The organism is Rhodococcus sp. DN22, from assembly GCF_036669995.1.
GTDB lineage: Bacteria > Actinomycetota > Actinomycetes > Mycobacteriales > Mycobacteriaceae > Rhodococcus_F > Rhodococcus_F erythropolis.
Genome location: NZ_CP133328.1, coordinates 114,644 through 172,314, shown reverse-complemented (window position 1 = coordinate 172,314; position 57,671 = coordinate 114,644). Strand labels below are relative to the sequence as shown.

The window sequence follows — 57,671 nt, the reverse complement described above, 5'->3', positions numbered from 1 at the left end:
CCGCAAAAACCGGGATGAGCCCGATCAGAACCGGCGCGAGAAGAGCGAGCGGAATCTTCACTTCCTCACCGCCTGCTATTCGACCGGTATGTACCGTCGTGCGCCACACATCGCGCCGGGGGTAGTAGTCGAGCGACGAGTTTCCTTCCCACCCAGGCTCGTCAGCACTCCACGTCTGCTCGCGCCTGAGCCCGACGATCTCCGCCACTCGCTCGCTCAACATCTGCTCCCATAACCGGTCGAGCGCGCACAAGAATTCTTCGCTCTCTGGATCCACGTCGATGTCGGTGATCATGGACCGCACTGCGGTTGCTGCACTATCTACGCTCACGTCACGCTCCGACCAGATCCGTTGTAGGTGAATGCTCCCGGTGATAGGTCTGCGCACGGACAAGTAACTGATCGAGCGCTTCTCCAACGACTGTGGCTGCTCCAGACCCACCATGTGCCGGCCCCCGCGACGTTGCTCAAGGCTGTCGAGATCAACTTCGTTGTCAGTCATGGGACGCGGTGCCTTTCGGTTGTTTCTGAGGGTTGTTCATCGAGGTGAGAGGAATGCAGTCAGTGGACGGCGACGCCCTTTTTGAAGGCCTGGCCGCGCGAGAATTCGCGGCCCAATGGTTGTGCGAACGGTCGCTTTCCTGGGAAGTACGCCTTGTGGTGCAAGGTTGTGCATTCGGGGTGGTTCCACAGCGTTGGTGTGTTCGGGCTGCCGACGTCGAATCCTGCTTCTCGCCAGAACTGGATCAGTTCCGGGCGGTCAGGGGTTGATCCGTACAGGTGCCCTTGCTTCGCGGTGGCGGCGGAAAGGTCGTCAACCAGCGTTCGGACGAGTCGTGCTCCGATGTTGGTCGATCCGGTGGTTTCCGGTTTGACCACCAGGTCTTCGAGTATCCAGACGGTCCTCGATATCCACACGCATCCGGTTTCTGACCATCCAGCTCTGCGGGCGGCGCGTGCCAGTCCGTGTGGTGGTGATGCCAGCACGTATCCGATAGGGCGATGGTTCGACGTGGCGATGATTCCGATCGAATCCACTGCGTTCAGTCCGGCGGGGGCTGGTGCACCTGAGGTCCATCTTCGGTGCAGTGACGTCATTTTCTTGCTTTCGCGCGGGTGAAAACGCTGAAATTCGATGCTGTCCATGTGGTCAGTCCCTTTCCCAGTTTGAGGACAGGTGATTGTGCGTCCCCTCCTATAAGAGAGGAGGTCCGAGGTGGGGGTTGCTGTGACATCAATTGCGAAAAAAGTTTTGACGGGGCACTGTGCGGGGTCCTCGTGGTGGTGCCGAGGTGCTGCTGAAAAGTCGCGTCGGTGTGGGCATATCGCCAGTGTGACTGCGGGTCATTACATCGTGAGCAGCCCGATTTCGAGGCTGAAGGAGCGTGGATCGGAATGTGCGTGATGTTCGTAGTGTCATGTGCCGCGGTTAGCGTCCGGATTGTCACCACGACGTTTGCGTTGGGAGTCCTACCAACGCACAAGGACCAAGGAGTTTGTCATGGCGTTCGATCCGATTTCGATTCTTGTCGCAGGTGTTGCTGCTGCGGGTGCAGCCGTTCAGGGTTCCCCTCTGCCCCCGCCCGTTGCGGATATTGCTGCGAATGTGGTTGCAGCAGTGGAGCAGTCGGCCCCTGAGTGGGATGCTCAGCTAGCTCCCTACCTTGAGCAGCTTCCTGCGGACATTCCCGCGTACGCTGAACAATTGCTTCCTCCGCAGGACACATCGCCGGAGCCAGCAGTGCCTGATGCACCGGTGGAGAGCCTCGAACCGACCATCACTGTGCCGGCGCCAGTTGCTCCCGTGGTTGCTCCCGTCGTACTGGCTGGCCCGGGGTCCTCTGCCCCGTCTGCTGTTCCACCATTGACTTCGCTGATTCCCGGGTTGTCGGGCGTTCCCGAACTTGTCTTCGATTCGAACATTCCGCGCGACGTGGAGATCGCCCGCAAAGTCATCGAAGCGGCTTTGACGGCGCTCGGGCTGCCGTACCAGTGGGGCGGCGGAGCCCTCGACGGTCCGACGATGGGTGATGGAACCGGCGGTGCGACAGCGGGTTACGACTGCTCCGGGTTGGTGCGCTTCGCGGTATTTCAGGCAACGGGAAAGGAATTGCCTCGGACCTCGCAAATCCAGTTCACTGTTGGCACTCAAATTGCTTGGGACAGCGCACAGCCTGGAGACCTGCGCGAATCATGTTGCGATCTACCTCGGTGGGGGCCGCATGATCGAAGCACCGCAGACAGGGCAGCTCGTGCAGATCAGCGCCGTCCGCTCGGACATGGTGCCGGTCAGGCTCTTCTGAGCCGACAGCCATGTCCAGCGAGGACGAGGCACACGAGATGGTCGATGCGACGGGTACACGTCGACGACTGCAGGCATTGCTCGCCAACGGGCACCGCGCGAAGGATCTCGTTGCAGCTCTGGGCGTGCACACCAGTTGTCAACGAATTATTCGCAGCGAGAAAGTATCTGCGGTCATCCGAGACAGTGTCACACAGTTGTACGGAGAGCTCGAAAATCGAGTCGGCCCGTCGGATCTAGCCCGCGAACGATACCGCGGTCTCGGTTACCTGTCGCCGATGTGGTGGGACCCTGACATCATCGACGATCCGGATGCCGAGCCGGCCGGCATTCGGGTGTACATGAAGATTCGAGTCGAAGACGCGCAGGGGGTCATCCGTTACCGACGAGTGTTGGTGGACGTCGTCACCGAAACACGAGTGGAACGTGTCGCCCGTATGCACCGACTGGGCCTCTCGGTCGATCAGATCGCTGTTCGTATCGGGACTCGGGTCCGTTACGTGAGGCGCGATTTGGCTGAACTCGGCGTTTCACATCGGTGATGGTGCTTCTTGTGAGAGCAGATGTCGGTGGTGGAGGGGCGGGGATCGAACTCGTTGGATTCCCGCCCAGCCGGTTGAGGCCGGGCTGATGAAACGTGCAGATCAACCCGCCTTCTCGTCGTGTGCGTGACTCGCTTTCCGAATATGACTTGTTCGAGATGTGCTGTACCGGATGTAGCGTCCCGTTTCGAGAGGTTGCTGGGGAACAAGCCCACAGTGGTCCGTTAACGATCGAGGAGATTCGATGACGATGAACTCACCGGAACCGTCACCCGCTCAGGCATCGTTGCCTGGATCTGGGATCCCTGGCCGACGGAGGTCGGACGAGATCGTGTCGACTTTCCTGCGTGCCGCGGTCCTTTCCGGACATGTAGATGGAGATCGGTTCCCTACCAACGGGAATGGCGACATCGTTGCTGTAGACGAAAGGAAGTTTTCATGAACAACATGGGGGAAAGTCGCATCGAATCCCGACTGAGCGCACTGCTGTCGGAGTTCGATACAGGCGAACAACAGAAGGGATCCGCGCGAATGGACTTCGCGCTGGGTGCGCATGCAGGCGGCAGGGATCGATGAGAACTCGTGAGCTCGTTGTCGTACAGGTCAATGCGACAGGCGATGACCCGGCGCGACACGTCGCACTGGAAGTTGCGGCCGTGAGCCTTGGCAGTGAGAAGCGCTGGGATTTGACGGTGCCGCTCACCCCGGAACAGCTTGCGGATGCGGATCCCTCCGTTCTGCGCCGAAATGGCTACTATCGGCGAGGTTTGGCGGACCGTGCCGACCTCACTCGCTCAGTTCTCTCTGCTCGAATCGCCGACCTGGCGGGGGCTTTGGCTGGCAACACCCTCGGTGGGACGTCCCCGGAAGACTCTGCCGATTTTCTCGCCCGACTATTCCGTAGCTTCGATATCGAGCCACGATGGCACCCACGTCTGGCAGGCATCGGAGCATTGACGGCTGGCGCATTCGGACTGGCTGCGACATCGATTCCGACGTTCACGGCCTGCTGTCGAATGTGGGGAATCGATTTCGACGCGGACGAGCCGTCAGCGATGACGACCGCCACAGCTGCGGCAGGGTGCTTTCACGCTCTCGATCAGTACAACGCGGTCGAAGTGCTGCAGGGGAGCGATCCGCATCCGGTCAGGCTGTCAGTGGTCCCCGACCCGATAGTCCGCTCGCAGTCATGATCGGGAAGGGGACTGTTGAGCGCTTCCTTTCTCGGGTCGCAGGTCGGCACCTCGCCGGCGCATATTTTGTCGTTGTCGTCATCGTCAACGTGGCCCAGTCGTGGCGACGAGATGGCGCCCTGCCGTCGTGGACGGTCTGGCTCCTCGACGTTCCGTTGGTCGTCGTCGTTTTCGGAATGACCGGATTGTGGATCGTGCAGCGCGTCCAGCGATCTAGGGGAGCGGACGGCCACCCAAGCAGTGAAACGTCACAGTGACGAACCATAGGAAGGTCCGTACATGACCGACACCACCGCAGTATGCGCGAAGATCATCCGTCGATACGCAACACTGCGCGAGGAATATCTCCACGGCAAGTCCGACGCGGATTTCAACAGCTCCTCGACAACTGACCAAGAGCGGTGGCTGATGTGTGAAATCAGTGGTCTACGTAAAGCCGCCGATCTGCTTTCCTCAGATGCATCAGAGGCACCGATGGGGCTGCCCTCGCGATACTGGGATGCGTGGCCAGACATGGTGGAGGAGATCCGCAGTAGTCCGGTCGAGAACGAAGCCCGCTCGCAGAGCGCGACCTCAACAGCCGTTGCGCCGGGCCTGGACATGAACCAGCCGGAGACGTTCTCGCAGTGCGCACCGAGCTGCGATGCCTGTGGCACGGACGTCCAGCATCGTGAAATTCCTTCAGATGGATGGACACAGTCGCACGGTGAAAACTACTGCCCTTTGTGCTCCCTCGTCCGACAACAGACCTGGGGAGCGTCCACTCACTATCAAAAGAGCGAGGACGAATCATGACGCGTCGCCGCAGTGAATCTGAAAGTTCACCGCGCCTCGACTCGAAGTTGGCTCGACCGACGCAACAGTCCACACGTGGACCCGCTGATCCACACAAAGTCATGCTCTCGAAAATCGACACCCGAAATCGCGCACGACTGCGTTCCATTTCAGCCTCCAAAAAGGCGACGCTTGCGCTCGGCGCTTGGACGGAACGAGCAGTGACGCACGGTGGACTCACAGTCTCCGAAATCGCGAGCCAGCTCGGAATGGCACGCACGACGCTCACGGAGTTCAGACGTCAGGCCAATGCTGCCGGCTACACCATCACAGACGAGCAGGATGGATGGATCCAGCAGTTGCCGGCGCATGAATTCGTCGATTGCGTCCTCTCCGCGGGTCCGCTCGCGGAGATCATCACGAGTACAGACCCCAGCGACCTCGTCTACTTGTCAGGGCAGCCGCTCCACCGTTTTGACCTGTCGTCCCGCGGCTCGGTGCCGCACCTCATGGTCCGATGCGGGGACGATCCAGACAATTGGTTGATGCTGAGCCGATCTGGTTTCGACGGTGCAAGCGCGGCCGACACTGTACGTCTCGTTCTCGTTGCGCTCGGGATTGAACTGCACATCATCGACCACATCACACGGCACACAGTCACCCACCTCGTGCTCGACGACGACCATCTCCGAACGACGAAAGCCCACCACCTGGGATTGCCCCTCGCGGTAGAAATCGAGGGCGGTCGCCGACACCTCATCACGCTGACAGGAAAGTTCGAGCCCTCGTCGCCGTCGGGGTACTTCGATGTCGGCGATCTCGTTCTTCCGGGTGTCGCGGGACGTCTCTTCGGACTCCTCGATCGACACCCACGGTTCATTGGTGTACCGCGCCGGGGCACGATCTTCTCCACTCGTAGTGTTGCCGGTGCGGCGGGATTCGTCGACGACCACGGCACCGTCTACCCGCTGGTGATCGAGCAAGGTTCGCTGCAGATCTGGGTCACAGATTTCGAACCGACCGATTTCACCGAATGGTTGCCGCAAGAATTTCACAGTGTGCTCCACTCTGCGGGGCTGCTCCCCGCAGACTTGGCCGATGAGGATCCTGCCCAGGCGCTGCGGGCGCTTACCTCCACAGGGCGCGGCCGCGCACCTGAGACTCATCTCAACGGTGGGATCACATGGCTGCCGTAGTCTCCGTTCTTCGCCGCTGAGGAGTGGCCGCAGACGCATTGAGGGCCACAGAACGAATTCTGTGACCCTCAATGCTCGCAAGCACTGGTTTGATGCAACTAGGCGGTGACAGCTGCCCCGCCGTTGTTGATCTGAGTGCGAAGATTGTTCGTCAGTTCCTCCGCGCCAGTTCGTCCGGAATCGTTGATCGGTGTACTGGCGTAGGAGTTGTGATCGTCGTTGGCGATGAATGTTGCGTAGTTCAGTACCTCGTCGAGAACCTTGCCGGGGGTGAGTTCGTCAGCCATCTTGTTGAGCATGGGGAAGGCATCGAGAGGAAGTGCCTTCAGCGTCTTGCGGACCGCGTTGTTGAGTTGGCCGACGAGTGTCGACGGCCATCGTAAGCTCCCCACTGGCGGCCATTTATGGCGCATTTTGTGGCCATGGTTTCTCCCCGCGTACGGCCAGATAGTTCCCCACCTGCTGTGAGTCAGATTCGGTCCCGGCAACGCTGGGTGGATGAAATCGAGCAGGGAGATCATGGAAATTTTGGAGGCGTACGACCTCACGGGTAGTTATCGGGCGGCGGCGGAGCTGGCTGGGTGTGATCACCACACGGTGGCCCGGTATGTGCAGATGCGCGCTGCGGGGCAGCCGCCGGACCGCCGGCGGCATCGAGCGCGGGCGATCGACGACTTTCTGCCGAAGATCGAGGAGTTGGTGGTCCGCTCGCAGGGCAAGGTCCGCGCGGATGTCATCCACGAACGGATCGTCGCGCTGGGGTTCACCGGCGGTGAGCGGACCACGCGCCGGACGGTCGCGGAGGCGAAGGCCCAGTTTCGGGCTGGTCGGCGGCGAGTGTATCGGCCGTGGGTAACCGAACCTGGGCTGTGGTTACAGTACGACTTCGGTGACGGGCCAACGATTTCCGGCCGGAAGACGACGTTGTTCTGCGCATGGTTGGCGTGGTCGCGATTTCGGGTGGTGATCCCGATCTGGGACAAGACATTGCCGACGGTGGCGGCGTGTTTGGATGCGACATTCCGCCGCTTGGGCGGGGTTCCGGTCTATGTCCTCACCGACAACGAGAAGACCGCGACGATCGATCACGTGGCCGGGATCGCGGTCCGCAATCCGGAGATCGTGGAGGTGGCACGGCATTACGGCACGACGCTGCGGACGTGTTTACCTGCTGATCCGGAGTCGAAGGGAGGAAGTGAGGCGACGGTGCGGATCGCCAAAGCCGACCTGTTGCCGAAGGAGGTGAACCTGCGCGAGCAGTATCACTCTTTCGGTGAGCTCGAGTCGGCTTGCCGGCAGTTCTGCACCGACGTCAACACCCGCGTCCACAGCTCTACTCGGCGGCGGCCGGTCGAGCGGCTGGCCGAAGAGTTGCAGCGGCTGCATCCGCTGCCGAAATCTCCGTTCACCGCGGTGTTCGGCACTACCCGGCGGGTGAACTGGGAGTCGACGATCTCGGTGGAAGGGGTGCGGTATTCGGTGCCGCACACGTTGATCGACACTCGGGTCTGGGCCCGCTTCCATGGTGAGGAGCTGATCGTGACCGCCGTCGACAATGATGGCGGTGCAGTCGAAGTCGCGCGGCACCGCCGCGGCCAACCCGGTTCACCGGTCCTCGACAACGACCACTACCCACCCCGCCCAGACCGCGACGCCGCCGACCGGGTGCCCAAGCCTCGTACCGCCGCCGAGCTCGCCTTCCTACATTTGGGCCAGGGTGCCAACAGCTGGCTGGTCGAGGCTGCCGCCGCGGGAGCGCGCCGCATCAGGGCGAAGATGGCCGAGGCCGTGGACCTTTCGAAGCTGCACTCCCCGGACGCAGTCGACAGAGCGTTGGGGACGGCGGCGATGACCGGCCGGTTCGCCGATCGGGACCTGATCTCGATCCTCGACTACCAAGTCACCCACGAACACGCTGATCCGGTCCGTCGCAGCGAGAACCACACTCTGCAACCGGGCACCGCCGCCTGGTCCACCTTCGGCCAGACACCAGCGCCGGCCAGCCCAGCCACTACTGACGATGAAAGCGATGACGCCTGATGAGCACCCCTTTGCGCACTGTTACCAGCGCTAACGGCGACCCGTTGGCCGAGGCGATCGACCTGACTAAACGCCTGAAACTGCCCCATATCCGCAGGTCCTTGAGCGATATCATCCCGACCGCGAAAGCCCAACGCTGGGACCCCGCCGAAGTCGTGCGGGTTCTCCTCGCTGAGGAAGCCGCCGGCCGGGACCGGGCGAACCTGCACACTCGCCGCAAACGCGCGGGTTTCCCTACCGGCAAGACCTTCGGCGACTGGGACGAAACGAAATCGTCGATTCCCCGCGCCACCCAGGACGCGCTCCGCACCCTGGAGTGGGTCGGGCGGCGTGAATGTTTCTGCGTCTGTGGGCCTTCGGGAACGGGCAAGTCTCACTTCACCGAGGCACTCGGGCAGGCCGCAGTCGAAGCTGGGCTGGCGGTGTCTTGGTTCACCATCGAAGACCTCGGTGCCCTGGTCCGCCGGCACCGTGCCGACGACTCCATCGCCCGAGCCCTGACGAGGATCATCCGCTCCGACCTGATCATCGTCGACGACATCGGTCTGCTCCCGGTCTCTGAAGACGCCGCCGAAGGATTCTATCGCCTCGTCGACGCTGCCTACGAACGCCGAGCGATTGCCGTCTCGAGCAACCTGCACCCCTCCGGCTTCGACGAGATCATGCCCAAAACATTGGCCACCGCCACCGTTGACCGGCTCCTGCACCATGCGCACGTCGTCGTCACCGACGGCGACTCCTTCCGCCTCACCGAAGCCACCACCGGCAAGGGGGTGAAGCCCTTCAGCTAACCCAAATCAGAAAGCGGGTGGGGAAAAACAACTGGCCGCCACCGGGGAGAACCCGTGGCCACCAGCGGGGAGAACTACTGGCCGCCTACGGGGAGAACTTCGTGGCCATTGACAGACGAGCTTTCCGAGATCGGGCGGCAGTGCAATGTAGTTCTGCATCGCCGCGTTCGCCGAGATACGGGAGACGGTTGCGCCGATGGCTGCGTACTCGTTGATCGGCAGCTTGGATACGACCTGCCCGATCACGGTGGAGAGCTGCGTAGCGAAATTGATCACCTGGGGAGCTAGCTGCGCGAGCAGTCCCGGAACCGCGAGGAAGTCACCCCGGGCGACCGTGTCGGTGAGCTGAGTGACAGAGGCGGCGATAGGTGCGATGTCCGCGCCTGGGATCGTTTTGGCAGCGACATCGGCGCTCAGATTGCCGACCTGTGAGGCGAGATCGAGAGCGAGTTGGGGGACCGCCAGGAAGTTCCCGGTCGCGACATTTTGGTTGAGTGCGTCGAGAGTTTTGGTCAGCGGAGCACCGTTGAGTCCGAGGAGTGTCGTGACGACGCCGGCGACTGACTTCACGGGGTCACGCGCATCAATCTGCGAACCGAGAGCACCGATGAATTGTGTCCCGACAGCATCATCGGGGGTGTTGCAGTAGAGGTCTCCGGCTGCGCAGACGCTGACCGCGATGTCGCTCAGTTCGCCGAACCCAGCCGGTCGAGCGCCCGCGAATCCTACGCCGGTGATGGGAGCGCCGATGCTCTTTCCCGCGTTCTTGGACTGTCCAGGGTCGGCGAGAAGGGCGACGCCGAACATGCGATTGCGATCGACTGGTCCCGATCCGCTGCCGATATTTGCCGCCAGGTCTCCCGCCGCATCGGCGCCTTGTGAGAATCCGGTAAGCCCGAACTTGGTATTGGTGCATTCGGCGGCCTTGTCGGCGATCATCTTCGAAGCGGTGTCGATTGCCTGCTTCTTACTTGTGCCGTACGTGTCGGCTTTGTCGTCGACGATGAGAGCCATGTACGGCACGTACTCGACTTGGAGCTGCGAGGTAGAGAACTCGCTCGCCAAAGGATCCGTGACGTTTTTGAGCATCCCCCGGGACTGGTTTGGATCGGCATCGGCGGTCGTTTCTGTTGTTCCGGGGATGGCGAGTAGAAGGTTGTCTGGGCACGCAGGCTTTGGAGCGCTTTGATTGGCTGTCGCGGCGGGAACCGCGACTACAGCTGCCAGAACTCCGATGGCAACAGCGGCCACCGTGACTCGTCGTGCGGTGATGAATGTACTCATCGGAGTGTCCTTGTCTTGAGGGCGTGAATGGAGTGAGACTCAGCTTGCGAGGGGAAGGTTCTTCTTCACAGAGCGGCCCATGGTGATCCGTTTGATCTTGGGTTCTGGGACGTTGAGGTGATCGCACACGGCGTCACGGACCCGGGCGATCGAGCGACTCAACCGCTTACGTGCGGTTGCGTGCGTGATTCCCATTTCTTTCGCCGCCGCGGCGATATCGGCACCGTCTTCGTTCATGTATGACCGGGTGATCAGTGTGCGATCGGAGTCCGAAATGGTTCCCTGATCTACTGCCCAATCCAGTACATCCATGACATCGACCTCGGTGGGATCGTCGGTGCGAAGGAACTCCTCGGCAGCCTTTTCGTCATTAGCGATGTGGAAGTAGGTGTCATCGACGGTGAGGTCGAGAACCACAGTTGTGGCGGTGATCTTGTTGAGGGTGTTGAGCGCGAGTTGTGCCGCGATTCCGCGGTGAGTCCCGCGATACGTCGAGATGGTTTCCCAAAATGCATGAAGGGTGGCAGCGGTGCGGTCTGCGTACGCGGCCCGTGCGGAAACGCCGTTGGCAACTCGTGCGTACTTCTGCATCCCGGTCAGTTTCGGACGCATGAATTCAATGAGCGTGCTGCCCGCCAGTGCCGACCCCGCTTGGTGTGCGTGAAGTAGTACCGACAGAACGGCGTCCGGTTCACAGAAGGTGAGTGCCTTCAGTTCAGCGAACGACTCGGCACCCACAAGTTCGGGCCGGGTGTTGACCCACTGCGAGAGTTCGATACGAGCAGAAGGCGTCGCGGACTCTCGTACCCACTGCTGATGCAGGACCGCGAGAAAGTCCGTCGAGTTGACGGGAATGGTGGCGCTGGTGTGCGCGTGGATGGACGTGTCCACGGCGATCTCCTATGCAGAAGGAATTGGTCTGCATAGGAGTAGATCAACGGGTTATTGCCGTGACCTGCATGTATGTCATTGCCATTGGGGCTTCTGTTATTGCCGCGGCCGCGCCGATCGACCCACATTCGCCGTGAACGCGGTCACAGTGGGTTGCGCAGGCGGTCGCCCGAGCAGGCAGTTCTTCGACTGGCAATGACGACGAAAACTGCTTCAGAAAACTTTTTGAAGAAAGTTCGCCGAGACCTGTCACAGCAGTCCGAAAATCGAACCTCCTCTCTTGTAGAGGCCCTCGAAATTGCCGAGAGCCAGACGAGAGGAAGGACCTGACATGGCCGAGCCGGACCCGCAGGTGAGCACCGATCCATGGAGAGATCCGTTCATTCGTTTCAGTGGTGAATCAGACGATCTCGGTGGCCAGCTACGCGATGCAGGTCTGGTGTTCGCCGTACAGGAACAACTGCGGACCGCGCTGACAGAGCTTGCAGATCACCCTCTCAGTCCGGAGGCCGGCGCACGGGTCCACTACCTGTTGGGCGAGCCTGCCGCTGGCGCACGTGCAGCGCTCGGTCGGATGAACACGAGCCGAAAGGCTGCAACGCAACCGCCGACTCTGTCGATCGTCGCGCCGCTCATCGAGAGCGAAGGCAGCTCCTCATGAGTCGCTTCAAGGGAATGAAACGGAAGCCCCGCACGGACAAGATCGCCCTCGACGACAACGAACCGCAGAGCGAACAAGCGACGTGGGCGCGCACCCAAGATCGGAAGACACAACTGGTCCGGTTCGGACTTTTCGGGGCCATCGGAGCTGGAGTACTGGCACTCGTTCTCGTGTTGTCCGGGTTCACCGTGTCCTCGCCAACAGTGGTGAAACCGAAGTCCACGACATCCGTGAATACCGCTTCACAGGCACAGGCGGAAGACCTCGCGCAACAGTTCGTCGTGACGTGGCTTCAAGCGAAACGTGGTGCCGAAAAGTCGCTCGCTCCATACGTTCGCTCGGAAGGAATCAAGCTCCCTGCTGAAGCGCTCTTCGTTGCCAGCGACGCGCGAATTGCAAGCGTCGAACTGCAACCTGCACCCGTGAAGTCTGCCGCAGAATCCGGAACTGGTGCGCCAACTACCGACAAGTCCGAGGTCTACTCCGTCATCGTCTCGGCCTCGGTGCGGCAGGTGTCAGAACCCTCCGAAGCCTCGCAGAGACGCTTCTATTCAGTACCGGTTGTCGTCAATGACGGCAGCGCCCGGGCGGCATCAATCCCGTCACCCGTTCCGGCGCCTGCGACCGGGCCCGACGTGAATCTTGGTTACAAATACCGCATCGTCGCCGGGCATCCGTCGAACACTGCAGTCCAACAGTTCCTTGCAGCTTTGTCCGCGGGAACGGGAGAAATTTCGCGATACATCGCGCCCGGAACCTCCCTTCGGGCGATTAGCCCAGCCCCCTACAAGAGCGTCAAGGTCGTCGATCTCGTTTCCGATCGCGACTTCTCCGGTGAGGCTGCTGACAAAGCGCCGGCCGACGGAATCAAGATCCGAGTGCTCGCCACTGCCGAACTTTCGGTGACAGCCACCGAGTCGGTAACTGGCCAATATCCACTCACTCTCACCTCACGCGGCGGCCGTTGGGAGGTTTCCGCCATGGACCCCAGTCCGCTGCTTCCGGCCCCCGAACAGAACACAGCAGCCAGCGGCGCTCCCTCTACACCTGCTTCGACGACACCCGCGAGCGCAACTGCTCCCGCTTCAGCCACTCCCGTCAACTGACATCCACGAAAGGCATCCCGATGAGTACAACTGCACTTCTCCTCGACCCAAACACTCACCTCTTGGCGGAAGGAATCCTCGAATGGACCAACACCAAGGCCACCGAAACGCAAGACACGATCCGAATCCTCACCGCCACCGGCGCCTGCGGAGGCGTCGCCTTCACCGCAGTCAAGAGCCGCTTCTCCATGGCTCCGATCCTGCTCTCCGGACTCGTTGCGGGACTTCTCGTGTGGATCGTCTGGAACGTCACCGAAGTCAAGGACAAGGTGGGCTCCGAACTCGATTCCATGGGCCACTCGATCGTCGTCGATGCACCCGAGCCGCGTGCTGACCTTCTCGGATTTGCGAGCCTGCCAGACCCGCACGACATCTAACGCACCTCAGCCCTGAACGCAGCCAAACAGCGAGTCACCACGAAGGAGGTGCGAACGCCGTGAGCGAATCGGACCCGCAGTCAACGTCCCGAGAGGTCGTCAAGAACTACACCCGCGCACGAAAGTTCCCGCAGCTGCTCGGCATGACGCCGGATGGAAAGAAGCTCCCCGGCGGACCGTACAGCTACACACAGTTCGTCGGCGCCGGACTGGTAGCCCTCGTGCTCTGGAAGACACCAGGAATTTGGGCGACAGGCTCGCTGATTCGCAACGTATTCGTCTTCGTCGCACTCGTCGGGGTCACTGCGTGGGGCCTTGGCAAGCTCCCCATCGGTGGCAGGAATCCACTCTCCATGGTCGCCGGCGTGAGCAAAGCGCTCGGCTCGCCGGCACAAGCACCGAAGGTCTCCGGACCTACACCGCGCAGGCCCCGAGTACACGCACTCGCAGGCATGGTCACCGTCGTTCCGGTGCCCGCACTCGTGGCACAACCCCTCGTCGAACACATCGCTCGCCCGGTCCGCACGGAGCCCGAACCCGCTTCGACCCCTGTTCAAGACCACACCCCGGAGCGCCGCCGAGTTTCACCGCCGTCGATTCCCCGGCCTCCACTGGCCACCCAACCCGCTGCATCCACCAGCGTCCAGCGTCTTGTCGCCATGGCCGCCGCATCGCACAACACCCGAGAGAAGGCCTGATGCTTCAACCAATCACAGCTGTCGGAGGAAACCTTCGGTGGACGCGCTCAGGCACTGTCTGGGCAGACTTCATCCTGACCGGCATCGAATACGGCTACAGGCCCGCTGAGGACAAGAGCACTGCACGGTCTATGCACAAGATGCTGCTGCGTGCACTCGACGGAGAAGCGCTTCTGCTCGGAATCTGCGCCAGCCTCAATCCCGAGGCGGTAGTGGCACGGATGGAAGAAGGAATCGATCTCGACGCACACCCGCAGTGGGCCGCAGAGTGCGACGCCACCATCGAAACACTGGAAATGTTCCAACCTGGCAAGCGCATTTACTGGCTGTCCATTCCCCTGGCCAACAAGGGATGGAAGAACCAGGCGGCCGCGGCCTGGTCCGCTGCACGCACAACATTGACCGACTATCTCGGACTCCCGCGAACCTCACTTGACCCCGAAGAAGTCGCCAGGCGGACAACGCAGGCAAACATGATCGCCGCCGACATTCCTGCCTACTTCCGTCCCACACCTGCGACGCCTGCACAGATGATCTGGTTGCATCAACACAGCCTTCAGCGCGGGCTTGGCCTGGATTCGGACGTTCCGCTTTCCTATTCTTCGATCGGCACGAAGCCGATGGCCGCATTTACTGCGGCACGGTTCGACGAAGGCGCCCAGACCGATCGCCCCAGCACTGGTTGGAAATCGAAGGCCCCGACATTGACGAAGGCCCTCAAAATCGATCAGCCGTGGACTCTCGAGGAACGGCCCGCGAACTACCAATGCCTATTGGCGTTGGCCGACACACCCTCCGGCAACACAGTCTTCCCCGGCTCCGAGTTTCTCGCCCTGGCCGATGCCATTGCCGGCGTCGACGTCGATTGGGGCATCAGACTTCACATACGCACCTCGGCAGAGGTGTCGAAGAAGAACAAGCGCGCCCTGATCAACCTGAACGAGCAGTTCAGCCAGCGCGAGGGCGAAGTGTCCCATGGGCACGGGGTTCTCCACGCCGCAGCGGAGGACCTCGCCGAGTACGCCGCAAAAATGGATGCCGACAACATGGAAGTCGAAGTCCAGTCGACGACTATCTTCGCCATCGGGGCGCACACCGAAGAGGTCGCTCTCCGGGATGCGCGTCAACTTGCGAAGCTGTTCGAGCTGTCCAGTTACAAGTTGGTCAGCCCTCTCGGATTCCAAGAGGAACTGTGGGGCGCACTCAACCCTGGGGTATCGACGCCCTCCATCGTCAAAGAATTCGCTCAGATCACCACCTCCACCGATTTCTCCGCCTACGTGCCCTGCGTTCACAACGACTTGGGTGATTCGTCGGGCCCACTGCTCGCGTTGAACATCAGCTCGGCTCGGATCGGCGTGGTTCACCACGACGTCGCCAAGAAGTCGGCGGCCGACATCTCGGGTTCCTTCGCAGCGGTCGGGTCGTTGGGATCAGGTAAGTCAGTTCTCCTCAAAGGGATCGGCGGAGCCTTCCACGATCGCGGTGGGAAGATCGTCGTCGTCGACCACACCGAGGTGGGGGAGTACGCCCGATGGGCCGCCACCATCGCAGAGGCTGTCATCGCGGATCTGTCTCATCCCAAGTGGAGCCTGGACCCACTGCGAATCTTCGGGCCCGACAAGGGCGCCGAGGTCGCGACATCCGTTCTGCTGCCACTCCTGCAGCTCCAGCCCGACGAGCCGCTCGGCGTCCTTCTCGGCACTGTCCTCGAACCTGCCTACCGCGGTGAGCACGGATTGCTCGGCGGCGGCCTCGGGGACATCCTCGATCACCTCCGCAGCGCCGAGTGCACCCTCGTTCAACGCATCGAGCTGGCCGACAAACTCGGCGTCTATGCCCGCAAGTCCTATGCAGCGGCCTTGTTCGAGAAGGGACTGCCGGCACTCGACATCACAGCGCAGGCAATCGTCTTCCGCACCCACACGGTCAAACTTCCCAGCCAGCAGGAAATCGTCCAGGAACACCTGTTCCGCCAGCTCGGGTTGGAGAAGCGCGTAGGCCGAGCCATGTATGCACTCATCGGTCTGATCGCCCGCGGGATCTGCTTCGCGAATCCGACTGAGCCCGCGATGTTCCTCGCCGACGAGTGCCACCGCATGACGCGCGCCGAGGAAGGCGTCGACATCGTCATCGACTTCCTCCGAGAGGGCCGCAAGGAGCAGGCATACATCGGGCTCGGATCGCAGGACCCGGACGAAGGTTTGGGCAATGAGACCTTGCGAGGCTTGATCCCTACGCGGTTCGCGATGCGCCAGACAGATGCCACGCTCGCTCGCCGGTCTCTTTCATTCGTCGGTCTGGATCCCAGCGATCCCGACATGTTCAAAGAACTCACCGAACAGACGTCCCCCGTTTCGGGCAAAGACCCGGCCACCGGCGCGGAATACGTCGAGCCTCATCGCCGTGGGGAGGGCTACATGCGCGACGCCTACGGCAACATCGGCCGAATCAAGGTGCTCATGCCGTCGGAGCCGAACCGCGCACACGCAACCCAGACGACGCCGGACAAGGCGCCCAAGGAGCTGATCGAGGCATGAATGCCACAGCAATGTCGCCTGCCGACACGTCCCGTACCGTCTTCTCTGTTCGCGCCGGCGTCAAGGCGGCATTGCTGTGGGTTCTCTGGTCATGGGTTCCTCAACCTGTGTGCTCAGCACTCGATCGCCGTACCAAGGGGCTGCGAGTGTGGTTGTGGGCAACGAAAATTCGGCGTGCAGTAGTCAGAACGGTCGTCGGTTGGCACTTGATCGGAACGGTTGCGGTCATTGCAGCTCTGCCCGCACATGCTGAAGACGGATCCCGATCGCCGGAGAACCGCTACTTCAACTTCATGCTGGTGAAGGACTCACACGGTATTTCCGTATGGCGGTACTACCTCTCGATCGACGAAGGTTCCGCTCGGCACCCGACCTACATGGCGTACTCCATCATCATCCAGATCCAGTTCGAGATCTATCGAGCGATCTCAGGGGCGGCGATCTGGTTCATCACCTGGAGCATGTCGTTCGACTGGCTTCCGAAAATCGTTGCACCCGTACGAACGCTCGGCGATGCGGTGACCTCGATCACCGGACAGTTCAACCTCACCACCACGTTTCTGACAGTGACGGCGGGCGTCGTAGCGATCTGGATTATCCGCGGACGCTGGTCGACCGGCATCTACGAACTCATGATCTCCTGCGCGATCGCGGCGTTGGCCGTGGGTGTCCTCTCGAACCCGATCGAGCGCATCGCCGGCGAAGACGGGCTGATCATGCAGGGCCGCGACGCCGGCCTGCAGATCGCCGCGGGACTTGCCAACGACGGAGACATGAACTCGAGTCCCGACGAAATGATCAACGACATCGGAGCGGGCCTGGCGGACAGCTTCATTCGCCAACCCACCCAACTACTGAACTTCGGAACAGTCATCGACAGCGACCCCTCTGCAGGCGCCGACTGCATCGAGGCATGGGACTCGGCGCACGAAGACAAGAAGGGCAACGACAAAGACACCCTCAAGGACAACATCGCCGACTGCGACGGATCCGGCGCGAAAGACATGAAGGACTACGCCGACAACCCTGGACCCTCCCAGGTCATCGGCGGCCTGATCCTCGTACCCGGCAGCTCGATCATCATGCTCTTCGCCTTCCTGTTCTCAGGGGCGATGTTGATGGCAGCAGCGGCAGCACTCGGGTCAGCAGTCAAAGCGATCCCCGCCCTCGTGTTCGGTATCTTGCCCGGAGCCGGCCGCGGATCGCTGCTGAAAACCGCCTCCACTGTCATCATGTCCATCTTGATCATGGTGTTCGCAGTGGTCTTCGTTGCGGCATATCTGCTGGTGGTGCGATCGTTCTTCAATACGGAGAGCGGCGGGTTGATGGAGAAATTCGTCTTCGTCGACATCGTCCTGCTCGTCGGGCTCGTCATGTTCCGCCGAGGGATCAAACGTCTACGCAAGCTCTCCGACACCCTCGCACAGAAGATGGCCACCCGGCCCGGCGCAGCACCCACCGCGATCAGCAAGTCGACTCCGGTCGCCAGCCCGATGCAGAACGCCGCCGCAGCAGCACAAGTCGGCCGGCAGGTCTACCAGGGTGGAAAAACGCTCGCCAAGCACGGCGCCAAGGCGGCCCGCCACGGCGCAACTGCAGCGAAAGCCACAGGCAGCGCAGCACAAGCCGCCGGTGCGGCAACGGGTACAGCCGCGACCGGCGGAGTCGCTGCGGCCTACTTCGTAGGTAAAGCAGCAGTCGCAGGGGTGAAAGCAGTCAAGAACAAGCGCGCGGCGGGTAAAGACGTCGAGCCGGCTGCGAAATCCGAGACGAAGGAAAAGGACTCCACCGCGACTGCCGCAGCGATCGCGGCAGGGCAGAAGGGCAAGGATGCCGCGAAATCGGCAGTGTCCTCAGCTACCGCAGCGGCGGCATCGAAGGTCACCGGCGTCCCGGTCTTCACCGGTGCACCCAGACCTCGTCGGGACCAGGTCGCCAAGCCTGGAATCAAGAAGCCGGTCAGCAACGCACCCGTCTCCACTGCCGCTCGGCCCGCACGCGGCGACCGAGGCGGAGCAACACCGAAGACCACCAACGTCGGACGAGACACCTTCCGCGAGTACCGCACGAGCAATGGTTCGCCGATCTTGTTACCGGAACCCAAGAAGAGCTCCACCCGCCGAACCTCGGAGTCACCGACGTCGACCAACGAGTCCTCGGCGGTGCCTCGGGTTTCGCCGTCCACCGCTCGCCCGCAACCGTCCGAGTTGGTACGGCCCTCCAGACACTCCGCCGGGTAGGCGGCAATGAACTACAAGCACTGGATCGCGATCGCTCTCGTTCCACTAATGGGCGCTGTCCTGATCGTTGCCATCCCGATCATGATGCTGCTCCGCAGCGGATCGGACGCCTCGACAAGCTGCGGCGGGCCTGCAGTCACGGCGCCTGCCGGCGCCGAAGTGGCACCGACCGACCCCTCCGTTCTCGCCGGAAAACAAACCGAGATCGTCCGCACGATCATTGCCGTCGGCGAACAGATGGGCTTCTCCGATCAAGGCATCATCGTCGCGCTCTCCACCGCATCCCAAGAATCCGGATTCAAGAACTACGCGAACGACGGAACCGGCATCTTGGCAGCCGATCAAATGGATGTCGCCAAGTCGTTGAACTACCCGCACGACGCCGTCGGCAACGATCACGGCAGCGTCAATCCATTGCAACAACAGTATCCTTGGTGGGGAACGATGGACGAGCTGATGAACCCGCAGATCGCCGCGATCAAGTTCTACGAAGCTCTCAAAAAGGTTCCGGGCTGGGAATCGTTGCCGGTCACCGTTGCCGCGCAGAAGGTGCAAGTTTCGCTGTACCCCGACGCCTACGCCGACGACGAGATCATCGCCCGCCGTCTGTACGCGGAGAACAAAGGCGCAAGCAAAGACGCACCCGCGCTGCCCCCGCAATACGACAAGCCGGTCTCCGGCGGACCGCAGGACGTGGGCGACAGCCCGATCAACGTAGGCGACAGTTTCGAACTCGACGTTGCCGACGTCCTGTGCGGCGGCGGCGCGGCAATGGACTGCGCGCCGACCAACAATCCTGCCGAAAAGGGACTCACACCCGACGCCCTCCGAGTGATGTGGTGCATCACCGAAACTTTCGGAGAACGGCCTTGGGCGAACGTCGGCGATCGCCCGTCGGGCGTCGACCGGGATCATCAAGAAGGTCGCGCCGTCGACGCGATGATGACCGAGGGCGACGACGACTACCGCGCCCCCGCCGGCCGAGCCAAGGGCGATGCGATCGCGGACTTCGTCGTCAAGAACGCCGACGCCTTGGGGGTCAAGTACGTCATCTGGTACGAGAAAATCTGGACGCGAAGCCAGGATGCGGTAGGGCAACCCGGAAGTTGGGGACCCTACGACTACCCCCTCGGTGGCAACAGCACCGACACCGTCGCCCACCGTGACCATGTCCACGTCAGCGTCTACGGCAATGCCGCGATCGCAGCGCCCGGCGCCGGCGCGATCGGTGACGGAAACGCGCGACTACCCGTCGACCCAGGCAAATACACGATCACCTCCGGCTACGGCTACCGCTCCAACCCCACCGGAACGGGCGGGCAGATGCACGCCGGTCTCGACTTCGGAGCAGCCTCCGGGACCCCGATTTTCGCCGTGACAGGAGGAACCGTCACCCAAGCGAGCAACGTCGGCGATGGCTACGGGAACTGTGTTGTCATCACCACTGGCAACACTGAGACCCGATACGCACACCAAGTCGACGGCGCAATCAAAGTCAAGGTCGGAGATCAGGTGAGCGCGGGAACGGAAATCGGCGGAGTCGGCACAACCGGCGACTCCACCGGCGATCACTTGCACTTCGAGGTTCGGGTGGACGGCAAAAGCACCGATCCGATGCCGTATCTGCAAGCCATGGGCCTGACCCCCTGAAAGAGAGAAGCACGCGATGTCATTGCCACCGTTGGGAAACCCCGATGACCAGGAGTTCTCCGAGGAGAACGAACCCACCGAGCAGAAGCAACCACCACGCTCACAGGTGATCATTGCCGGACTACGCCGACATCGATTCGCGGTCGTTGCCATAGCTCTGATCAGCGGATTCCTGCTTTACACGCTGGTCATCGCTCGACCAGATGACTCCTCGCCGCCGTCGGAAACACCCACCACGACATACGTGGCGGAGGCTCCGCCTACCGAAGCGGAAGAAGACCACGGTGACGGCACGGACGCCGACCACAACACCCCGATGGGAGTTGCCGGCCAGTACAGGGTGGTCGCCCGCGGCTTCGCGCAAGACTTCACAACGCCCGGCGCCGACTGGCTCGACCGTGTGAGCAGGTGGGTGACACCGCATCTGGCGCAGGCCTACACGAGCACAGATATCCGTCGGGTGCAGCAGGCGCAGCTGGTCGACCTCACCGAATACTCCACCGGAGCTTCTGTTTCGGACTTCATCGCCACCTACGACACCGGACTCGAGCTGGCGATTCGAGTGGAGTACAGCTCCACAGGGTGGCAGGTCAGCACCTGCCAACCGATGAAAACTGCGTACTGATCACTCGCTGAACATTCCAACCAGAAGGCCGAGACCGCATCCGATGAATGTGGCCTCGGCCTTCTCTCATGTGTCCACACGACTTGCCGTCGACGGTCGATTGGAAGGCGTCTGTAAGGGGGTCATGGCGGATCTGATTCGAGAGAGATTCTGCGTTGACGCAGTTGTGGCAATAACGCAATATAGCCCCGGGCTGGGGGGATGCGCTCCGTCCTTAGCCTCGCAAGCTCGTCACGTCGGAGCGTACCTCCCCTGTCAAGGGGGTGTCCACCGAAAACCTTTCATGTCCTGGCTCATTGCATCTGATGCCGACACAGTAAGTCTGATGCGGCGGAGCGCCTATCTGATGCCTGGCGCAGGAAATCTGATGCGGGCCCCAGGTCACGCCCGACGTTGCGAGGGCTGCGTAGGGCAACCGAAGTGCAATCGGCCTGGGCGACAGTCAACAGATTTCCATGCGCATCAGATTCAGTGAGCCGATGTCGAACGTGGCAACTCAGGCCATCTGATGCACCGCTGGTCGAAGGTTCGTTGCGGCATCAGATTCGCTGAGTCAGGACATTTCAACCAGGAGATTCACCTCGATCACCAATCGGTAGGTCACCGGTGACCCACGCACCGTCCACCATCGGCCGACCACGCTGGCAAAAAAAGTTTGTGCCGACCTGTCACAGAACGCGTTCATCCGAACCTCCTCTCTTATGAGAGCCGAAATTCCGGCTCGTCCCAGACGGAGGTACGAATGATGACGACCACAACGGGTCCGACAAGCATCGCCAATGCGAAGCAGAAACCGACCATCACCTCGGTCCTCGTGTTCGGAGTCACGGGCAACTCGGCGCGAATTGTGGCAAGTCGCTCGTACCCGAGCAGCGGAGCGACGAAGGATGTGCCGGCGGCGACGCTCGTGCACCTCGGATCTTGCGTGCATTGCCTTCCCGCGGCGGAGGTGAGGGCATGACCGCCTCGATGGAAAAGGGCGTTTCGCGTGCGATGGAACTTGCCTCCGCACGCCAGATCGCCGCGCAGTCCCCGCCACTGGAAGCTCGCCCGCACCCCGGGTTGCGCAACGCCGCCATCACCGCCGCCGGAGGCGCAGTGTTCGCCAGTCTCGCCTCGATCATCGATCAGAGTGCGTGGGCGGTGCCGATCGCCGCAGCCGGCGGCGCGACGGCAGTCGGCGTGGGGGCTCTGGGTTATCGCGCGAAAATGCGTGACGTCGAGGTCGACCGTGCGATCGAACAGCTCAGCCCTCAACTAGGACTTGCCGCGCCGAGTCGGGAAACAATCAAAGCCAGCCGGTGGGATACGCGAGGGTGGCCTGGGCGTCCTGGGCGCCTCGTGATCCGATACGCGTCGGCGAAATTGTCGCTCGACGAGCACTTCATTGCGCGCATCAACGAGGTGCTTTCCGGTCAGGCGTGGGGCGAGTACCGATTGCAAAAGCACGACACACGGCGCCGGCGAATCATCTTCGTTCCGACTCGGGCCAGCGAAGAAAAGACTGTTGAGGAAGCTGCCAGCATCGCGCGTGCAAAACGCACCGTTCTGACCTTGCTCGGACCCACCGGCAAGATCACGAAGACGGAGTTCGATCCAGTGACGGGCGAGTTGCGTGCGTTGGAAGCCAGCCACGAAGTCGGAACGAAAATAGCGCCGTCGGGGTATCGCAACCGAATCGAGCGCACCGTTTCCGGGTTGCTGTCAGGGCGCTGGCGCGCCAAGTGGGAACTGGAAAAGGACACAGTTCGATTCGAGGTCCGCCCGAATTTCAAGACGAACGTGTGGCACCCCGCTCCAGTTCTTTCCGATGACAACCCCTTGATCAACTACGACAGCGTCAAGATCCCGTACGGCATCGACGAAGACGGTCACGTCATGTACTGGCGGCCAGCTGTTGACCCACACATGATGCTGGTCGGTTCCTCCGGAACAGGAAAGACAGTCACCGCTCACACAGTCTTGACCGAGGTCACGGCCAATGGCTGGATCGTATGGGTCGTAGACGGCAAGGGAGTCGAATTCCTCGGTTTCCAAGACTGGCCGAACGTGCAGATCGTTGCGGCACAGATCGCTCATCAAGTCGCTGTCATCCATCGTGCATGGCAAGTCATGGAAGAGCGATACGCAGCGATCATCGCCGGAGAAGCTCAAGAAACCGACTTCGAACCTTTGGTGCTGTTCATCGACGAGTTCGCGGATTTCCGCGGCAACCTTCTCAACTGGTACTCGATGATCAAAGGCAAGGGCGATCCCACCAAGCCTCGTACATTGCAGGAGGTCGGATCGATCGCCCGTAAAGGTCGAACCTCCCGGGTGCATATGGTTCTCGGCACCCAGCGCCCGGACGCCGAATATTTCGGTGGCGACATGCGCGACAACTTCCGGATGCGCGTCTCCATGGGCAGGCTCTCCCCACAAGGTGCGCAGATGATGTGGGAGTCGATGAGTATCGGCACTTCAATTCCACGGGGATGCCGCGGCCGCGCCACCACGGTCAACGACGCGAATGACGCAGTGGAGATCCAGACGTATCGCACACCGGATCCGCGCAAGGTGGGCCCGGGCGATGAAGGTTACGAGCTTTTCGAGGTACTTCGCCCCGCAGTGGCTCGCCATCCGCGCCTGCTGATTCTCGACCCCGAACCTGACGAGGTCGACATCGACAAAGGCGACTCGGAAGAAGTCGAACTGAGATTCCACAACTACGCGATGGCGCCGTGGGGACGTGCAGAGGACCATCCCTACAGCGATCCAGTCGCGATGCGCGCCAAAGGAAGATTGCGCGATAGCGCCCGAGGCGCCACCCCGCTCGAAATTCTCGGAATCTACTCCAAGCGGCTACCCCGCACCAAAGATCTCCTTGACGCTGCCGAGTCTGCCCACGCCCGGCCCGCACTCACTGTCGTTCCGGAGTTGCTTGCCGATGACGTTGTCGAGGATGACTGGGAAGGCTTCAGCGAACCCGCCGCGAGCTCTCCAGGGGACATCCAGGTAGGCGACTTGATCTGTGTTGACGAGGACACCGACCACTGGGCCGTGGTTGACAGTGACCCGGGCCCGGACGAATTCGACGACGACCACTACGCCATCACCTGGCGCGGTGACGGCGACTCCGAAGGCGTTCTGTCGGTCCCAGGGGACGGCGAGGTCTCGCGGCGTCGAGCTCTCGAATTCGCCTGAACCACAACCAGTTCAATAGACAAGGACAAATCCATGACGAACTCGAATTCTCGAAACACCTTGTCGGACTCGGATATTTTCCTGTTGCTGTGTCTGACACCATTCGCCGTCCCGCTGGTCATCGCGCTCGTGCCCGGGTGGTGGGGAAGTTCGCTGACCTGGCTAGTCGAGCGGAAAATCCTTGTCGCCGCGTCGGAGTCGCCGCTCTTGACGTTTCCAGGCCAGATCGGTGGTCTCGACTTACCTCGCCTCGTTATCTGTGGGGCAGTCTTGATCGCTGCATCGGTGTGCGGATTCAGCGCACTTCGGGCGCTCCATGAGCGACGGATCGATCGCCGGCTCGCGTCTGGGGATCGGTTGTGATCGGTCGCATCGCATCGGTCAACCTGGACGACGAGGTCGACGCTGCGGTATCGTCCGAATCGCTAGCTGGGACACGGACTGACCATCCGTGCACACACAACCGAAAAGAGAATCCAATGTCCTTGGATAACGCTGTTTCGCGCATGCCTTCTGCACCGTGCACACTGACTTCGCCGACCGACGAAGACGACGGGCTGTTTCCGCTGCCGGCTTCCACCGCTAGAGTGGAGAGCAGGCCGGCTTACCGGTCCGCGGAGCCGGAGTCTGTGAGAACGGGTTGGTCCCCTGACTCCAGATCCCGGTTGGACGACGTTTCACGTCGCTCCTCCTCCGGCGGCGGGACGTTTAGGACAACCTCCCGCCGCCTGAGGTCCACCACGGTTTTCAATTCCGACGGATCGCGCCGGCATCTGGAAGTTCTTGAAGAAGCCGGACTGACTCGACGCATGATCGCGCGCTCGGCGAAGGTCAGCCTCAAGGCGCTTTCTACGATCAGTTCGCAAACACAAAAGTCGATCGATGCATCCGTCGCGCAACGAGTGCTTGCCGTGACGTTTCACCCTTCTGACGATCGGAAGAGGACTCCGGGTGTGGGTGCGCAACGACGCATCCGTGCGCTGGTCGCGATGGGGTTCCCGTTCAGTGATCTGGCACAGCGCCTGGGTGTTTCGCAGGCAGTACTGGAATCCTTGCCCGAGAAGGGCTTGATTCGTGTTGCGTTGTGGGAGTCGATCGATCGTCTCTACGACGAGCTTTCGATGACATCGGAAGCTCCGAATCCCGCAGTTCGAGATTGGGTGCGCGATGTTCAGGGCTGGGCGCCTCCGTTGGCGTGGGATGACGATGAGATCGACGACTATCGAGCCCGCCCGCACCGTCCCCGAGGTCTCAAATCGCTCGATCCTGTTGCCGTCGAACGTCGCCTGAATGGGGAGCGCTCCATCAATCTCACCCTCGCAGATCAGGAGGCGATTGTGAAGGTGGCGCTGTCGCAAAAGTGGCCCGTCGCGCGACTGGCCGACGTCCTCAGCTGCGACGAGCGAGCAGCCAACACACGACTGGTCCGTTATCGTGCTCGAATGAGAACGAAGAGTGCCGCTCATGGCGAGAGTGTTTCGGATGTTGCGTAGCGCCGCGCGACCACAGTTGTCCACCATCCGAGTTCTCGTCTCTCTTCTCGTTGTCCTCTTTGCATCGGGAGGCGTGACACTTCTTGATAGCACTGCTGAGGCGCTCCACGCCCAAAATCGTGTGGTTTCTGGCGCACTTGCCGTGGGAATTACTCTGATCTGCGCCGTGATGGCGTCGCGCGGTTTGCGAACCGCTGTCACTGTGTGGTGCAGCGATGCGGACATCCCCTTCGAAGTGACCAGCGCAGCTACCCACATTGCTTCTATCTTCACGGCCGTTTTCTGGCTTCTGGCAACAGAATTCGCGAACATGGGAGCAGCGTTGCCTGCCGTCCTGGCACTGTCGACTATTGCTGTGTGGTGTGCGGTCGTTGATCAAGCAACGATGCGAATTCCGACTTCCGCCGCCTACACCGCAGCGACACTGACGCTTTTGCTGATTGTCGTTGCAGGGCTGTTTGATTCAGATGCGTCAGCGATCCTTCGTGCGGTCGCGGGCGGTTTCGCGACAGCGCTGATGTACCTGCTTGTGGCATGGGCCACGAGGGGAGGGGTGGGGTTGGGTGACGTCAGGTTAAGCCTGAGTCTAGGATTTGTGCTCGGATATCAGGGTTGGCCGAGCGTAGTTGCCGGGCTGATTTGGCCGGTAATCGTCTTGTTCCCAGTGGTGATCGGCACGATCATTCAGAGGCGCATAACTCGATCAACCGAGACAGCGCGAGAAATTGCCGCCGGTCCGGGTCTTGTCGCGGGTTGTGCGCTAGCCCTCGCCCTGAACGGTTGAATGGAACCGGAACTCGTCTGGTAACCGCAAGATCCATACTCACATCATCCTCTGAACCGCCAGTGTTCAGAGGATCTTTTTCTGCTGTCTTCGCGGGTTAACGGCTATATTTCACAAATGACGTGTCCAAAGTGTATTGGGTCGTCGTTATGGTCCGAACCAACAAACTGATCGGGGAGGGCACTGTGAAAATCTCAGGTACATCCAAGGCAATGGCATGGGTTGCAGGAGCGGCTGTCGCGGCAGGTGTTGCACTGGCCACCTATCCGGACGCAGCTCCTGCTGTACCTCCTCAAGTCCCGAGCGCAGAGGTTTTACAGAGCGCGGTGAAAGTCGCGGGCCTAATCGAGAGCTCGTCGGCCGTAGACCAGGTTCCGAACGTTTCGGGCTACCAGAGGGGTTGTGGGAAGGGAGAGGCCCCGTTGACTGAACTAAATGCCGAATGGTGCAGGTCTGAAGGGGTGGGGTCGATGTGGGTCGGTAGCTTGCGGACATGAGCGAAGGGGAAAGTTCGAGAGATCTGTCGGGGCTTGTGGTGGCCCGAGTGGGTCGGTTGATAGCGACAGGTCAGGCGGCGGAGCCTTACGTCTTGCAGGGCAGCGACGGTGAACGAGTGGAGTCCGTCGAGGTGTTCTTCCGGGAGCTGATCGCTTCCGGGAGGTCGGTGGCGACGGTGCGTTCGTACGGTATGGATCTGCTCAGATGGTGGCGGTTCCTTCACGCTGTGGACGTGGCGTGGGATCGTGCCGATCGGGTCGATGCCCGCGATTTCAGTTGTTGGATCCAGTTGACGGCGAAGGCACGACAAGGATCAGTGGTGCCGGCCAGCGCCGAGGCGGCTGCTACTGCTGCGGCATCGCCGAATCCTGTCACCGGCAAACCGGCTCTGGGGGCCGGGTACTCGCCGGCGACAGTGGCGCACAGTGAGACGGTGCTGCGAAGTTTCTACGATTTTCATCGGGACGCGGGGACTGGCCCGCTTCTGAATCCGTTCCCTCTCGATCTCTCTCGCCGGTCGAGACGGGCTCATGCGCACCACAATCCGATGGATCATTGGGCACCTGAGCGTGTGGGGCGCTACCGGCCTCGGGTCTCGCAGCGGATTCCCCGAGCGATTCCCGAGGATCTGTTCGATAAGTTGTTCGCGGCGTTGTCGTCGGATCGGGACCGGGCGTTGGTGGCGTTCTGGATTTCATCGGGGGTGCGAGCGTCGGAGCTGTTGGGAGTCCGCGAGTGCGATGTCGACCCGGGGCAGCAGTTGATTACTGTGGTGCGCAAGGGAACACGTGCGGTGGAGCAGGTACCCGCGTCGGCGGACGCGTTCGTCTGGTTGCGGTTGTATCAGGAGCAGTTGCGGGGCGAGGTGCCACTCGGACGGATGCAACCGTTGTGGTGGACACTGCGAAGGCCTCGCCGCCCGTTGAATTACCATGCGGCGCATCGGATGTTCGAGCGTGCGAATGCTACCCTCGGTTCGGATTGGACTCTGCACGACTTACGTCACAGTGCAGCGAGGCGGATGGCCAACGACCCGCACTTGTCCTTGGTGGAGGTCAAAGAGGTGTTGGGGCACGCCCATTTGTCGACGACCGAAATTTATCTGACACCCGATAAGGACGAGGTGATCGCCAGCGTCCTGGCCCACCACGCTCGTACTGCTGATCAGCGGGAACATCCGCGGGCTCCGTCGCCGCCTCCTGCTCCTGGATACGATCCGGCAGCGTTGAGCGTGCTGTTCGGGAGGCCGTTGTGAGCACTGCCGTCAAGCACATGACCCGCCCGGAACGCTTCGAGGTCACACCGGTGCCGCATTCGAGGATTCGCCAACTGCACAAACAGTTTCCACCACGCGAAGGTGAACTCTGGTGGCCGCACACCGCTGCCTCTGCTGAGGAGGTCGAGGCCCGACTGAACTGCTCGGTGCTTGCTGAGGCTGCGGTCACCACCCGAGCCGGACGGCACCGGGGCGTGATCAAGATACTGACCTGGTTGGCTTCGGTGCCAGGCGATACCTGGCAAGCCCGGTGGCTCGCCAGCGGCGCCGAGAACATCCGCGGGTCTCGTTACGGCGCGACAACCTCCTGGGCCGATCTCCCGGTGGAATGGATTGCCGGACACGGGCGCCCTGTCAGACATGATCGCAACGACCTGGCTGCAGGACTGCTGATGTTGCTGTGCCTGGACGTGATCCGGCCGCAGTTGCCGTGGATGCTCTCCCGGGCGCACCCGTTTCTCGCGCCGATGATGGCAAAGCTGCGAGATCCGGACGGATTCGCGCGGTTGGACGAGCTTGCTGCCACTCAGCCGGATACCTCGCGAGACGATGCACGAATCGCAGCGACCAGAATCGCGACCCTGCTGGTATCCAAAGGCGGGACGGTCGCGGAGATCACTGTCGGCGATTGCGTGGAGCTGATCGAAACGATGGCGCAGGTGCACTCCCGCCGCGGTCAGAAGAAGATCGATTTCTACCTGCGACTACGTGCGATGGGCATCTTTCCCGAGGATGCACCACACAGCATCCGTGCGTTCGGCGCTCCGGTCGGACAGTTGACGATCGAACAACTCGTCGACCGCTACCCGATCGAGAACCAACCGATCCGAGCTCTGCTCATCGACTATCTGCGCGAGCGTCAACCCGCGCTGGACTACACCAGTCTCAACTCTCGTGCCCGAGGACTCGCCGGGCTGTTCTGGAGCCGCGTCGAGACACTCGCCCCCGGTATCGACACCCTGGCGCTGCCGCCTGACGTTGCCCGAGCATGGAAGGACGACCTGAGATCGATCACACGCACCGCCGTCGACGCGGCGGGACGAAAGCACGAAACAACTTCGCCCCGAAAGAATTACAAAGACAATCTGTTGCAAGTGCGTGCGTTCTATCTCGACCTCGCGCACTGGGCCGTCGAAGATCCGGCACGCTGGGCGCAGTGGGTGGCGCCCTGCCCGATCAGCGACGCCGAGGTCAAAAGAGGCAAGGAACTCAAACACCGTAAAGCGCGGATGGATCAGCGCACTCGCGAGCGATTGCCTGTCCTGTCGCAGTTGGTTCGGTCCGCAGCTGACCGCCGCGCGGCCGCAGCGGCTCTACTTGTTGCGGCGCAGAACACCGAACCAGGTGAGGTGATCGCGGGAACCGACGGAGAACTGCGACGATCCTTGATCCGTCGGGGAACTGGCCGCGTCGTATGGGCCGACAATACTGTTACCGGTGTTCGCCGCGATCTCACCTACGAGGACGAGGAAGCATTCTGGGCATTCGCCACTATCGAAGTGTTGCGGCTCAGCGGTATCCGTCATGAAGAGCTCCTCGAGCTCAGTCACCACAGCATCACCGAATATCGACTACCTAGTACCGGTGAACTGGTTCCGCTGCTGCAGATAGCTCCATCGAAGACCGATACCGAGCGGCTGATCTTGGTCAGTCCCGAGCTTGCGGAAGTCCTCAGTGCGGTAGTTCAGCGTTCGCGGCAACCCAACGGATCGATACCGCTCGTGGCTGCCTACGATACGCAGGAGAAGCTGTGGAATCCGCCGATGCCGCTGCTCTTTCAGCGGGGAATCGGAAACGAACGCCGAGCGATCCCACCGAGTTTCGTCCGCAAGCTCCTCATCAATGCGCTCACCGTGGCAGCTCTCACCGATGCCAGTGGCGATCCGTTGATGTTTCAGCCCCACGACTTCCGGCGAATATTCGTCACCGACGCGATCATGAACGGCCTGCCACCCCATATCGCACAGGTTATTTGCGGGCACAAGACAATTGACACGACGATGGGCTACAAGGCCGTCTACCCCTCGGAAACGATCGAAGCGCATCGAGCGTTCATCGCGCGTCGTCGTTCGATGAGACCCAGTGAGGAATACCGGACACCGACCGACGAGGAATGGGATGCGTTCTTGTCTCATTTCGAGAAGCGGAAAGTATCGGTCGGGACCTGCGCACGGTCGTTCGGCACACCCTGCATCCATGAGCATGCTTGCGTCAGATGCTCACTCCTGCGGCCGGATCCAACGCAGCGAGGCAGGCTCGAAGAAATCCGAGACAACCTCGAAGCCCGCATCATCGAAGCCAAACAGGAAGGCTGGCTGGGTGAAGTCGAAGGACTGCAGGTCAGCTACACCGGAGTCAGGGACAAGATCGCACAGGTCGATGCCACGATGAAACGAGGATCGGCAACAACTGACCTCGGAATGCCTGGATTCGGATCGATCTCGGGAAGGACTTCCACATGATTACCAAGCTTGAATTCTTGTTCAGAGAATCCTGCAGTTTCGGGCCTGCGTGGACCGACGACTACGACGGACCAGGCGGCCACGATGGTTGCGATTCGCGCATTATCTGCACGCAGTTTTGACATATCTCAAAACCTCGCTGGTAGGGGCTCCATCGTTCGATGTCGACGGTGTGAGTTATGTGAGTGACGATGGTCAGGTCGTGTGACGGTCGACCGATTCGACCGCACGGATAGGGACGATGGCATGTTCAATCACGCATGTGGCCGGTTGATTGGGTTCGGTGGATGTGTAGCACGACTGGTCTGATGTCGGGTTTTCCCGACATCATCCTCATGAGTTTTGTTGATAAGAGTGTAGATCCTCTGCACTGCATATGATTTAGGAGTTTCACGTTGCATAATCGCTTGGTGCGTTCCCGTTCCCTCCTGGTTGCCGTCACTGCCCTTGTTGGATTGTCGATTTCCGGTTGCAGTACGACGTTGGCGGATGTGATCCCAGCAGGATCGTTGTCTGTGGAGAGCTCTGTCGGTCAGCACGATGTTGATGTGGCTTCCTCCGTCGCGCTGTTGGAGACCCTTCCGGTGAAGGGGCGTGCTCCGAAAACTGGTTACAGCAGAGATCAATTCGGTCAAGCTTGGTCTGATGATGTCGATGTGGAGTTCGGGCATGACGGGTGCGATACGCGCAATAATCTGTTGGCTTCGCGGCTGACTGACGTGGTCTTCAAAGAAGGAAAGAAGCAATGTGTCGTTCTCTCTGGCACGTTGGCTGATCCTTACACTGGAAAGACGATCAATTTTGTTCGGGGACAGGATACTTCGACTGCCGTTCAGATTGACCACGTGTTATCAGCAGCTTTGTCAAGGAGTCTTCCTCTTTCTGCTGGTCACTATGTCGATGACATGCCGCTCACTGCTGTGGTGGCCTTGTGATGCGCCAGCGCGTGACCGGGGTCGCGGCGGTAGCTGCGGCGTTCGTTGTCACTGTGTCTGGTTGCTCGGTCCTTCCCGCTGATGGTGGGTCGGTATTCGCCGCTCCGGTGTCGGGAACTTCTGCGCCTGGTGTGCAGGTCGATGAGGCACTGTCGGCGCTGGATCAGCTTGCGGTGAAGGGGCGTGCGCCGAAGACGGGGTATGCGCGCAGCGAGTTCGGGGTCGCGTGGACTGATACGAACACCGTTATGTGGGGCGGGAACTCGCTGAGTACTCGCGAGGACATATTGTCCCGTGACCTTGTGGACGTCACGTGCAAGGTCCGCTCGGGTGTGGTCTCGCCGCCGTGTGTGGTGCAGTCGGGAGTTCTTCACGATCCGTATACCGGGACGACGGTGAATTTCGTTCGTGGGGAGACGACTTCGCCGCTCGTCCCGATCGAGCATGTCGTCGCTCTTGGTGATTCGTGGCAGAAGGGCGCGCAGCAGTTGTCGGCCGCCGAGCGGATCGATCTGGCGAATGATCCGCTCAATCTCATCGCTACCACGCAGGCTCCGAACTCGGCGAAGAGTGATTCGGATGCCGCATCGTGGCTGCCGCCGAACAAGGCGTTCCGTTGTGCTTATGTGGCCCGTCAGGTCGCGGTCAAACTCCGGTATCGACTGTGGGTGACCCAGGCGGAGAAAGACGCGATCGCCACCGTCCTGTCGACGTGTCCCGGACAGGCGCTTCCCGCCGATGCCGAGGCAGCGGGTCGTGTTTCGTGAACGAGCGGCGAAATCGCTTACCCGCAGGGCGCTAGCCGGAGTCGGTGAATCGTCGCCGCAGCGCGAGGTTCTCGCCGTGGGCGACCGCGAGCGCCGTGCGCAGCTCGCCGACCTCTTCGGCGTGCCGCCGTTTGAGTTCCTTGAGCTGCGAGGACAGTGCTCTGACTGCGGACGGTGCAGACTGCTGTCCGGGTTCGGTCATCTGTTCCGGAGTTGTTCGGCGGTGCGACCGCCTGGTGCGGAGGTCGTTGATCTTCGTGCGCAGGTCGGGCTGGTTGTAGAGGAAGTCGGTGGAGACCTTGGCGCGGCGAGCGACGGCCGCGAAGGTGACCGGCTCGCCTGCATTGCTGAGTGCCAGCAGCGCCGCGTCCGCGCGGGCTCTGGTCTCGGTGTGGCGCGCTCGCGCTGCGGCGGTGAGGTGTTCGGGCACGGGCTGGTTCTCCTTGCTCTAGATGGTGGTTCCGGGGCCGCGAACGGCCTTGTCGGTGGCGGAGACGTCGTTGATCGAGAGCAGGATCCGGTTGAGCGAGTCGACCTCGATTTGGCGGCCGTGCAGCCAGATGTTCGTCTCGTCCATCGGGGCGCCGTACTTCGCGGTGAACACTGCTTGCCGGTGTTCGATCAGGGTTTCCGTGTCGGTGAGTTGGGTCCGCAACTGCGGGGCGTGAGTGGAGTCGGTGACGAATTTCGAGCAGGACAGGCAGGCGTTTCCCTTATCGCACAATTGTTTCGGTGGGAGCGTGCACCAGCCGTTGGGGAGGATGCGGTCGGCTCGCTTGTCGAGCTGGATCAGGTCGTAGAGGTCGGAGCTGTCGATCGAGGCGGTGCGGCCGTCGCGGGTGACTTTCTTGTATCGGAGGAATTCCTCCTCCATGGTCTGAGCGGAGGTCACGGCGTAGTGCAAGGTCATGTCCGGAGAGATGTGTCCGAAGTAGCGCATCACGACGTGCAGCGGCACTCCGGCGTTGATGAGGTTGGTCGCGGCGGTGTGCCGGAAGCGGTGTGTCTTGGAGACCGCGACCTGACGTCCGACGGAGTCTCTGATGTTGAGCAGGCTGGTGAGTCTGCTGAACCGCAGATGCATTGTCGGAAGCGGGTAAGGCTTGTCGCCCAGTCGGTTTCGGGTCGTGCGAAGGAACAGGTATTTTGGCGTGACGTCAGGGTTTCCGAAGTGTGCCATCATTTCTCGGGCGTGCTTTTGTTGGGCTCGGATGATCGTGACGATCTCCTCGTCCACGGGGATCGTGGGTGCGAGGTTCGATTCGATCTTGGTCTGTTGATACCGCATCCGGGCGACGAATCCCGCGCTGTCAGGATCACTGTCTGTGCGCGTGCGCAGGATCGGTTCGAGTGGGTCGAAGTCCATCATCAGCACCTCGTTGGCGCGACGTCCGGTGCGCAGCAGAAGCATCATGATGTGGAAGGCTTGCAGGTCGCCGAGTCCGCCCTCGTTCACGGGCTGTGCGAGCAGGCCGCTGCCTTCGGCGATCTGCGCCATGACATCGTCTTCGAGGACCATGCCGTCTGCCTTGACGTTGGCCAGGCGGGGCTTGTCCTCGGGGCGGAAGAGCACGCAGTGCTCGGGTCGCAGAGTGGCCCAGGCGCTGATGCCGAGTTCGGTGGCGGCTTCGTCCCGGTGGTCATACATGAACTGGTAGAACTGTTCGATCGCGGTCATGATCTGGCGGCGTGGGTTCGTCGCCAGCGGCTTGCCCGCGCGCGCCCCGGACTCGATGCGGTGTGCGAGGAGCAGGTCGCAGAAGCCGCGGATGAAGCCCCGCAGGCGGTGTGGATCGGTTGTCAGGCACGGGCCCTGATCGGCGGTGGTGTCGATGTAGCGTTGCAGCCATTTCAGAGCGTCCAGGCGCGATTTGATCGTGCTCCACGAGTACCTTTCCGTGGTCAGGCCCGCCGAGAGCCAGTACTTCGCTCCCTCGCGCAACCACATGCTGGTCAGGTTGGTGAAGTGCATGGTCGTGCGACCTTGCGGTTCGTGGTCGCGTTGGGGCACCCTCGGGTCGAGGCTGGGGTTCCAGACGTTCAGCTCCCACCACGGGCCGCGGTGATAGGCGTATCCGAGCACGGCGGCCATGTGCCCGAGGCGGTAGGTGCCGCCTTTGAACGCAGACTCGCCGATCTTCTCACCGCGCATCTGAGCCTTCCGTGCGGATCTCACCCACTCGTCCGGCGAACGGTGCAGCAGCGATTGCGCCGACCGGCACTCGTCGTCGTGATGCATCGCGGCGCGCAGCAGGGTGAAGACGGCATTCGTCTCGATGACGCGGACGAAGTGACCCAGCTCGATACGCCGATGAATGATCCAGGCGATTTCCCAGGTCATCGGCTCCGGCAAACCGCGGAAGTTCAGGTAGCAGGAGGTCCAGCCCCCACCGACGTTTACTTCGCGGATCGCCGGTCGGTAGTGCGCCGGCATCGTCTTCTTGTCGAAGTGATCGCTGCGGCATTCTTCGGGCAGAGAGTCCCAGAGCCTGCGGGCGATGGTGAGGTCGAACATGTCCGCTAGTGCCAAGCCCGGATCGATCTGGTGCAGTCTCTTGGGGCTGCGCGACCAGGACGTGATTGCGGGATCTGTTGCTGGGCTAAGCATTCGGATACTCCCATCCGGCGACGTATTCGCGCCAGTTCGCTACCGAGGCCAGCTCGGCGTCCTCGGTGACGTGGCCGTAGATGTTCATCGTGGTCTGCACGCTCGCGTGGCCGAGGCGGCGACTGACGGTGTGGACGGGGCTCCCTGCCAGCAACAGCGCAGTGGCGTGGGTGTGCCGAAACCAGTGCGGTGTCATCAGGTTCGGGAAGTCGTTGTCGCGGTGCTTCATCGAGCGCAGGTGCGCATAGACCGACTCGGTGCGCAGCGGCGCGAACAGCGGGTTCCGCATCACGTTGCAGAAGATGTAGCTGCTGTCCCAATCATCGAGGGCCACATCGGCGCCTCGATCGCACAGCCACCACACGTAGTCGGCGTAGAGCCGATCGAGCCGCGACCCGATGTGGACCTCGCGCTCCCCGGACTTGGCGGACAGGCCGTGCGGGTGCACCCTGCTCACGATCGCGACCCGGGCGCTCTTGCCACCGATCCCGGTGATCCAGTCGCGGTGCTGCAACGAGAGGGCTTCACCGATCCGCATGCCCGATTCCGCCAGGACTGCCCACAGGAACCGATATCGCAGGTCACCTCGCCACTCCTCGAGCACCGGGTCGTAGCTGGCCTCGGCATCTTGGAGGGCGTCGATCGTGGTCGGCGTCAGAACCGGGATGGCCTTGCGGGCGGCGCGGATTCGGATAGTTGCGCGCTTCTGCGGCGCTCGCCTGGCCACGTGCTCGAGGAACGAGAGGTAGCGGCCCGATCGGACCTGGGCTTGCTTCCACAGGAACGGCGCAGCGTCTGTTCCGCTGTCGGCCTGGTAGCGGTAGAAACTCATCACCGCGCGCATGCGGAGGTTCACCGTGCTGTCGCTGAGCGTCGGTCGGGGGCGGAGTTCGCGGACCGGCGAGTCCAGCTCGCCGTAGCGCAGGGCAGAGATGAAGTCGCCGAAGTCGTGCAGCTTCACCGCATCCCACGATGTGCCGGTCACTTCCAGGAACGACCACCACTGGGCCAGGCTCTGTGCGTAGGCGCGGGTCGTGTTCGGCCGGAAGTCGATTTGCCGCCCGTACTCGAGGTATGCCTCGACCGGCTCAACGAGACCGAACGATCTGTCGATCACCGTCCAGGTCGTTGCACCGTCGCTGAGAGTGACACGTTGCGCTGTAGCCATCAGCCCGCTCCCGTTCGCCTGAACTCGAAGCTACGCCCGACCCTGCCTGATTCGATGCACCCGAACGGTGCGTGTCGGCGGTGTCATCGGCGTACCTCGCTGCCTGCAGATAACACCGTCGCCCACATATCCCGAATCCGTGGAAGGAAGCCCAGGATGATGTCAACGGCACTACCTACTAGCTACGGATTACACGTGTATCCCCTTGCCCGAGCATGGAAAATGGGCGCTTCGACTTGGACGGTCGACAAACGAATCCAGTTTGCCAACGACATCGATCGCAACCTGATGGCCGTGGACGGACCGACCAACGGGAAGAAATCCGACAAAGGACTCGATGAATGGATGCCCCCCAATACGGCGTACGGATGCGAGTATGCGGCACGCTATTTGACAGTCGCCCGCGACTACGCGTTGAGCGTCACCACCAGTGACCTCCACAGCGCTTCACTTGCGTGCGGTCTAGATCCGGAAATAACCAAGGAGAAATGACAGATGAGCCCCACACCGACCAACAAGAAGGCAGTGGACACAGCACGCAAGAGCGCTGAGGCACTGGCACACAAAGCTCTTCAGGCACGTGTATCGCTTGTCGGAGCAATTGGTGAGGCGCAAGCCTCTGCGCAGGAAATACTCGATCAGCGCGAGGTTCTCCTTGCCAAGCACGCCCAGGAACTCGAATCGCTTGACGCAGAGCACGCGCGCGCGGAAGACACGATCAAAACCGCATACGACACAGCCATTTCCGGTGGCTGGACAGCGCGTGAACTCACAGATATGGGCTACTCGGCGCCGAAGAAGAAGAAGAAGGCTCGTCGACAGAAGCCGGCCGCCGCCGAAACAACGTCCCAGGCCGCACCGCCCGCATCACCGAATCACACCGGTGAACAGCCCAGCAGCGCCGGTACCAACGACTAAATCGCCTGCCAGCTTTGCAGAACAGAGGAGCTCATGATGGACCACAACTCGCCGCTCGATATCGATTCGGTCGTACGTGTCCTCCCGAGCTGCACCAGCTGCGAACTGGAGAAACAAGCCGGCGTCGACGTGACTCATATCCGTCCGGCGCAGTGGGCTCTTACTCTGAGAGACTGCTGCGCCGGGTGGACCCCGACTCCGCATTTGGTGTGCCACATACATTTCGTGGAACTCGTCACCCAGCACCTTCCCGCCCAATGCGCGATGTGCGGGCGAACCAGCAGGAACATCTCCGACGTCCTCGACACTGCGATGACCTTGGGGACTCAAGTTCCCACTCCGCATCGCAAAACGGCGTGAGTTGACTCGTTCGAGGAAGTGGACCCCTATGTCTCGCAGTTACACCAGGTCGAACCCTGACGGAGTATCCGGTGTCGTCGATGTCGACGGCGGAAACTCGAATATAGCGACGAAGAAGCAAGCTCTCGTCATCCCGGAACAACGGTATGCGGAGCGAGAGAAGGAAAGAGCTTCCGCACGGAACCTCGACTCGGCCACCGAAGGGATGAGCCTGACCCGAGCTTCGAAGGACCTCAACCGCGCATTTCCTCGGCCGGGAACTGCCCCGATCACAGATGCGAGATTGCGCCGCAACTTGCCCGGTGAGATCGAGCTCCGCAAAAACTTGAGTTCGAGACAACGCAAAGCGCGATCGGTGGCCAAACGTGCTGTCCTTGACACAATGCCCGGGACACAACATCGGGCGTTGAACGGTTTGGTGTCGGACCCGAAGACATGGGCTGAGACGAATGCCGCTCTGTCGAGAGTCAACGGTGACGCTGTTCTGCTTGACGATAAACAGCGAAAAGAGGTCCAACGGATCGACCGTGCGATCCAATCAGCGGAGTCGAAAACAGGTCGAGGCCATCTGGTCTACACCGAAGTCACGATGCCGCATCCGATAGCGGGGCAGCATGATTGGCCATCGAATCTGCAACCAGGCGCGGTGATTTCCTTCGACCGCTTCACGGCCGGCACTCACACACTTCACGAACTGGATGCACACCGCGGGCCCAACGACGTTGCCTTCGAGATCGAAACCAGTCGCGGAATGTACCTGGGGCAATCCGATAGCGGAAACAACACCGCGCACGTGCTGCCCCGAGGAATGCATGTCGAAGTCGTCGCCATACACAACGCCCCTTACGAACGGCCTGGTCAGCCGCCTGGCGAAAGAATCGTCGTGCAACTGCGCGAGATCACGACAACCGAAGCGACTTGAGAAATAGAGGTTCAGCATGGCTTACACAGACGCACAAGGCCGCCCCGAAATCTTCATGCACCCCGAGATCCTGGCAGGGAAGTCGACATTCAGCCTCGTAGAACCGGCTTCGGGCGATTCGGCGGTCGAGCATCCCGAAAATAACAACACTGCCGGCGCAAAGAAAAATCGGAGGCCACCCAAAGGGTGATGCCTCCGACTCTCACTGTGCAATCTCAGTGCACTGACTCTAACCGAGGTAGGGCAGAGGATGCAACTGAAAAGTGCACTTGTACAACACTAATCAACAGCACGAGACAATGGAGAACACTGTGAAACGACGTTCGACCAGACGCTGCATCATCGCGATTGCAGCAATGACCGCGGCCACAGTTGCAGGGTGTACCGATTCGGGATCTGAAAACGAGTCGTTGACGACAAGCGCCACCAGTGAATCGTCTGCCTCGTCGACGTCCGGCACAGCACCCACTCAGGCGGGCGTCACGGACGTCAGAGGACAGGCGGGCATCACCACCGGAACTGCTGATCCCTTTCCAACGTCGCAGCTCCAGCAAGGTACTGCCCCGCCGGTTCAGCCCGGAATTTCGCCGGCGTCCGCCGCAACTGCTGGCGACCTGTGTGGGACAGTCGTCCCCCACGCCACAGGCGCCGTCCAACCAGTGATCGTCCTAACCGGATCTGTCGAGTGCGCAACGGCCCTTGCAATCAGTGAGCGATACCTCAATGACACTTCGGTGGTCATCGAAGGTCAAGGGCGGTTCGCCACAGTGGAAGGATGGCGCTGCAACTGGCCGTACGTCGACGGCCGCTCCCATGCCGAGTCCTACCTCCAATGCACCGACTCCGCCCAAAACTCGTTCAAGATCGGCGACTAACACCCGCTTCACACTTAGGTGTCAGATGTACTCGCGGATACGGGGAAGTGCATCGGCGATTTCCTCGAACAATGTCGGCCATCCGCGTCGTAGCCACGTGACCCGGCCTTGTTCGAGGAAGTGCCCGTCGATGAGATGGCTGACCCGCAAGTTTTCGTCGGAGACGCCGAGACCACGTAGTTTGTCGTAGATCGGGTTGGCCGGCAGCTTGTGTCGAGCCAGGTAGCCCCAGACATCGTCGCGGCTCCAATCCCAGGCCGGCCCAATCACGCGAGTTCCGTCGGCGCGCGAGATCAAGCCACCGTGTGCCTGGCGTTGCTCCGCCTTAGTGGCACAACACGTTCGGCAGTTTCGTTCGATTTCGAGCGCGAGATTGCTGTGATAGAGCGACCATCGACCTGTGCCTTTGACAGATTCGTCGGCGCGTACGCCCCATATCTCGCCTGGCCCGTGGTCGGCGTGCGCGCGACGAGCTGGCTCAGCAATCAATGATTCGTGCAGTGAAACGGACTTTGGGTAGTCCGCCGCGCGTTCGTGCTGCCAACCCCCGTCGCGGGAGAGCATTTCCAGTAATGGGGGCTCTGCCGCATATACCTGAAAGTTCAACTTCCATTCCTGTGCCACTCGCTGCACGAATTCGTACGTCTCAGGAAACTCCGCTCCGGAGTCGAAGAAGACGACGGGAACATTCGGCTCCACGGAAAGGGCGAGGTGAAGCACGACAAGCGAATCCTTACCGCCGGAGAACGCGACGTAGCCGTCATTATCTTCGAGGTGTGCAGCGATTTTCGCTCGTATTGACTCCAGATCGTGCCGGATAGGGCGGAATGCATTGAGCGTGGCCATGTTCAAGCCATCCGGAGTTGCACTCATCCTGTTCCCTTCATGAGGGTTTCAACCCTATCGGCAGTCTCTCCGCTTCGTGCGAAGCGCGTATCTGTGTGTGAATCCCGGAGACGGGAGCAGATATTGACTGCTCGTCGTGTATCCAGTCGGTGATACGTTCGCCAAAATCGCCCAAAACGAATTTCCAACGAAAGTGGGGGACCATGTCCAGCGACCAGAATAATCCCGAATTGCCACCATGGCTCGATGCCAGCGCCGATGACGGTGAGAACCCTCTGGACAGCGGCGGCCATCAAGTTCACACCGAAGACCGCGTCGCACGTCACGCACCACATCCGCATGAGAGATCATCGCCAGTCGACGCCGCACCCCCAGCGCAGCCATTCGTCCCGTCAGCTCCCACGCACGCAACCGAAGCCGGAGCGCCTGCGGCCAAACGGCGGCTGGCAGCCGATCGCCCCGCAGGAGGCGCGTCAGAGCAAGCCGCAACCGACTACGCCCGATCCGCTCGATCACATCCGGAGTGTTCACGCGGAGTCAGAGACAGCGCAAAGGAGCCCGTCGTCCACCCGCCACGTTGACTCCACCCTGAATCAGGAAGCGCCTGTTGCGCACCCACAGCCGGTTCCGCCTGGTCCATCGCGGGTCGCAAATGTCCGGGTCGTGTCGCCCTCGAACCTGCCGCCGGCGAGCTCGCAGCCTGTACCCCCGACCACTTCGTCGAGTGCGCCCAACGCCGCAGTCGAATCAGCTCCGTCATGGGATCCGCCGACGACAGCGTTTCCTGCTCAAGGCGCCGGCGTCGACACTCAAGGATCTCGCGGCACTGGTGGATACAACGCCTCGGCCCCGCAGACTGAAGAACCGCGTTCTCACACCGCGCAGTATCAGCAGCCGTTGAGCGCGGGTCAGACCCACCCTCATTCCACCGCTCAGCCGGCCGCGCCAGCGGTAGGCCAATACGGTCAACAGCACTACAACGGCGCACCGCCGCAGGGACCTGCCATTCAACCGCGTCAGGTCAACCCCGGAATCGCCTCTGGTTTCCGATCCTCAACCCCTCCGAGGCGCACTATCGACGACCTCGACATCATCCGTCGTGCGAAGCGCCCGCCGGCGAAAGGTTTCCGCCGCTTTCTGTTCAAATTGACCGGGGGCAAGGTCAACCCGGGTCAGTCGCAGGCAGAGCTCGAGTACCTCGAATTGGTCAAACGGATCAACCAGCCTTCGCGAGGCGTGTACAAATCGCCTTCGTTTCCCTCAAAGGTGGGGCGGGAAAAACAACTGCAGCCAAAACAGTGGGGTCGACGTTCGCCTCGCTACGAGGTGACCGTGTGATCGCGATCGATGCCAACCCGGACGCCGGAACCCTTGCCGATCGCGAGCATCGCGAGCACCGATACACCGTTCGAGACCTGCTGGCAGATCACCACATCCGCACTTACAGCGATGTGAGGCACTACGCCTCTCAGGGGGACAGTCGTCTGGAAATCCTCGCCAACGAAACTGACCCGGCCACCTCCGAAGCCTTCAACGAGCAGGACTATCTCGACGCGCTCAAAACGTTGGAAGTGCACTACATCATCATCATCACCGATTGCGGAACCGGCATGATGCATTCAGCGATGAAGGGTATCCTCGACGAGGCGGATGCAGTCGTCGTGGTCAGCCCCACCGCCCAAGACGGCGCACGATCGGCTGTCTCCACCTTGGCATGGCTCAACGAGCAAGGACATCAACGCCTGGTGGAAAAGGCAGTGGTGGTAGTCAATTCGACACGGCCGGGATCCTCCTCACTCGACCTGAGTCAGCTCGAAGACGTCTTCCGCCAACAAGGCGTACGAGCGGTCCGCATCATCCCGTTCGACGAACACCTCGGGGAAGGCGGCCCGATCGACCTGCTGCTGCTGAGCAAGAAGACCGAACGTGCGTACCTCGAACTCGCGGCGGATCTCGCCGACGATTTCGTGAACAAGGGACCCGCATAACGAAACCGACGCTGGCGGCCTCGACAGCTGCTGATCATCCACTGCCGTAATGTGCGCGGTGTTCGTAATGTCATGTGCCGCAGATAGCTTGCTTTGCATGACCGACTCGAACGCTGTGAGCATCGAAGACGTGTGCACCGCCGCACACAGGGCAGTTGATCCCCCACCTGTCGAAGGTCGCCGCTGCGGTGGCCCCTGCGCCCGCTGCGGGCGTGAGAGCCCCGGCAACATCTCTGTCAGCTCCGTCGTTTCCCGCACATTCACTGCCTTCGACGGGTGGTCCTCGCCCGCCGCGCAAGGGATGTGCCACGTCTGCGCGTGGGTCTACCGCACCCCAGCACTGCGTCTGAACATCCAGTTGGTGGGAGCGTGCCCACCAACACTGAAAACTTTGACTTCGAGACAACTCGGAGCGCGCCTACGGAAACCGTTAACCTCCGCGCACGCGCTCGTCGTGCCAGTGGGTATGCGTCGCAAACACCTTCTCCCTCATGCGCGGTGGGGCGAAATTGGTGTCGACGACATCTCGTTGTCTTGGACCAAACACGATGTACACACTCTCGCTGCGATGCGCCGCCTGCGCGCGGACGGCTTCGGAGAGCGGATGCTGGCAGCGAGCGCACCGCAATTCGCGATGATGCGCCGACTTCCTGCCGCACGGTGGACGGGACTCCTCGAAGACTGGGCAGAACTTGATCGATGGCGCGCGGCACCCCCATGGTGGGAACTCGCCCTGCGCGCCTCCTCCTCGAACAGGAAGGAACCGTAGTGGCAACCTCCACTGACAAATGGCTTGCTTCCGTTCCCGAACTACCCGCACTGACCGGGGCTCACTCGACCGCTGAACGACTACTTCTGTTGCTGCACTACGGAATTGACTGGGAAAACGGATGGGTAGCATCCCGCCGAGCCGTGTACTGGGAACACCACCTCCCCGATCGTGTCCGGCTCGCCACCTACCGGTGCGGCGCCGATCTCGACCGATGGTGGGGCATCGTGTCGGAGAAGCTCGAATCCCGACCCAACGCATCGCAGCGACTCGAACTCTCGCAACTACTGAGAGAACCACCGAAGCCAGTGCTGGCAATCATGCGCGAATCGACTCGGGCGCTGGTGCTTCGAACGCAGATCGTTGCGACGGCATACCGAGAGTCCCAAACCCACACCCGGCGGCAGCGCGACAACGCAGGAGAAACATCACCATGACCAGCACTGTGCATTGGGATCTGGACATCTATGCACTGTCGTCTATCTCGCACAAAGACGACAGCACCTCGACAACCACGGCCCTCTTTCGCCGTGAAGAAGTAATCCAGCTCGACGGGACGGGGGAGCTCGTTCCGATCATCTCCGGCAACTCCTTCCGCGGAACACTGCGACGCATCGGTGAGGAACTCCTCCGCGATGTGCTCGACTACGAGGGCACACTGTCGCTGCCGGCGGCCCACACCCTCCGTAGCGGAGGAGCGCTACGAAAAACCAAGGGCGAACCCCTCTCCGGAAGCAGACTCGAGCATGCACGAAATCTCATCCCCCTGATCGGCGTCTTCGGAGGTAACAGCAGCTCCACGATGATCAAGGGCCGCGCCCAGATCGGGAAAGTCGTACCGCGGGTCAAAGAGACCGAACACATCATGTCCAGACCGTCGAAGCTTCCGTTACTGAGCCAGTTCGAGCTGCTGGGCATCGAGCGGTACAGCCGATTCGACGACTCGGACACCGCAGACTTCCCATCAACCGCCGCGGCAGAGTCCGACGCGGAGAACTCGGCGACCGGCTCCCATCTGATGCGCTACGAAGTCGAGACCTTACCTGCGGGAACCACCTTCGAATCCTGGATCCGCCTCACCCGAGCCACCGATCTGCAGATCGCCTTCTTCACGGACGTCCTCGCCGAATTCACAGCAGCAGGACGACTCGGTGGGCGATTGTCGATCGGCCACGGGATGGTTCGCGTCGAATCCACGCGATCGACGACAGCCGGCACCACAGCATCTGCGGTGGATTGGCGCGAACATCTGCGCAGTGTCCGAGACGACGCGCTGGAAGTTCTGGCGAACTGGTGATGAGGCCGCTACTGGTGAAAGCGAGACTCGCCCACGGAATCGCGCACGCCGCACCGTGGGGAGTGAGCCTCGACGGACTACTCGCCGCAGAAATATGGGCAGACCAGAAGGCGGGCAAGCGCGATCGAGGCGAGGACGTAGCTGCGCTGGCAGCGGACGTGGACCCTGTAGACCTCGATTTGCCCTTGGCTCGATGCGAACTGTCAGGCGGAGACCTGTGGCACTGGGCAGCTACTTGTGCGTATCCCGAGAAACCTGTCGACCATCCAGTGGTGCGCTACTGGACGGGGCGCCCCGATCATGCGGCGCTCGGAGATCTCGTGGCAGATCTCCCGGGCGTCGTCTCGGAAAGGCAAGGCCCGTACCGGTCGCGGAGCATGCCGTTGTTGGTCACGAGCACCGACACCGTGACATGGCAATGTGTGGGAGACGATGACCGGATCATGGCGATCCTGCACGGTGTCGCCGCGATCGGAAAGAAACGTAGTCAGGGCGAAGGTCGAGTTCTGCGGTGGGAAGTGACGCCTCTCGACGAGTCTTTTGGCTGGTCGGCAGGGCATCTCCATATTGATGGCAGCCTCGGTCGGCCAACCCCGGATGGATGCCTGCACGGAACCGCGGTGGCAACCGGTGGCCGAGGACCCACGGGTCTGCGGCCGCCGTACATGCACGGTTTCCGCCGGCACACGCTCAACCTGCCGTTCTCGCTCACTGTGTGAGTAGCGAAGACGATCTTGGAGCCAAGTTCTGTCGTGGCGCTCGGCTATTGCGCGGTACCTGAACTGGGGTTCTCTGGCCTGCTAGCGATAGTCATCAGCGCCCTGTACGCACGATCTCGACGCCCTTCCGGGACGAGTTGCCACGAACGGTGTTGTGGGTTTTCGAGTGCCACAGCTAGCTTCTCGAGTCTGCGTGGGTCGTTTTCCGTCATCGTCACATCACGTTCGACGATCGGATTGCCAATCGCACTGGCGAGGATCGCAGCGTCATCGAGATGGCGTTGCGTGTCCCTGCGGTCACTGATGAAAGCTGCCCCCTTGAGGATCAGAGCCCCCAGAACGGTCGGCAGGCTCAAACGGGTTGGTACCCCGTCAATTTCGATCGTGCAGTTCACGGTTTTCCGCAATGCAGATGTGGCACCTGGGACCTGGAAGACCGGGTGCCCTTTCAGCTTCGGGACATGCTTCGGTGGTAGATGGTCGGCGACCATCACATCGACTATCTCGGGCGTCTTTTCTCCTCCACGTGTAAACCGGTGGATGGGGTCGTCGTCCTGGAGCGACCAGCGGAGTTCGTAGCCGAGATCCTCGAGTTGTTTCTTGACTTCGTTGAATACGGCTGCGCCGGTTTCTATGTGCAGCACGATGTCGACATCAAGGGTAGGTCTGTTGAGTGGCACTCCTGCTTTCGCTGCGTGCAGCTGCACCATCAGCCCCCCGATCAGTGTCCATTGTTCGGACGGGATCGCGTTGGCCAGTTCCGCGGCTTGCGGCCACGGTGTAGCCCACCCGCCGGCAGGCGCCTGAATAGTCCACTCGGGACGTTCAACGGAAGTCATCGAGTAGCTCCTGGAGTACGCGCGTGCCGGCGCTGCGCTGGCGGGTGTCGAGTGATTCCATCAGATCGACGGCGACGGCCGCGATCGGAAGCGTCGCCGTGCGGAAGAATGGGTTCAGGGCGGAAACGACCCGGAGGGTGACATCTCCGTTTTGGGAGAGCATTCCGAATTGTTCTACGACGTCGTCGAAGTCGTCGTCGACGATGTACCCGTCGGCTTTGCCGTGTCTCGCGGAGGACAGTCCGAATCGCGCCGCTGTTTTCGGTACGTGGATGATCGCGCTGGTACCGGTGGCGGCGAGGTAGCCGCCCCTGATCAGGACATCTACGTCGCCCTCCCCCCAGGTCTCCATGTGGTGTGTGGTGGCGCGGTTTCTGGCGAGGTAGGCAACTTCTGCCGCGGATGACCGGCGTAAACGATGTTTGAGTCGGGTGATCTGTGTCGGAGAAGCGATCCAGTCGACTTTGCACTGGGAAAGCAAGGCCAGGGCTGCCCAGGAAACTTCGGGACTCCATGGGCGTCCGGGATGGCGGGAGCTCTGGACCATCCGATGGACGGATGCGCTGTTGAGCAGGAGAGAATTGCCCACCTCGCGGGCGATGGTGATGGAACCGGCGCGAGCGAGTCTGGTGACCTGCCGTTCGGTCACCGAGAGTGCAGCGGCAGCATCGTGCACCGTCATCTCATCCATGCCTTATATGGTCGCATTCGAGACCATATAAGGCAATAACAGCACTACATCGTGCAATTATTTGATGTGCGATCGAATGCAGTTCTATCAGTCCTGCGGATTCCTAGCGGCGACGAGGTTGGTCAAGTCAGTCGGCCAGGGGTACTTTCCCGGTGCGTCTGTCACGGATTCGACGATGGCCTTTCCCGCGGCTTCATCGATCTCGATGATGGAGAACACCGACGTACCGGTGGTGTGGATCCGGACGTGATCGCCGACCTGCATGTGTGAATCTCTTTCTCGTATTCTGCGATGTTTCGCAGCTCCGCACTATCTCAGGTGTGTACGACACGATCTGGCACACGGAGGGGCGAGAGTCGGCCGGTCGGCCGGCCCCTCGCCCCGCCCCCGGCACGGCGAGGGGCGGGGTCATTTGAGGCCACAGAATCCGTCATTTGCGCAGTTCAGGCCGTATAATTCGAGGTGTCCTGTTGAGTGCGCGACTGACCATCGTGCCGATTTTTTTGGAGCGTTCTGATGGCTGATTTGGCTACTGCTGTGACTGTGTTGGATGCGAATGGGCGGGCGGGGGTGCCGTCGTTGTTGATTTCGGGTCCGGGTATGGGCAAGTCGAGTTTGGTGCGTGGGTTGGCAGCGGCGGATGGGGTGCTGTGCAAGACGGTGTTGGGGTCGTTGCGTGAGCCGTCGGATTTCGCGGGATTGCCGGTGGTGCGGGAGAACGGCGTGACGTTGGAGGCTCCGGCGTGGGCGAAGGAATTGGTGGCCGGTGGTGGCGGGTATCTGTTTCTGGACGAGTTGACGACGAGTCCGCCTGCTGTCCAGGCGGCGATGTTGGCGGTGGCGCTGGATCTGACTGTCGGTGATGTGCAGTTGCCGAAGGGGACTCGGGTGATTGCGGGGGCGAATCCTCGTCGATTGCGCTGCTGGTGGGTACGAGTTGGAAGCGCCGTTGGCGAATCGGTTCTGCCATGTGGAGTTCACGCCGTCTGTCGATGAGTGGTTGGACGGTATGGCGACGGGGTGGGGTGCGCCGCCTGCCTCGCGTGCGGTGGCCACCGATGAGCAGCGGGCCTGTGTTGGTGCGCAGTTCGATCACCGGCTTTGTGCAGCGCAATCCTGATGCGTTGGATGCGTTTCCGTCGTCGGCGGCGAAGACCGGTGGCGCGTGGCCGTCGCGTCGTACGTGGTCGATGTTGGCGGCGGTGTTGCCGCATTTGCGCGAGGACGACAACGCGGCGATCAACACGGCGGTGTTCGGGTTGATCGGTGAGGGCGCGGGCGTGGAGTTCTTTTCAGTGGCGACGTAGCGCCGATCTGCCCGATCCGGTTGCGGTGGTGGAGAATCCCGAGTCGGCGTTCGATTGGCAGTCGCGTCCTGATCTGGTGTGGGCGGTGTTGTCCGGTGTCACGGCGTGGGCGGTGGGGCGCGGCACGGTGGAGGCCTGGCGCAGTGCGTGGGGTCCGCTGATCGCGGCTGCGGAGGCGGGCGCACCGGACGTGGCGGGCGCGGCGGCGCGCACGCTGGCGAAGGCGCGACCGGCGAAGGCGACTGTCCCGGCGTCTGCCCGTCGGTTCGCTCCGATGTTGACCGCTGCGGGTCTGATGGAGGCGGCAGCATGAGCGGTGTTCGGGTGCTCGCGAGCGATGAGTTGCGGGCGTTTCGCCTGGCACGGCTGGTTTCTGCCGAACAGATGCCGTATTTCATGCGGGCGTTGTTCGCAGCGCGGCCTGTTGCTGCACCGGGGTTGGGCACGTTCGCGGTGGATGCGCAGTGGCGGCTGTATCTCGATCCGGCGTTGTTGGTGGGGGCGGGTGCGTGGCCGGTGCCGGTGGCGGGTGCGGTGTTGCTGCACGAGGTCGGGCACTTGCTGCGGGCACACGGTGTGCGGGGGCAGTCCTTGCCGAAGCCGGTGCACCACGTGGCGTGGAATTACGCGGCGGACGCGGAAATCAACGACGACTTGCTGGCGGCGGGCGTCGGGTTACCGGACGGGGTGATCACTCCACAATCGTTCGGGTTCGAGGACGGCGGAATCGCAGAGGACTATTACACGCACCTGATCGATCCGGCTACGGGACAACAGTTTCCAGACGACGACGATGTGGGATGCGGGTCCGGTGCGGGGTGCGCGCCGGTGCCGGGGGAGTTGGGCGCGGCAGCGGGGGAGATCGCGGACGGGTTGGACGGCGCGGAAGCGGATCTGGTGCGCCGTCATGTGGCGCGGGCGGTGCAGGCGGCGCAAGGGATGGGGCGCGGGAGCGCACCGGCAGGGTTGGCGCGGTGGGCTGGTGAGGTTCTCGCGCCGCCGACCGTGCCGTGGGATCGGGTGTTGCGTGCGGTGATCCGGCGCGCGTTGGCGGATCAGTCGGGGCGGACGAACTACAGCTATGCGCGTCCGTCGCGGCGCAGCGTGCCGGGGATCGTGGTCCCGGCGATGCGGGGTCCGTCGATCACGGTGTCGATTGTGATCGACACGTCGGGGTCCATGTCGGCGGGTGATCTGTCGGCGGCGATGGGTGAGGTGGCGGGTGTGCTGCGGGCGGGCGGTGTAGCGCGGGAGCGGGTACGGATTCTCTCGTGCGATGCGAAATCGACGTCTGCGCAGGCGGTGCGGTCGGTGGCCGATGTGGTGTTGGTGGGCGGCGGCGGTACGGATATGCGCGTCGGGATCGACGCGGCGAACGCGGCCCGTCCTGCCCCGCACGTGGTGATCGTGTTGACGGACGGGGATACGCCGTGGCCGGATCGGCCGTCGCGGGCGCATCTGGTGTGCGCGGTGATCGGCAACGACGGCGCACTGGCGCGGACCCCGGAATGGGCGTCGAGTGTGCAGATCCCGGTCGGTGCGTTGTGAACTCGGTGAGCGGTGACCTGTTGCGGTACGCGCAGCAGGTGTTGACCGGGACTTCTCACGCGCCGGATCAGGTGGCGAGCGTGGTCGCCGGTACCGGCGAGGATGCGGCGGCGCGGGCCTTGCGTGCGGGGTGGGAGTGCGCCGCGAATCCGGTGGTCTTGGCGTGCGAGCAGGCGGAGGACGTGTCGTGAGCGTGGAATGGTTCGATCTGGCTCAGCGTCTCTATGCTGCCGAAACGGGGCGCCCCGTTGCTCGGCTCGCACACACCACGTTCACCCCGTCAGCGTCGGCGCTGGCGGTGCGTGCGAGCGCACGCGGCGGCAGCGTGAGCGTGTCCGCTGCGGCGTTCGGTGGACGCGAGGAAACCGCGTGCGATGAGGCCGGGTTGGCGTTGCTGGCACGGTTGGGCGGCACGCTGGCGGCGGATGCCCCGGCGATGTTGCTCACCGACGACGGCGGCACGATTCCGGCGCTGGTGGGGTTGGCGCGGGCGCACGCTCACCACAGTGACCCGAATATTTCCGGTAGTGCCGCGATGGTGGGGTGGTGGGCGGATCGGGCGGATCATCCCGGCACGTCGGCGGTGGTGAATCTTCCGGCCGCGTCGAGTTCTCGCTACGTGCTCGGAGTGGTGCCGGAAGCGCAGCGGTCGGCGAGGGTGTGGCGGACGTGGTTGCAGATCACCGGCGAGAGTGTCGCCGGGATGCACGAGTGGGCGCGTGCGATCGGCAGTGGCCGGTTATTGCCGCTGCTCGCTGCGATCGGTGAAGACGATGCGTATTCGTTTTCTCGGGCGCAATCCGCCTTGGTGGACGGTCACGACTGGTCACGTCCCGACAACACGGCCAGCGCCGCGATGGGCCTGCGAAGTCGTTGTGACGCAGCAGATGTGATGTCATCAGCCTTGCTCGATGATCCGATGTGGCGCGAGCGCGCACTGCACACCGGCCACGTCGCGGTAGGTGTGGCATCGATGACGCCGCCACCGAAGGGTTCACGTCGGCGCAACGGGTCGCTGTCGGTGACGTGCGAGCGTCTGGATTCACGCCTTCGGGTCGGATCTGCTGTCACCGGGTGGGTCGGTACACCGCGACGGCGACCGTTCGAGCAGTTCACCGTCGAGGTCACTAAGGCCGAGGTTGTCGGCGGGAAGTTGGTTCTCGGACTCGGTTCGGTGGGGATGTATGCGCCGCCGAGTGATGCGTCGGTGGTGTTGATGCCGCAAGCGGCGTCACCTTTCGCGATGCGCGCTGGTCGTGGCCGGTATTGGAGGCTCTACCGAGGTCGGCGGTCCTGGCTTTCGACGGGGCAGACGCCCGTCCCTTCCCGGCGTGAAGTGCCGTTGGACGTGCTCATAGCGGGCGCAGAGGAACCCGGCAGCATACCTGCCGTGGGTAAATAGCCAGTTCAGAGGCTTCTTTCAGGAAAGGTTTGATTCGTCATGCGCATTACTGCCTCGTCGTCGGATATCGCTGCCCCCTCCGGTTTGGTCCCGTCACCGCCGCGTCCGCCCGCTCCGTCGCTGACGGGGTGGCCGGGGTCGGAGATCATGGCCGACCCGATCACGGCGCGGGTGCTGTTTTCGGTGTGGTCGGGTGATCCTGCGGTGGTGGTGCCGTCCCCGCCATGGTGGATGTCGGGTGTTGTGGATAGTCTGTTGGTGCTTGTCCTATCAGGGCGTGACTGACCATCACGCTGATGTCTATCCCCGGAAGGGGTGTTTTTCGTGACCCGATTTGTCTTGTCTGAGTCCGAGTCCGGTGTGGATGCGGGGGTGGCGTTGGGTGTTCTGCCGGCTCGCGCTGCGGCCTATCTGCTTGCTAGTGGGTGGAGTGCCGATATGGAGGGAGGCGGTGTGACGGTGGGAGCGGCACTCGAGCGCTGCGCTGAGTCCTGATGGCAGTATCTGCTTGTCAAGGAGCTGTATCGGTGGCAGGTGCGCGGTGGTGTCCGCGACGACCTCTTCGAAGGCAGCCCAGCGGAAACAAATTCCGAGCGGGCCGCCGTGTTGTCGGCTGTTCGCACGGACTCTGCGGCGCTGGCGGAATTGTTCGGGCCGCAGTGGGCGGACATGGTTTCGCTGGCTGTGGCCGGAGACTTCAGTGAAGATCGGATGGTCGATTCGCTGGAGGCCGTCGATGCTGGCTGGTGGGCTGGATTCGCGTGGCCGGCGGCGATCGACGCGGCGAGTTCGGTTGCCGTCGAATCTGGACGCCGAAATCAGTTCCTGGCCGCGTTCAATGTGGCGTGCCGATTGGGGCACGGGGTGAGCCGGATTGCGGCTGCCGATGCGTCACGAGGTCTGGTGGTTCGGGATCTGATTGGAGTTCATGGTTTCGATCTCAGCCACTACGACCGATTGACCGGACCGTGGCGCCGGCACATCGGTGCGGTGCACCGGGATGACCGTCGGCGGAGGAATCGTCAAATTCTGTGGATTAAGGTGTGTCAGGCGACCTCGGATACCGGCGTGTCCGGTGACGGTTCCGGGGTGATCTCGACGGGTCGTTCGAGGAGCTTGCCCTTGTGGAACAGCGCACCGGCCCGCACCAACGCCACCAGGTGCGGGGCGTTCACGGCCCGCCAGCGGGCCTGGGCGGCCTCGATCAGCTTGTAGGCCATCGCCATCCCCGCCGCCCGCGACCCCGGGCCCTTTGTCACCTTGGTTCTCAAACGCACTGTCGCAAAAGTCGATTCGATCGGATTTGTCGTGCGCAGATGCACCCAGTGCTCAGCCGGATACCGGAAGAACTCGAGCAGCACGTCGGCGTCGTCGGTGATCTTCGCGACCGCCTTCGGGTACTTCGCGCCGTAATCGATCTCGAATGCCTTGATCGCCACCTGCGCCTTGTCGATGTCCTCGGCGAGGTAGATCTCCTTCATCGCCGCCAACGCACCAGGATGAGCCGACTTCGGCAGCGCAGAAAGAACATTCGCCTGCTTGTGAAACCAGCAGCGCTGTTCCCGCGTTTCCGGGAACACCTCGCGCAGGGCCCGCCAGAACCCCAAGGCACCGTCACCGACCGCCAGCACCGGGGCCCGCATCCCACGCCGGCGGCAATCCCGCAGCAGGTCCGCCCAGGACTCGGTCGATTCCCGGTACCCGTCGGAGAGGGCGACGAGCTCCTTACGGCCGTCGGCGCGGACACCGATCATCACCAACAGGCAAAGTTTCTCCTGCTCGAGACGCACTTTCAGGTGAATACCATCGACCCAGAGATAGACGTAATCCGCCTCCGAGAGATCCCGGGCGGCGAAGGCTCTCGCCTCGTCCTGCCACTGCGTCGTGAGGCGGGTGATCGAACTGGCCGACAGGCCGGCACCGGTGCCGAGGAACTGTTCGAGGGCGGGACCGAAGTCGCTGGTCGAGAGCCCGTGCAGGTACAGCAGCGGCAGCACCTCGGACACCTGCGCGGATTTGCGGGCCCATGCCGGCAGGATCGTCGAGGAGAACCGCCTACGTTCACCGGTGTCGGGGTCGACGCGCTTGTCATTGACCCGCGGCGCCTTCACCGCCACCGCGCCGGCGGCGGTGACCACCTCGCGCTCGGCGTGGTAGCCATTGCGGACCACCAGCCGGTGACCGTTGTCGTCGATCTCACCGGCATGCCGGGCGATGTAGTCGGCGACCTCGGCCTGCAGGGCTGCGGCGAGCATCTGCCGGGCGCCGTCGCGGACGATCTCGTCGAGCAACGAGCGGCCCGCGCCGACTGCCTGGCCGGTCTCGTTGGAGTCGTCGTCGTAGTCCACTATCGTGAGCACGGGCGTACCTTCCCGCCAGCGTTGGCGCGCTGGACTTGATCAGAATCCTGTTCGTGTACAGATCATCATCCGGGAAGGTGCGTCCTCCCGGGATCCACAGGTTTCGATCATTCCTCCCTGGACGCTCTCAAATCTGGTGACGGTCATCGGCGCACCTCTCTGCAAATTCATGTGAAGAACGGACAATGTGGACCGCTGCTCGTGAAGGGCGAGGTTCGATGCGCACAGCGCCGAACATGTCTGCGCCGCGTCCGGGACCGATCCGTTCTGGAGTCAGGCTGAGCCAATTGTTGGCTAATCAGAAGGGTGAGTGCGCACCGAGAATGCCCTACCGATGTGTTTCTGCAGCTCAACAGACTCAGAGTCTTGTCCGGACCGGACGCATTCTGGCGTAACACCGGACGCAGCCTGAGGTGCAATTATGAGTTGAGTCTCATTCGTTTGGAACTGTCCAACGGTCGGAGTACTCGCGGTTCATCTCGGCGGTGATGATCCCGTCCAGACAAGGTGGCGACTCTTGTCTGGGATGTGGGAACTGATCTCCGGGTTGGGTAAGGTCCCGAAAACGCTGGTGTGGGACCGAGAATCAGCAATCGGAGGCACCGGGAAGATCACCACACCTGCTGCTGCGTTCGCCGGAACGTTAGCGACTCGGATCCAGTTGGCTCCACCGCGGGACCCGGAGTACAAGGGCATGGTCGAACGCGCCAACGGCTACCTGGAAACTTCGTTTCTACCCGGCCGGACGTTCACCTCACCGCCTGATTTCAACGCCCAACTCCGTGACTGGCTCACACGAGCGAATACTCGCACCGTGCGGGCGATCGGTGGCCGACCTGTCGATCTGCTCGCCACCGACGTGGCGGCGATGATCGAACTGCCACCGGTCATTCCGGCGATCGGACTCACTCACCGGATCCGGTTGGCGCGGGATTACTACGTGCGTGTCGACGGCGCCGACTATTCGATCGATCCACGAGTGATCGGCCGGTTCGTCGATGTGAGCGCCAGCCCCACCCGCGTGGTGGCCCGCTGCAACGACCAGATCGTTGCCCGCCACGACCGTTCATGGGCGAAACACGTGGTCGTCACCGATCCTGATCACGTCGATACTGCGGCGCAACTGCGCCGCGGACTGGCGGACGAACGGCGCCGCCGCACGGCAGCGGCCACACGCCGGCACATCGACGGGCACCCCGTCTCGTTGCGGGCATTGCCAGATTACGACGCTCTGTTCGGCGTCGATCTCGAATCCACCCCGACAACAGTGAGGACCACATCATGACAACCGCAACCAAGAAGAAAGCCGCCGAGGCAGCCGCCTCGGCACCGCCAGCGGACGGAGTGCCGTCCCAGATCGCATATCTGACAAGAGTATTGAAGACTCCGACGATCGGACGAGTATGGGAAGAGCTCGCCGATCACGCCCGCGACGAGAACTGGTCACACGAGGAATACCTCGCAGCAGTATTGGGCCGCCAACTCGCCGATCGTGAGTCGGCGGGCACGATCATGCGAATCCGCACGGCGCACTTCCCAGCAGTGAAAACACTCGAAGACTTCAATCTCGACCACCTACCGTCGCTACGACGTGATGTGCTGGCGCACTTGGCGACTGGCATGTTCGTTCCCAAAGCGGAAAACGTCATCCTGCTCGGACCCCCGGGTATCGGCAAGACACACATCGCGATCGGACTCGGAGTCAAAGCCGCCTACGCCGGATATTCCGTCCTCTTCGACACTGCCAGCAACTGGATCACTCGGTTGAGCACCGCGCATCATGCCGGGCAACTCGAAACCGAACTCAAGAAGATCCGTCGTTACAAGCTGATCATCATCGACGAGGTCGGATACACCCCTTCGATCAGGACGCGGCGAACTTGTTCTTCCAGCTGATCGCCTCCCGATACGAGCAAGGCTCGGTCATGGTCACCTCCAACCTCCCGTTCGGGAAAGCGCACATGTTCGCGCGAATCTGTGCGTAGTGGCGCCGAAATTTCACGGGTTCGGCAGTCGGGTCGGGTCGACGAAGTCTGCCAGGTAGATCATGGCGGCCTCGGCGGTCATGCCGAAGGCCGCGGCCCCGGCACAACACGGCCTCCGCGAAGCGGACCTTGTGATCGCACTGCGCGCACCGGCGGGAACAAAGCACGCAACGACCTGTCTCGACGACCAGCACCCTACTGCGGCTGCAGTCAGGGCACGGTTGCTTGGCCGATGATGCCCACCGGTCCGCCGCACTCGACACAGTCACGCTGGCGTTTACCCATGTTCTGCAATGACTTCCAGGTCGGCGTGTCATATCGGCGGCAGCGAGCGGCCGCGGGCGTTGACGGCTTGGCGCTGCGTCGGCGCCGGTCGGATCGGCGGCTCGGCAGGACGCTCGACGGGAGTGGTGTCGATCTCGAACAAGTCGTCCGGAGTGCATTGCAAGGCAGTGCACAACGCGATCAGCGTCGTCATCTTGATCTGGGTGGGTTCCTTGGTGAACAGCGCCGACACCGACGCCGCCGACATCTCCAGCCCGGCTTTGTCTGCCAGCAGCCTGCGCAGCTCGGTCCCGGTCCACACTTCGCGTTGGGCCGCGGCCATCCGCAGTCGCCACTTGATCCTCACGCTCGCTCGTCCTCTCCGCTGAGCTCGGCCAGGGTGGTGGTCACCGCGCGCCGATACGCGTCCTCGATGAAGGTCGCCGATGGCCGGACATACCGCATTGTCGATCCGACGGTCCAGTGACCCAGAAGCTGTTGGATCGCAACCAGATCCACGCCACGCTCATAGTTGTGGGTCGCGCACGCACGTCGCAGCGCATGCGGGCTGAACCGCTCCGAACGCGGGCGCCCTTCGAGCTCCATCAGATATCGCAGCCGGTTGCGGATCGTTCCACGATGCAGCGGCCCGCCGGACTCGTCGGCGAACAACACCGGCGAGTCCGGGAACTTGGGCCGCACGTCGGTCAGGAACCAGCGCAGCACCAGGTCCAGACCGTCGAGCATCGGAACCCATCGCGGCCGAGGACCGGACATCCTGGCGCCCTTACCGAAGCGGACATGAAGTTTGCCGAACGGACCACGATCGAAATGCACATCCGGAAGGTCGAGCAGCGCAGCCTCTTCCGAGCGCAGTCCGGCATGATAGAGCGTCCGGAACAGCGCGTAGTCCCGAGCTGCCGGCCCATATTTTCGGGCCGTGACGATGCGCGCCTTCATGAACTCGAAGAACTCCCGCACGCGCTCCGGAGTCGGAGGCTGCACCAGCGCCGGCGAATCGTCGCCGACATGGCGGGAGGCGTTGAACTCATCCACCGGACAGACCAGCTTCACCCCGAACACAGCCTCGATCTCGGCTGCCTTGCGGACCTGGAGGAACCAGTGGAATCCCTTGAAGATCTGCACATACTCCCGCCGAGTCGACGGAGCACGGCCCGCGACTGCGAGGCTGCCAACGACTCGGTCGATGTCCTCGGCGGTGACTTCCCACGCAGGCCGTCCCAGCGCCGTCAGCGTCCGCTCGAGTAGCCCGATGTCGTTGTCGATAGTGACTGGGCTGAAGCCCCGAGCACGCCAGGATGCGACGAAGGCGTCCACGCAGTTACGTTGGAACACAACAGGATCTGACTCGATCGACTCTATCGGAACGACGTTGCCCGGGATCAGCCGCAGACCTTCTGTCATCAGCACACCTTCTTCACACCTGAACGGTTAAGGCAGCACCTAATATAGACCGCTCACAGCTTGAAGAAGGCTGAAACGCGAAAACATGCTGAAGTCCCAGCGAGCTGCGGGTTTCCACGGAGACGAACAAGTGCCAACCCCAGATCGATGGGGCGAAACATTTTCCGACGACGTCGTCGCCGCAGCGATGATCGACCGACTCGTCCACCACGCCGAAGTACTCACCCTCAGCGGCGACTCCTACCGCACCCGATCCCGCCGAGAACTTCTGACCAAGAACCGATCCAACAGGGACTAATCAAAGCCAAGTGGTGAATTTTCGTCCGACGATCACCGATCACTTTTCATCCGACGTTGACATCTTCAGCCATCTCAAGGAGGAATGGTTCTCCCGTCCAGAAACCCGACACTCTCGACGAGTTTCACGAGGGGCTCACTGATTACCTGCGATGGTGGAACACCACCCGCATCCAATAGCGACTCGGCTACCTCAGCCCCGACGAGTACGGGGCGGGCCGGAACGATCGTACATTCCGATCGGGGTAGCTAATTTCGGTCGAGGAAATTCGTTCATGTGTTGTCCGACAACGGTTTACAAGGTTCCATGGGTAGGGTCGGGGCATGCGGTGGCAATGCCGCCATGGAATCCTTCTTCTCAATGTTGCAGAAGAACGTCCTCGACCGTCAACGGTGGTCGACTCAAGAACAGTTGCGGCTCGCGATCGTGACCTGGATCGAGAAAACGTACCATCGCAAACGTCGGCAACGGCGCCTCGGGAAGCTCACCCCGATCGAGTTTGAGACAATCAACCAGGCTTTTTACGCGGCTTGAAGCTATCAACCCCACGTGTCAACTGAAGTGGGTGCAGTCCCTTACGATACGAGGATGATGCCCGAAGAGCATTCCGAACCTGAGTTCGTACCGCCGACGGTGAACGGTTTCAACTGCTCTCGAACAATCGCCGCCGCATGCTACGCACTGGTTTCGGACGTCGATGGCCGAGAAGACCGACCTCTCGAAATCGACGATCGGGCGTATCTCGCGCAGCTCTAACTGAAACCACATCTGACC

Annotated in this window: 53 protein-coding genes and 8 pseudogenes (2 of these 61 running past the window's edge); 46 read left to right on the top strand and 15 right to left on the bottom strand. The window is 61.9% G+C overall.

The window, feature by feature from the left end:
• On the bottom strand, positions 1-331 hold the 5' end (the start) of the coding sequence (locus tag RA302_RS32485; protein WP_030537877.1) for a hypothetical protein. Its footprint begins 716 nt before the window's first position; 331 of the gene's 1,047 nt are visible here — the first part of the coding sequence; it begins with the start codon at positions 329-331; its stop codon lies off the left edge, out of view.
• Between the two features lie 230 nt (positions 332-561).
• The gene (locus RA302_RS32480) at positions 562-1,146 is read right to left on the bottom strand and encodes a hypothetical protein (protein ID WP_051721000.1); all 585 of its coding nucleotides are present in this window, start codon (positions 1,144-1,146) and stop codon (positions 562-564) included.
• Between the two features lie 355 nt (positions 1,147-1,501).
• Between RA302_RS32480 and RA302_RS32475 the strand changes: the two are divergent.
• The 6 genes and pseudogenes from RA302_RS32475 (at position 1,502) to RA302_RS32450 (ending at position 6,007) form a co-directional block, all read left to right on the top strand.
• A pseudogene (locus RA302_RS32475) lies at positions 1,502-2,303 on the top strand (NlpC/P60 family protein).
• Positions 2,304-2,313: 10 nt separating this feature from the next.
• Positions 2,314-2,844 carry a hypothetical protein gene (locus tag RA302_RS32470; protein ID WP_030537879.1) on the top strand — a complete coding sequence of 177 codons (531 nt, stop codon included), beginning with the start codon at positions 2,314-2,316 and terminating at the stop codon, positions 2,842-2,844.
• Between the two features lie 572 nt (positions 2,845-3,416).
• Positions 3,417-4,037: a hypothetical protein gene (locus tag RA302_RS32465; protein ID WP_051721001.1), complete on the top strand. Its 621-nt coding sequence runs from the start codon at positions 3,417-3,419 to the stop codon at positions 4,035-4,037.
• The gene (locus tag RA302_RS32460) at positions 4,034-4,294 is read left to right on the top strand and encodes a hypothetical protein (RefSeq protein ID WP_030537881.1); all 261 of its coding nucleotides are present in this window, start codon (positions 4,034-4,036) and stop codon (positions 4,292-4,294) included. Before RA302_RS32465 ends, RA302_RS32460 begins: the two co-directional genes overlap by 4 nt.
• Positions 4,295-4,316: 22 nt before the next feature.
• Positions 4,317-4,832 carry a hypothetical protein gene (locus RA302_RS32455; protein WP_030537882.1) on the top strand — a complete coding sequence of 172 codons (516 nt, stop codon included), beginning with the start codon at positions 4,317-4,319 and terminating at the stop codon, positions 4,830-4,832.
• Positions 4,829-6,007, top strand: a complete 1,179-nt coding sequence (locus RA302_RS32450) for a hypothetical protein (RefSeq protein ID WP_030537883.1) — start codon at positions 4,829-4,831, stop codon at positions 6,005-6,007. Before RA302_RS32455 ends, RA302_RS32450 begins: the two co-directional genes overlap by 4 nt.
• 98 nt (positions 6,008-6,105) lie before the next feature.
• Here the strand turns inward: RA302_RS32450 and RA302_RS32445 are convergent, their stop codons facing one another.
• A complete protein-coding gene (locus RA302_RS32445) occupies positions 6,106-6,399 on the bottom strand; it encodes a hypothetical protein (protein ID WP_238054051.1) in 294 nt (97 codons plus the stop codon).
• 106 nt (positions 6,400-6,505) lie between these two features.
• Between RA302_RS32445 and istA the strand changes: the two genes are divergently transcribed.
• The gene (gene istA / locus RA302_RS32440) at positions 6,506-8,047 is read left to right on the top strand and encodes an IS21-like element IS1415 family transposase (protein WP_338481248.1); all 1,542 of its coding nucleotides are present in this window, start codon (positions 6,506-6,508) and stop codon (positions 8,045-8,047) included.
• Complete coding sequence (gene istB / locus RA302_RS32435; protein WP_003944771.1) at positions 8,047-8,838, top strand: IS21-like element IS1415 family helper ATPase IstB; 792 nt, start codon at positions 8,047-8,049, stop codon at positions 8,836-8,838. The genes istA and istB (RA302_RS32435) overlap by 1 nt, the downstream gene beginning before the upstream one ends.
• A gap of 6 nt (positions 8,839-8,844) precedes the next feature.
• Here istB (RA302_RS32435) and RA302_RS32430 read toward each other — a convergent pair whose 3' ends face one another.
• A complete protein-coding gene (locus RA302_RS32430; RefSeq protein WP_238054052.1) occupies positions 8,845-10,122 on the bottom strand; it encodes a cutinase family protein in 1,278 nt (425 codons plus the stop codon).
• A gap of 39 nt (positions 10,123-10,161) precedes the next feature.
• The gene (locus RA302_RS32425) at positions 10,162-11,013 is read right to left on the bottom strand and encodes a sigma-70 family RNA polymerase sigma factor (RefSeq protein ID WP_030537885.1); all 852 of its coding nucleotides are present in this window, start codon (positions 11,011-11,013) and stop codon (positions 10,162-10,164) included.
• 331 nt (positions 11,014-11,344) lie between these two features.
• Here RA302_RS32425 and RA302_RS32420 point away from each other — a divergent pair, with 331 nt between their 5' ends.
• The 17 genes from RA302_RS32420 (at position 11,345) to RA302_RS32340 (ending at position 32,308) form a co-directional block, all read left to right on the top strand.
• The gene (locus RA302_RS32420) at positions 11,345-11,674 is read left to right on the top strand and encodes a hypothetical protein (protein ID WP_030537886.1); all 330 of its coding nucleotides are present in this window, start codon (positions 11,345-11,347) and stop codon (positions 11,672-11,674) included.
• On the top strand, positions 11,671-12,780 hold the full coding sequence (locus RA302_RS32415; protein WP_051721002.1) for a conjugal transfer protein: 1,110 nt from the start codon (positions 11,671-11,673) through the stop codon (positions 12,778-12,780). The genes RA302_RS32420 and RA302_RS32415 overlap by 4 nt, the downstream gene beginning before the upstream one ends.
• A 20-nt stretch (positions 12,781-12,800) precedes the next feature.
• Positions 12,801-13,157 carry a hypothetical protein gene (locus RA302_RS32410; RefSeq protein ID WP_030537888.1) on the top strand — a complete coding sequence of 119 codons (357 nt, stop codon included), beginning with the start codon at positions 12,801-12,803 and terminating at the stop codon, positions 13,155-13,157.
• 59 nt (positions 13,158-13,216) lie between these two features.
• Positions 13,217-13,855, top strand: coding sequence for a hypothetical protein (locus RA302_RS32405; protein ID WP_051721003.1), 639 nt, complete (start codon positions 13,217-13,219; stop codon positions 13,853-13,855).
• Positions 13,855-16,395: an ATP-binding protein gene (locus RA302_RS32400; RefSeq protein ID WP_030537890.1), complete on the top strand. Its 2,541-nt coding sequence runs from the start codon at positions 13,855-13,857 to the stop codon at positions 16,393-16,395. The genes RA302_RS32405 and RA302_RS32400 overlap by 1 nt, the downstream gene beginning before the upstream one ends.
• A complete protein-coding gene (locus RA302_RS32395; RefSeq protein WP_051721004.1) occupies positions 16,392-18,635 on the top strand; it encodes a hypothetical protein in 2,244 nt (747 codons plus the stop codon). Before RA302_RS32400 ends, RA302_RS32395 begins: the two co-directional genes overlap by 4 nt.
• A gap of 6 nt (positions 18,636-18,641) precedes the next feature.
• The gene (locus RA302_RS32390) at positions 18,642-20,285 is read left to right on the top strand and encodes a M23 family metallopeptidase (protein ID WP_021334518.1); all 1,644 of its coding nucleotides are present in this window, start codon (positions 18,642-18,644) and stop codon (positions 20,283-20,285) included.
• Between the two features lie 16 nt (positions 20,286-20,301).
• Positions 20,302-20,910 (top strand): hypothetical protein, encoded by a 609-nt coding sequence (locus tag RA302_RS32385; RefSeq protein WP_021334519.1) that lies wholly within the window; start codon positions 20,302-20,304, stop codon positions 20,908-20,910.
• Positions 20,911-21,655: 745 nt separating this feature from the next.
• Complete coding sequence (locus tag RA302_RS32380; RefSeq protein ID WP_218694649.1) at positions 21,656-21,871, top strand: hypothetical protein; 216 nt, start codon at positions 21,656-21,658, stop codon at positions 21,869-21,871.
• Positions 21,868-24,093 (top strand): FtsK/SpoIIIE domain-containing protein, encoded by a 2,226-nt coding sequence (locus RA302_RS32375; protein WP_051721005.1) that lies wholly within the window; start codon positions 21,868-21,870, stop codon positions 24,091-24,093. The genes RA302_RS32380 and RA302_RS32375 overlap by 4 nt, the downstream gene beginning before the upstream one ends.
• 33 nt (positions 24,094-24,126) lie before the next feature.
• A complete protein-coding gene (locus RA302_RS32370; protein WP_030537893.1) occupies positions 24,127-24,456 on the top strand; it encodes a hypothetical protein in 330 nt (109 codons plus the stop codon).
• A 302-nt stretch (positions 24,457-24,758) separates the two neighbouring features.
• Positions 24,759-25,586: a hypothetical protein gene (locus RA302_RS32365; RefSeq protein WP_338481247.1), complete on the top strand. Its 828-nt coding sequence runs from the start codon at positions 24,759-24,761 to the stop codon at positions 25,584-25,586.
• The gene (locus tag RA302_RS32360; RefSeq protein WP_080656770.1) at positions 25,558-26,370 is read left to right on the top strand and encodes a prepilin peptidase; all 813 of its coding nucleotides are present in this window, start codon (positions 25,558-25,560) and stop codon (positions 26,368-26,370) included. The genes RA302_RS32365 and RA302_RS32360 overlap by 29 nt, the downstream gene beginning before the upstream one ends.
• Positions 26,371-26,863: 493 nt before the next feature.
• On the top strand, positions 26,864-28,123 hold the full coding sequence (locus tag RA302_RS32355) for a site-specific integrase (protein ID WP_011133407.1): 1,260 nt from the start codon (positions 26,864-26,866) through the stop codon (positions 28,121-28,123).
• Positions 28,120-30,606: a site-specific integrase gene (locus RA302_RS32350; RefSeq protein WP_011133408.1), complete on the top strand. Its 2,487-nt coding sequence runs from the start codon at positions 28,120-28,122 to the stop codon at positions 30,604-30,606. Before RA302_RS32355 ends, RA302_RS32350 begins: the two co-directional genes overlap by 4 nt.
• A gap of 410 nt (positions 30,607-31,016) precedes the next feature.
• The gene (locus RA302_RS32345) at positions 31,017-31,541 is read left to right on the top strand and encodes a hypothetical protein (RefSeq protein ID WP_215515681.1); all 525 of its coding nucleotides are present in this window, start codon (positions 31,017-31,019) and stop codon (positions 31,539-31,541) included.
• Positions 31,541-32,308, top strand: coding sequence for an HNH endonuclease family protein (locus RA302_RS32340; protein ID WP_021334716.1), 768 nt, complete (start codon positions 31,541-31,543; stop codon positions 32,306-32,308). The genes RA302_RS32345 and RA302_RS32340 overlap by 1 nt, the downstream gene beginning before the upstream one ends.
• A 31-nt stretch (positions 32,309-32,339) precedes the next feature.
• On the opposite strand, the gene RA302_RS32335 is transcribed toward RA302_RS32340, so the two are convergent.
• Genes RA302_RS32335 through RA302_RS32325 form a run of 3 tightly spaced genes read right to left on the bottom strand, consistent with a single transcriptional unit; the run spans position 32,340 to position 36,084 of the window.
• A complete protein-coding gene (locus RA302_RS32335; RefSeq protein ID WP_021334717.1) occupies positions 32,340-32,738 on the bottom strand; it encodes a DUF6262 family protein in 399 nt (132 codons plus the stop codon).
• A gap of 18 nt (positions 32,739-32,756) precedes the next feature.
• Positions 32,757-34,916 (bottom strand): site-specific integrase, encoded by a 2,160-nt coding sequence (locus tag RA302_RS32330; protein WP_080656790.1) that lies wholly within the window; start codon positions 34,914-34,916, stop codon positions 32,757-32,759.
• Positions 34,909-36,084: a tyrosine-type recombinase/integrase gene (locus tag RA302_RS32325; protein ID WP_021334719.1), complete on the bottom strand. Its 1,176-nt coding sequence runs from the start codon at positions 36,082-36,084 to the stop codon at positions 34,909-34,911. Before RA302_RS32325 ends, RA302_RS32330 begins: the two co-directional genes overlap by 8 nt.
• Positions 36,085-36,138: 54 nt before the next feature.
• On the opposite strand from RA302_RS32325, the gene RA302_RS32320 reads away from it, so the two are divergent.
• The 4 genes from RA302_RS32320 to RA302_RS32305 all read left to right on the top strand — a co-directional run bounded on the left by RA302_RS32320 (position 36,139) and on the right by RA302_RS32305 (position 39,159).
• Positions 36,139-36,576: an HNH endonuclease family protein gene (locus RA302_RS32320; RefSeq protein ID WP_149357535.1), complete on the top strand. Its 438-nt coding sequence runs from the start codon at positions 36,139-36,141 to the stop codon at positions 36,574-36,576.
• A 3-nt stretch (positions 36,577-36,579) separates the two neighbouring features.
• The gene (locus RA302_RS32315; protein WP_051721009.1) at positions 36,580-37,002 is read left to right on the top strand and encodes a hypothetical protein; all 423 of its coding nucleotides are present in this window, start codon (positions 36,580-36,582) and stop codon (positions 37,000-37,002) included.
• A gap of 388 nt (positions 37,003-37,390) precedes the next feature.
• Positions 37,391-38,284 carry a hypothetical protein gene (locus RA302_RS32310; RefSeq protein ID WP_021334669.1) on the top strand — a complete coding sequence of 298 codons (894 nt, stop codon included), beginning with the start codon at positions 37,391-37,393 and terminating at the stop codon, positions 38,282-38,284.
• A gap of 311 nt (positions 38,285-38,595) precedes the next feature.
• Positions 38,596-39,159: a hypothetical protein gene (locus RA302_RS32305; protein ID WP_030538008.1), complete on the top strand. Its 564-nt coding sequence runs from the start codon at positions 38,596-38,598 to the stop codon at positions 39,157-39,159.
• A 21-nt stretch (positions 39,160-39,180) separates the two neighbouring features.
• On the opposite strand, the gene RA302_RS32300 is transcribed toward RA302_RS32305, so the two are convergent.
• Positions 39,181-40,032 (bottom strand): phosphoadenosine phosphosulfate reductase family protein, encoded by an 852-nt coding sequence (locus tag RA302_RS32300; RefSeq protein ID WP_021334666.1) that lies wholly within the window; start codon positions 40,030-40,032, stop codon positions 39,181-39,183.
• 219 nt (positions 40,033-40,251) lie between these two features.
• Between RA302_RS32300 and RA302_RS32295 the strand changes: the two genes are divergently transcribed.
• The 6 genes from RA302_RS32295 (at position 40,252) to RA302_RS32270 (ending at position 44,778) form a co-directional block, all read left to right on the top strand.
• Entirely contained in the window at positions 40,252-41,343 is a 1,092-nt protein-coding gene (locus RA302_RS32295; protein WP_261943924.1) for a hypothetical protein, read from the top strand.
• The gene (locus tag RA302_RS32290; RefSeq protein ID WP_230587723.1) at positions 41,304-41,993 is read left to right on the top strand and encodes a MinD/ParA family protein; all 690 of its coding nucleotides are present in this window, start codon (positions 41,304-41,306) and stop codon (positions 41,991-41,993) included. Before RA302_RS32295 ends, RA302_RS32290 begins: the two co-directional genes overlap by 40 nt.
• Positions 41,994-42,090: 97 nt before the next feature.
• Positions 42,091-42,762 (top strand): hypothetical protein, encoded by a 672-nt coding sequence (locus RA302_RS32285; RefSeq protein ID WP_021334665.1) that lies wholly within the window; start codon positions 42,091-42,093, stop codon positions 42,760-42,762.
• Positions 42,762-43,199 carry a hypothetical protein gene (locus RA302_RS32280; protein ID WP_021334664.1) on the top strand — a complete coding sequence of 146 codons (438 nt, stop codon included), beginning with the start codon at positions 42,762-42,764 and terminating at the stop codon, positions 43,197-43,199. Before RA302_RS32285 ends, RA302_RS32280 begins: the two co-directional genes overlap by 1 nt.
• On the top strand, positions 43,196-44,059 hold the full coding sequence (locus tag RA302_RS32275; RefSeq protein WP_021334663.1) for an RAMP superfamily CRISPR-associated protein: 864 nt from the start codon (positions 43,196-43,198) through the stop codon (positions 44,057-44,059). Before RA302_RS32280 ends, RA302_RS32275 begins: the two co-directional genes overlap by 4 nt.
• Positions 44,059-44,778 carry a hypothetical protein gene (locus tag RA302_RS32270; protein ID WP_021334662.1) on the top strand — a complete coding sequence of 240 codons (720 nt, stop codon included), beginning with the start codon at positions 44,059-44,061 and terminating at the stop codon, positions 44,776-44,778. The genes RA302_RS32275 and RA302_RS32270 overlap by 1 nt, the downstream gene beginning before the upstream one ends.
• Before the next feature lie 44 nt (positions 44,779-44,822).
• Here the strand turns inward: RA302_RS32270 and RA302_RS32265 are convergent, their stop codons facing one another.
• From RA302_RS32265 to RA302_RS32255, 3 genes are all read right to left on the bottom strand, one after another.
• Complete coding sequence (locus RA302_RS32265) at positions 44,823-45,488, bottom strand: hypothetical protein (RefSeq protein WP_149357546.1); 666 nt, start codon at positions 45,486-45,488, stop codon at positions 44,823-44,825.
• A gap of 115 nt (positions 45,489-45,603) precedes the next feature.
• Positions 45,604-46,308 (bottom strand): hypothetical protein, encoded by a 705-nt coding sequence (locus RA302_RS32260; RefSeq protein ID WP_021334660.1) that lies wholly within the window; start codon positions 46,306-46,308, stop codon positions 45,604-45,606.
• Positions 46,309-46,395: 87 nt separating this feature from the next.
• A complete protein-coding gene (locus tag RA302_RS32255) occupies positions 46,396-46,572 on the bottom strand; it encodes a hypothetical protein (RefSeq protein WP_021334659.1) in 177 nt (58 codons plus the stop codon).
• Between the two features lie 252 nt (positions 46,573-46,824).
• Between RA302_RS32255 and RA302_RS32250 the strand changes: the two are divergent.
• The 6 genes and pseudogenes from RA302_RS32250 (at position 46,825) to RA302_RS32225 (ending at position 51,060) form a co-directional block, all read left to right on the top strand.
• A pseudogene (locus RA302_RS32250) lies at positions 46,825-47,928 on the top strand (AAA family ATPase).
• Positions 47,925-49,163 (top strand): VWA-like domain-containing protein, encoded by a 1,239-nt coding sequence (locus RA302_RS32245; protein ID WP_030538005.1) that lies wholly within the window; start codon positions 47,925-47,927, stop codon positions 49,161-49,163. The pseudogene RA302_RS32250 and the gene RA302_RS32245 overlap by 4 nt, the downstream one beginning before the upstream one ends.
• Positions 49,160-49,354, top strand: coding sequence for a hypothetical protein (locus tag RA302_RS32240; RefSeq protein ID WP_021334726.1), 195 nt, complete (start codon positions 49,160-49,162; stop codon positions 49,352-49,354). The genes RA302_RS32245 and RA302_RS32240 overlap by 4 nt, the downstream gene beginning before the upstream one ends.
• Positions 49,351-50,565, top strand: coding sequence for a hypothetical protein (locus tag RA302_RS32235; protein WP_021334725.1), 1,215 nt, complete (start codon positions 49,351-49,353; stop codon positions 50,563-50,565). The genes RA302_RS32240 and RA302_RS32235 overlap by 4 nt, the downstream gene beginning before the upstream one ends.
• 39 nt (positions 50,566-50,604) lie before the next feature.
• Positions 50,605-50,790: pseudogene (locus tag RA302_RS32230) on the top strand (helicase); the annotation flags it as partial.
• A 99-nt stretch (positions 50,791-50,889) separates the two neighbouring features.
• The gene (locus RA302_RS32225) at positions 50,890-51,060 is read left to right on the top strand and encodes a hypothetical protein (protein WP_166503024.1); all 171 of its coding nucleotides are present in this window, start codon (positions 50,890-50,892) and stop codon (positions 51,058-51,060) included.
• A 551-nt stretch (positions 51,061-51,611) separates the two neighbouring features.
• Here the strand turns inward: RA302_RS32225 and RA302_RS32220 are convergent.
• Positions 51,612-52,925, bottom strand: a complete 1,314-nt coding sequence (locus tag RA302_RS32220) for an IS256 family transposase (RefSeq protein ID WP_166503022.1) — start codon at positions 52,923-52,925, stop codon at positions 51,612-51,614.
• A gap of 464 nt (positions 52,926-53,389) precedes the next feature.
• Between RA302_RS32220 and RA302_RS32215 the strand changes: the two are divergent.
• A pseudogene (locus RA302_RS32215) lies at positions 53,390-54,210 on the top strand (IS21 family transposase); the annotation flags it as partial.
• A pseudogene (gene istB, locus RA302_RS32210) lies at positions 54,207-54,880 on the top strand (IS21-like element helper ATPase IstB); the annotation flags it as partial. The pseudogenes RA302_RS32215 and istB (RA302_RS32210), both read left to right, overlap by 4 nt.
• Before the next feature lie 343 nt (positions 54,881-55,223).
• Here istB (RA302_RS32210) and RA302_RS32205 read toward each other — a convergent pair.
• Positions 55,224-55,541 (bottom strand): helix-turn-helix transcriptional regulator, encoded by a 318-nt coding sequence (locus RA302_RS32205; protein ID WP_011331594.1) that lies wholly within the window; start codon positions 55,539-55,541, stop codon positions 55,224-55,226.
• Positions 55,538-56,599 (bottom strand): site-specific integrase, encoded by a 1,062-nt coding sequence (locus RA302_RS32200; RefSeq protein ID WP_030538082.1) that lies wholly within the window; start codon positions 56,597-56,599, stop codon positions 55,538-55,540. The genes RA302_RS32205 and RA302_RS32200 overlap by 4 nt, the downstream gene beginning before the upstream one ends.
• Before the next feature lie 145 nt (positions 56,600-56,744).
• Here RA302_RS32200 and RA302_RS32195 point away from each other — a divergent pair.
• The 3 pseudogenes from RA302_RS32195 to RA302_RS32185 form a co-directional block, all read left to right on the top strand.
• Positions 56,745-56,897 (top strand): annotated as a pseudogene (locus RA302_RS32195) (ATP-binding protein); the annotation flags it as partial.
• A gap of 222 nt (positions 56,898-57,119) precedes the next feature.
• Positions 57,120-57,431 (top strand): annotated as a pseudogene (locus RA302_RS32190) (IS3 family transposase); the annotation flags it as partial.
• A 118-nt stretch (positions 57,432-57,549) separates the two neighbouring features.
• Positions 57,550-57,671, top strand: a pseudogene (locus RA302_RS32185) (IS630 family transposase); its annotated part runs 15 nt beyond the window's last position; the annotation flags it as partial.

Coding starts and splice junctions, on each gene's coding strand:
- RA302_RS32480 (WP_051721000.1), bottom strand. CDS start 1,146: ATGGACAGCATCGAATTTCAGCGTTTTCACCCGCGCGAAAGCAAGAAA.
- RA302_RS32470 (WP_030537879.1), top strand. CDS start 2,314: ATGTCCAGCGAGGACGAGGCACACGAGATGGTCGATGCGACGGGTACA.
- RA302_RS32465 (WP_051721001.1), top strand. CDS start 3,417: ATGAGAACTCGTGAGCTCGTTGTCGTACAGGTCAATGCGACAGGCGAT.
- RA302_RS32460 (WP_030537881.1), top strand. CDS start 4,034: ATGATCGGGAAGGGGACTGTTGAGCGCTTCCTTTCTCGGGTCGCAGGT.
- RA302_RS32455 (WP_030537882.1), top strand. CDS start 4,317: ATGACCGACACCACCGCAGTATGCGCGAAGATCATCCGTCGATACGCA.
- RA302_RS32450 (WP_030537883.1), top strand. CDS start 4,829: ATGACGCGTCGCCGCAGTGAATCTGAAAGTTCACCGCGCCTCGACTCG.
- istA (WP_338481248.1), top strand. CDS start 6,506: ATGAAATCGAGCAGGGAGATCATGGAAATTTTGGAGGCGTACGACCTC.
- istB (WP_003944771.1), top strand. CDS start 8,047: ATGAGCACCCCTTTGCGCACTGTTACCAGCGCTAACGGCGACCCGTTG.
- RA302_RS32430 (WP_238054052.1), bottom strand. CDS start 10,122: ATGAGTACATTCATCACCGCACGACGAGTCACGGTGGCCGCTGTTGCC.
- RA302_RS32420 (WP_030537886.1), top strand. CDS start 11,345: ATGGCCGAGCCGGACCCGCAGGTGAGCACCGATCCATGGAGAGATCCG.
- RA302_RS32415 (WP_051721002.1), top strand. CDS start 11,671: ATGAGTCGCTTCAAGGGAATGAAACGGAAGCCCCGCACGGACAAGATC.
- RA302_RS32410 (WP_030537888.1), top strand. CDS start 12,801: ATGAGTACAACTGCACTTCTCCTCGACCCAAACACTCACCTCTTGGCG.
- RA302_RS32400 (WP_030537890.1), top strand. CDS start 13,855: ATGCTTCAACCAATCACAGCTGTCGGAGGAAACCTTCGGTGGACGCGC.
- RA302_RS32395 (WP_051721004.1), top strand. CDS start 16,392: ATGAATGCCACAGCAATGTCGCCTGCCGACACGTCCCGTACCGTCTTC.
- RA302_RS32390 (WP_021334518.1), top strand. CDS start 18,642: ATGAACTACAAGCACTGGATCGCGATCGCTCTCGTTCCACTAATGGGC.
- RA302_RS32385 (WP_021334519.1), top strand. CDS start 20,302: ATGTCATTGCCACCGTTGGGAAACCCCGATGACCAGGAGTTCTCCGAG.
- RA302_RS32380 (WP_218694649.1), top strand. CDS start 21,656: ATGACGACCACAACGGGTCCGACAAGCATCGCCAATGCGAAGCAGAAA.
- RA302_RS32375 (WP_051721005.1), top strand. CDS start 21,868: ATGACCGCCTCGATGGAAAAGGGCGTTTCGCGTGCGATGGAACTTGCC.
- RA302_RS32370 (WP_030537893.1), top strand. CDS start 24,127: ATGACGAACTCGAATTCTCGAAACACCTTGTCGGACTCGGATATTTTC.
- RA302_RS32360 (WP_080656770.1), top strand. CDS start 25,558: ATGGCGAGAGTGTTTCGGATGTTGCGTAGCGCCGCGCGACCACAGTTG.
- RA302_RS32355 (WP_011133407.1), top strand. CDS start 26,864: ATGAGCGAAGGGGAAAGTTCGAGAGATCTGTCGGGGCTTGTGGTGGCC.
- RA302_RS32340 (WP_021334716.1), top strand. CDS start 31,541: ATGCGCCAGCGCGTGACCGGGGTCGCGGCGGTAGCTGCGGCGTTCGTT.
- RA302_RS32330 (WP_080656790.1), bottom strand. CDS start 34,916: ATGCTTAGCCCAGCAACAGATCCCGCAATCACGTCCTGGTCGCGCAGC.
- RA302_RS32325 (WP_021334719.1), bottom strand. CDS start 36,084: ATGGCTACAGCGCAACGTGTCACTCTCAGCGACGGTGCAACGACCTGG.
- RA302_RS32320 (WP_149357535.1), top strand. CDS start 36,139: ATGCACCCGAACGGTGCGTGTCGGCGGTGTCATCGGCGTACCTCGCTG.
- RA302_RS32315 (WP_051721009.1), top strand. CDS start 36,580: ATGAGCCCCACACCGACCAACAAGAAGGCAGTGGACACAGCACGCAAG.
- RA302_RS32310 (WP_021334669.1), top strand. CDS start 37,391: ATGTCTCGCAGTTACACCAGGTCGAACCCTGACGGAGTATCCGGTGTC.
- RA302_RS32300 (WP_021334666.1), bottom strand. CDS start 40,032: ATGAGTGCAACTCCGGATGGCTTGAACATGGCCACGCTCAATGCATTC.
- RA302_RS32295 (WP_261943924.1), top strand. CDS start 40,252: ATGCCAGCGCCGATGACGGTGAGAACCCTCTGGACAGCGGCGGCCATC.
- RA302_RS32285 (WP_021334665.1), top strand. CDS start 42,091: ATGACCGACTCGAACGCTGTGAGCATCGAAGACGTGTGCACCGCCGCA.
- RA302_RS32275 (WP_021334663.1), top strand. CDS start 43,196: ATGACCAGCACTGTGCATTGGGATCTGGACATCTATGCACTGTCGTCT.
- RA302_RS32270 (WP_021334662.1), top strand. CDS start 44,059: ATGAGGCCGCTACTGGTGAAAGCGAGACTCGCCCACGGAATCGCGCAC.
- RA302_RS32265 (WP_149357546.1), bottom strand. CDS start 45,488: ATGGTGCAGCTGCACGCAGCGAAAGCAGGAGTGCCACTCAACAGACCT.
- RA302_RS32260 (WP_021334660.1), bottom strand. CDS start 46,308: ATGGATGAGATGACGGTGCACGATGCTGCCGCTGCACTCTCGGTGACC.
- RA302_RS32255 (WP_021334659.1), bottom strand. CDS start 46,572: ATGCAGGTCGGCGATCACGTCCGGATCCACACCACCGGTACGTCGGTG.
- RA302_RS32245 (WP_030538005.1), top strand. CDS start 47,925: ATGAGCGGTGTTCGGGTGCTCGCGAGCGATGAGTTGCGGGCGTTTCGC.
- RA302_RS32200 (WP_030538082.1), bottom strand. CDS start 56,599: ATGACAGAAGGTCTGCGGCTGATCCCGGGCAACGTCGTTCCGATAGAG.